Origin of the sequence: Acinetobacter sp. 226-1 (assembly GCF_030329325.1) — a bacterium.
Taxonomy (GTDB): Bacteria; Pseudomonadota; Gammaproteobacteria; order Pseudomonadales; family Moraxellaceae; genus Acinetobacter; species Acinetobacter sichuanensis.
In genome coordinates this window covers 1-57,671 of sequence record NZ_JACANU010000004.1, presented here as the reverse complement: position 1 = coordinate 57,671, position 57,671 = coordinate 1, and the positions used below count along the sequence as shown (strand labels likewise).

At 36.4% G+C, this 57,671-nt stretch carries 53 protein-coding genes and 1 pseudogene (1 of these 54 running past the window's edge); 23 read left to right on the top strand and 31 right to left on the bottom strand.

Annotation, left to right across the window (positions count from 1 at the left end; genetic code table 11):
- Positions 1-153, bottom strand: the 5' end (the start) of a protein-coding gene (locus HX124_RS08935; RefSeq protein WP_286382316.1) for a DEAD/DEAH box helicase. It extends 1,563 nt beyond the left edge of the window; only the first 153 of its 1,716 coding nucleotides appear in the window; it begins with the start codon at positions 151-153; its stop codon lies beyond the left edge, outside the window.
- A gap of 61 nt (positions 154-214) precedes the next feature.
- On the bottom strand, positions 215-2,245 hold the full coding sequence (locus HX124_RS08930; RefSeq protein ID WP_286382315.1) for a hypothetical protein: 2,031 nt from the start codon (positions 2,243-2,245) through the stop codon (positions 215-217).
- 285 nt (positions 2,246-2,530) lie between these two features.
- On the opposite strand from HX124_RS08930, the gene mdh reads away from it, so the two are divergent.
- On the top strand, positions 2,531-3,703 hold the full coding sequence (mdh, locus tag HX124_RS08925) for an iron-dependent methanol dehydrogenase (RefSeq protein ID WP_286382314.1): 1,173 nt from the start codon (positions 2,531-2,533) through the stop codon (positions 3,701-3,703).
- Positions 3,704-3,911: 208 nt separating this feature from the next.
- On the top strand, positions 3,912-4,874 hold the full coding sequence (locus HX124_RS08920; RefSeq protein ID WP_286382313.1) for an alpha/beta hydrolase: 963 nt from the start codon (positions 3,912-3,914) through the stop codon (positions 4,872-4,874).
- A gap of 21 nt (positions 4,875-4,895) precedes the next feature.
- On the opposite strand, the gene HX124_RS08915 is transcribed toward HX124_RS08920, so the two are convergent.
- Positions 4,896-6,080: a sigma-54-dependent transcriptional regulator family protein gene (locus tag HX124_RS08915; RefSeq protein ID WP_286382312.1), complete on the bottom strand. Its 1,185-nt coding sequence runs from the start codon at positions 6,078-6,080 to the stop codon at positions 4,896-4,898.
- Between the two features lie 311 nt (positions 6,081-6,391).
- On the opposite strand from HX124_RS08915, the gene exaC reads away from it, so the two are divergent.
- On the top strand, positions 6,392-7,903 hold the full coding sequence (gene exaC, locus HX124_RS08910; RefSeq protein ID WP_107008698.1) for an acetaldehyde dehydrogenase ExaC: 1,512 nt from the start codon (positions 6,392-6,394) through the stop codon (positions 7,901-7,903).
- An 87-nt stretch (positions 7,904-7,990) separates the two neighbouring features.
- Here the strand turns inward: exaC and HX124_RS08905 are convergent, their stop codons facing one another.
- Both HX124_RS08905 and HX124_RS08900 read right to left on the bottom strand, forming a co-directional pair.
- A complete protein-coding gene (locus tag HX124_RS08905) occupies positions 7,991-8,590 on the bottom strand; it encodes a 2-hydroxychromene-2-carboxylate isomerase (protein WP_286382311.1) in 600 nt (199 codons plus the stop codon).
- Between the two features lie 76 nt (positions 8,591-8,666).
- Complete coding sequence (locus HX124_RS08900; protein WP_286382310.1) at positions 8,667-9,410, bottom strand: SDR family oxidoreductase; 744 nt, start codon at positions 9,408-9,410, stop codon at positions 8,667-8,669.
- A gap of 103 nt (positions 9,411-9,513) precedes the next feature.
- On the opposite strand from HX124_RS08900, the gene HX124_RS08895 reads away from it, so the two are divergent.
- Positions 9,514-10,086 (top strand): TetR/AcrR family transcriptional regulator, encoded by a 573-nt coding sequence (locus HX124_RS08895; protein ID WP_286382309.1) that lies wholly within the window; start codon positions 9,514-9,516, stop codon positions 10,084-10,086.
- 207 nt (positions 10,087-10,293) lie between these two features.
- Positions 10,294-11,004 carry a glutamine amidotransferase gene (locus HX124_RS08890; protein ID WP_107008694.1) on the top strand — a complete coding sequence of 237 codons (711 nt, stop codon included), beginning with the start codon at positions 10,294-10,296 and terminating at the stop codon, positions 11,002-11,004.
- 74 nt (positions 11,005-11,078) lie between these two features.
- Here the strand turns inward: HX124_RS08890 and HX124_RS08885 are convergent, their stop codons facing one another.
- From HX124_RS08885 to HX124_RS08875, 3 genes are all read right to left on the bottom strand, one after another.
- Positions 11,079-12,137 (bottom strand): 3-deoxy-7-phosphoheptulonate synthase, encoded by a 1,059-nt coding sequence (locus HX124_RS08885; RefSeq protein WP_286382308.1) that lies wholly within the window; start codon positions 12,135-12,137, stop codon positions 11,079-11,081.
- A 379-nt stretch (positions 12,138-12,516) separates the two neighbouring features.
- Positions 12,517-14,649 (bottom strand): bifunctional diguanylate cyclase/phosphodiesterase, encoded by a 2,133-nt coding sequence (locus HX124_RS08880; protein WP_286382307.1) that lies wholly within the window; start codon positions 14,647-14,649, stop codon positions 12,517-12,519.
- Between the two features lie 515 nt (positions 14,650-15,164).
- Positions 15,165-15,929 (bottom strand): alpha/beta fold hydrolase, encoded by a 765-nt coding sequence (locus HX124_RS08875; protein ID WP_286382306.1) that lies wholly within the window; start codon positions 15,927-15,929, stop codon positions 15,165-15,167.
- 291 nt (positions 15,930-16,220) lie between these two features.
- Between HX124_RS08875 and HX124_RS08870 the strand changes: the two genes are divergently transcribed.
- Positions 16,221-17,426, top strand: a complete 1,206-nt coding sequence (locus tag HX124_RS08870) for an amino acid aminotransferase (protein WP_286382305.1) — start codon at positions 16,221-16,223, stop codon at positions 17,424-17,426.
- A gap of 64 nt (positions 17,427-17,490) precedes the next feature.
- On the opposite strand, the gene HX124_RS08865 is transcribed toward HX124_RS08870, so the two are convergent.
- Together HX124_RS08865 and HX124_RS08860 are read right to left on the bottom strand one after the other, a co-directional pair.
- On the bottom strand, positions 17,491-17,925 hold the full coding sequence (locus HX124_RS08865; RefSeq protein ID WP_286382304.1) for an I78 family peptidase inhibitor: 435 nt from the start codon (positions 17,923-17,925) through the stop codon (positions 17,491-17,493).
- Positions 17,926-18,064: 139 nt separating this feature from the next.
- Positions 18,065-19,174 carry an S-(hydroxymethyl)glutathione dehydrogenase/class III alcohol dehydrogenase gene (locus HX124_RS08860; protein ID WP_107008688.1) on the bottom strand — a complete coding sequence of 370 codons (1,110 nt, stop codon included), beginning with the start codon at positions 19,172-19,174 and terminating at the stop codon, positions 18,065-18,067.
- A 192-nt stretch (positions 19,175-19,366) separates the two neighbouring features.
- Between HX124_RS08860 and HX124_RS08855 the strand changes: the two genes are divergently transcribed.
- Positions 19,367-20,845, top strand: a complete 1,479-nt coding sequence (locus tag HX124_RS08855) for a phospholipase D family protein (protein ID WP_286382303.1) — start codon at positions 19,367-19,369, stop codon at positions 20,843-20,845.
- Positions 20,846-20,877: 32 nt separating this feature from the next.
- On the opposite strand, the gene HX124_RS08850 is transcribed toward HX124_RS08855, so the two are convergent.
- Positions 20,878-21,501, bottom strand: a complete 624-nt coding sequence (locus HX124_RS08850; RefSeq protein ID WP_286382302.1) for a class I SAM-dependent methyltransferase — start codon at positions 21,499-21,501, stop codon at positions 20,878-20,880.
- Positions 21,502-21,636: 135 nt separating this feature from the next.
- Between HX124_RS08850 and HX124_RS08845 the strand changes: the two genes are divergently transcribed.
- A complete protein-coding gene (locus tag HX124_RS08845; protein ID WP_286382301.1) occupies positions 21,637-22,074 on the top strand; it encodes a hypothetical protein in 438 nt (145 codons plus the stop codon).
- Positions 22,075-22,084: 10 nt separating this feature from the next.
- On the opposite strand, the gene HX124_RS08840 is transcribed toward HX124_RS08845, so the two are convergent.
- Positions 22,085-23,473 (bottom strand): aminotransferase-like domain-containing protein, encoded by a 1,389-nt coding sequence (locus HX124_RS08840; protein ID WP_286382300.1) that lies wholly within the window; start codon positions 23,471-23,473, stop codon positions 22,085-22,087.
- A gap of 137 nt (positions 23,474-23,610) precedes the next feature.
- On the opposite strand from HX124_RS08840, the gene HX124_RS08835 reads away from it, so the two are divergent.
- Positions 23,611-24,483, top strand: a complete 873-nt coding sequence (locus HX124_RS08835) for a DMT family transporter (RefSeq protein ID WP_286382299.1) — start codon at positions 23,611-23,613, stop codon at positions 24,481-24,483.
- A gap of 120 nt (positions 24,484-24,603) precedes the next feature.
- On the opposite strand, the gene HX124_RS08830 is transcribed toward HX124_RS08835, so the two are convergent.
- The 3 genes from HX124_RS08830 to HX124_RS08820 form a co-directional block, all read right to left on the bottom strand.
- Positions 24,604-25,896, bottom strand: a complete 1,293-nt coding sequence (locus tag HX124_RS08830) for a DcaP family trimeric outer membrane transporter (protein WP_286382298.1) — start codon at positions 25,894-25,896, stop codon at positions 24,604-24,606.
- A 102-nt stretch (positions 25,897-25,998) separates the two neighbouring features.
- A complete protein-coding gene (locus tag HX124_RS08825) occupies positions 25,999-27,372 on the bottom strand; it encodes an MFS transporter (RefSeq protein WP_107008681.1) in 1,374 nt (457 codons plus the stop codon).
- Positions 27,373-27,923: 551 nt separating this feature from the next.
- Positions 27,924-28,841, bottom strand: a complete 918-nt coding sequence (locus HX124_RS08820; RefSeq protein WP_107008680.1) for a LysR family transcriptional regulator — start codon at positions 28,839-28,841, stop codon at positions 27,924-27,926.
- Positions 28,842-29,090: 249 nt separating this feature from the next.
- On the opposite strand from HX124_RS08820, the gene catA reads away from it, so the two are divergent.
- The 6 genes from catA to benE all read left to right on the top strand — a co-directional run bounded on the left by catA (position 29,091) and on the right by benE (position 35,312).
- Complete coding sequence (gene catA, locus HX124_RS08815; protein WP_286376890.1) at positions 29,091-30,011, top strand: catechol 1,2-dioxygenase; 921 nt, start codon at positions 29,091-29,093, stop codon at positions 30,009-30,011.
- A 90-nt stretch (positions 30,012-30,101) separates the two neighbouring features.
- The gene (gene benA / locus HX124_RS08810; RefSeq protein WP_107008678.1) at positions 30,102-31,502 is read left to right on the top strand and encodes a benzoate 1,2-dioxygenase large subunit; all 1,401 of its coding nucleotides are present in this window, start codon (positions 30,102-30,104) and stop codon (positions 31,500-31,502) included.
- The gene (gene benB, locus HX124_RS08805) at positions 31,499-31,999 is read left to right on the top strand and encodes a benzoate 1,2-dioxygenase small subunit (RefSeq protein WP_107008677.1); all 501 of its coding nucleotides are present in this window, start codon (positions 31,499-31,501) and stop codon (positions 31,997-31,999) included. Before benA ends, benB begins: the two co-directional genes overlap by 4 nt.
- A gap of 78 nt (positions 32,000-32,077) precedes the next feature.
- The gene (benC, locus tag HX124_RS08800) at positions 32,078-33,094 is read left to right on the top strand and encodes a benzoate 1,2-dioxygenase electron transfer component BenC (protein WP_107008676.1); all 1,017 of its coding nucleotides are present in this window, start codon (positions 32,078-32,080) and stop codon (positions 33,092-33,094) included.
- A gap of 79 nt (positions 33,095-33,173) precedes the next feature.
- The gene (gene benD, locus HX124_RS08795) at positions 33,174-33,959 is read left to right on the top strand and encodes a benzoate diol dehydrogenase BenD (RefSeq protein ID WP_286382297.1); all 786 of its coding nucleotides are present in this window, start codon (positions 33,174-33,176) and stop codon (positions 33,957-33,959) included.
- Positions 33,960-34,094: 135 nt separating this feature from the next.
- A complete protein-coding gene (gene benE, locus HX124_RS08790) occupies positions 34,095-35,312 on the top strand; it encodes a benzoate/H(+) symporter BenE (RefSeq protein WP_286382296.1) in 1,218 nt (405 codons plus the stop codon).
- 41 nt (positions 35,313-35,353) lie between these two features.
- Here benE and HX124_RS08785 read toward each other — a convergent pair whose 3' ends face one another.
- The 8 genes from HX124_RS08785 to HX124_RS08750 all read right to left on the bottom strand — a co-directional run bounded on the left by HX124_RS08785 (position 35,354) and on the right by HX124_RS08750 (position 42,188).
- A complete protein-coding gene (locus HX124_RS08785; protein ID WP_286382295.1) occupies positions 35,354-35,632 on the bottom strand; it encodes a DUF7710 domain-containing protein in 279 nt (92 codons plus the stop codon).
- A 225-nt stretch (positions 35,633-35,857) separates the two neighbouring features.
- Complete coding sequence (locus HX124_RS08780) at positions 35,858-36,445, bottom strand: TerD family protein (protein ID WP_286382294.1); 588 nt, start codon at positions 36,443-36,445, stop codon at positions 35,858-35,860.
- A gap of 12 nt (positions 36,446-36,457) precedes the next feature.
- A complete protein-coding gene (locus tag HX124_RS08775; protein ID WP_286382293.1) occupies positions 36,458-37,174 on the bottom strand; it encodes a TIGR00266 family protein in 717 nt (238 codons plus the stop codon).
- Positions 37,175-37,185: 11 nt separating this feature from the next.
- Positions 37,186-38,496 (bottom strand): vWA domain-containing protein, encoded by a 1,311-nt coding sequence (locus tag HX124_RS08770; RefSeq protein WP_286382292.1) that lies wholly within the window; start codon positions 38,494-38,496, stop codon positions 37,186-37,188.
- Positions 38,497-38,629: 133 nt separating this feature from the next.
- The gene (locus HX124_RS08765) at positions 38,630-39,208 is read right to left on the bottom strand and encodes a TerD family protein (protein ID WP_107008669.1); all 579 of its coding nucleotides are present in this window, start codon (positions 39,206-39,208) and stop codon (positions 38,630-38,632) included.
- 3 nt (positions 39,209-39,211) lie between these two features.
- A complete protein-coding gene (locus HX124_RS08760) occupies positions 39,212-40,315 on the bottom strand; it encodes a DUF475 domain-containing protein (RefSeq protein ID WP_107008668.1) in 1,104 nt (367 codons plus the stop codon).
- Positions 40,316-40,331: 16 nt separating this feature from the next.
- Positions 40,332-40,907, bottom strand: a complete 576-nt coding sequence (locus HX124_RS08755) for a TerD family protein (protein WP_107008667.1) — start codon at positions 40,905-40,907, stop codon at positions 40,332-40,334.
- Positions 40,908-40,958: 51 nt separating this feature from the next.
- The gene (locus HX124_RS08750; RefSeq protein ID WP_286382291.1) at positions 40,959-42,188 is read right to left on the bottom strand and encodes a TerD family protein; all 1,230 of its coding nucleotides are present in this window, start codon (positions 42,186-42,188) and stop codon (positions 40,959-40,961) included.
- A gap of 368 nt (positions 42,189-42,556) precedes the next feature.
- Here HX124_RS08750 and HX124_RS08745 point away from each other — a divergent pair, with 368 nt between their 5' ends.
- Genes HX124_RS08745 through HX124_RS08725 form a run of 5 tightly spaced genes read left to right on the top strand, consistent with a single transcriptional unit; the run spans position 42,557 to position 47,551 of the window.
- Positions 42,557-43,564: an ATP-grasp domain-containing protein gene (locus HX124_RS08745; RefSeq protein WP_286382290.1), complete on the top strand. Its 1,008-nt coding sequence runs from the start codon at positions 42,557-42,559 to the stop codon at positions 43,562-43,564.
- Between the two features lie 9 nt (positions 43,565-43,573).
- Entirely contained in the window at positions 43,574-44,695 is a 1,122-nt protein-coding gene (locus tag HX124_RS08740; protein WP_286382289.1) for a phosphoribosyltransferase domain-containing protein, read from the top strand.
- Complete coding sequence (locus HX124_RS08735) at positions 44,685-45,467, top strand: HAD family hydrolase (RefSeq protein WP_286382288.1); 783 nt, start codon at positions 44,685-44,687, stop codon at positions 45,465-45,467. The genes HX124_RS08740 and HX124_RS08735 overlap by 11 nt, the downstream gene beginning before the upstream one ends.
- A complete protein-coding gene (locus tag HX124_RS08730) occupies positions 45,460-46,614 on the top strand; it encodes a cysteine protease StiP domain-containing protein (protein WP_286382287.1) in 1,155 nt (384 codons plus the stop codon). The genes HX124_RS08735 and HX124_RS08730 overlap by 8 nt, the downstream gene beginning before the upstream one ends.
- 4 nt (positions 46,615-46,618) lie before the next feature.
- Complete coding sequence (locus HX124_RS08725) at positions 46,619-47,551, top strand: HpcH/HpaI aldolase/citrate lyase family protein (protein WP_286382286.1); 933 nt, start codon at positions 46,619-46,621, stop codon at positions 47,549-47,551.
- 66 nt (positions 47,552-47,617) lie between these two features.
- Here HX124_RS08725 and HX124_RS08720 read toward each other — a convergent pair whose 3' ends face one another.
- From HX124_RS08720 to HX124_RS08690, 7 genes are all read right to left on the bottom strand, one after another.
- Complete coding sequence (locus tag HX124_RS08720) at positions 47,618-49,147, bottom strand: helix-hairpin-helix domain-containing protein (protein WP_286382285.1); 1,530 nt, start codon at positions 49,145-49,147, stop codon at positions 47,618-47,620.
- Between the two features lie 63 nt (positions 49,148-49,210).
- A complete protein-coding gene (locus tag HX124_RS08715; protein WP_286382284.1) occupies positions 49,211-50,962 on the bottom strand; it encodes a PP2C family serine/threonine-protein phosphatase in 1,752 nt (583 codons plus the stop codon).
- Positions 50,963-50,996: 34 nt separating this feature from the next.
- On the bottom strand, positions 50,997-52,049 hold the full coding sequence (locus tag HX124_RS08710) for a TerY-C metal binding domain-containing protein (RefSeq protein ID WP_286376903.1): 1,053 nt from the start codon (positions 52,047-52,049) through the stop codon (positions 50,997-50,999).
- A gap of 122 nt (positions 52,050-52,171) precedes the next feature.
- Complete coding sequence (locus tag HX124_RS08705; RefSeq protein ID WP_286376904.1) at positions 52,172-52,807, bottom strand: vWA domain-containing protein; 636 nt, start codon at positions 52,805-52,807, stop codon at positions 52,172-52,174.
- A gap of 36 nt (positions 52,808-52,843) precedes the next feature.
- Complete coding sequence (locus tag HX124_RS08700; protein ID WP_107008657.1) at positions 52,844-53,485, bottom strand: TerD family protein; 642 nt, start codon at positions 53,483-53,485, stop codon at positions 52,844-52,846.
- A gap of 85 nt (positions 53,486-53,570) precedes the next feature.
- Positions 53,571-54,209, bottom strand: a complete 639-nt coding sequence (locus HX124_RS08695) for a vWA domain-containing protein (RefSeq protein ID WP_107008656.1) — start codon at positions 54,207-54,209, stop codon at positions 53,571-53,573.
- Positions 54,210-54,483: 274 nt separating this feature from the next.
- A complete protein-coding gene (locus HX124_RS08690) occupies positions 54,484-55,110 on the bottom strand; it encodes a cation efflux transmembrane domain-containing protein (RefSeq protein WP_107008655.1) in 627 nt (208 codons plus the stop codon).
- A gap of 65 nt (positions 55,111-55,175) precedes the next feature.
- Between HX124_RS08690 and HX124_RS08685 the strand changes: the two genes are divergently transcribed.
- From HX124_RS08685 to HX124_RS08675, 3 genes are all read left to right on the top strand, one after another.
- Complete coding sequence (locus HX124_RS08685; protein WP_107008654.1) at positions 55,176-55,586, top strand: Cd(II)/Pb(II)-responsive transcriptional regulator; 411 nt, start codon at positions 55,176-55,178, stop codon at positions 55,584-55,586.
- Between the two features lie 81 nt (positions 55,587-55,667).
- Positions 55,668-57,068 (top strand): prephenate-dependent tRNA uridine(34) hydroxylase TrhP, encoded by a 1,401-nt coding sequence (trhP, locus tag HX124_RS08680; RefSeq protein ID WP_286382283.1) that lies wholly within the window; start codon positions 55,668-55,670, stop codon positions 57,066-57,068.
- A gap of 2 nt (positions 57,069-57,070) precedes the next feature.
- On the top strand, positions 57,071-57,325 hold the full coding sequence (locus HX124_RS08675) for a YfhL family 4Fe-4S dicluster ferredoxin (protein WP_286382282.1): 255 nt from the start codon (positions 57,071-57,073) through the stop codon (positions 57,323-57,325).
- 262 nt (positions 57,326-57,587) lie between these two features.
- Here HX124_RS08675 and HX124_RS08670 read toward each other — a convergent pair.
- Positions 57,588-57,671: pseudogene (locus HX124_RS08670) on the bottom strand (FAD-dependent oxidoreductase); the annotation flags it as partial.

Sequence of the window (57,671 nt, the reverse complement as noted above, 5' to 3'; positions counted from 1 at the left end):
GCCTGTAGATGCAGTGATCGCTACAGGAACTTTTCGCACTTTTAAATAGTTGATGTATTGATTTAAAGTATAGGTCTTTCCTGCACCTGCGGAACCTGTCAAAAAGACATTTTCACCTGTTTTCATTAATTTAAGTGCAGTTTCTTGTTTCATAACAACCTAGACCTTATCAGACTGCTATAGCCTAACGATTTTTGCCATAAATGTTAAGTTTTTAAGCAAAAATCCGTGCATCTGCTGCTTTTTTACGAAGTGTTAAATTAAATTCTGCAATAAATGCATAGACTTTATTTAAACATGCTTCATCTGCGGCACGATTACTCGGATATTTCAACTGATCAAATTGTAACTGCCCATTTTGATACAAACAGCCTAAAGTTAAACATTGTTCAGGATTTTGTTCTGCATAGACATGAAATGCGACATATTCATAAACGGACATACGCTCTGCATAAACATGCGCTAAGCAATGTTTATAATCTACAGATTCTTGAATGACACGTTGTAACTGATGTAATTCTTCAAAATACCATTCTTCAAAATAAATGACAGCTTCAGGTGACAACCGCTCCCATTCTTCAATATTTACTTTATATTTCAAATGGCTTAATGCCACATCAAACTCAAGCTGCTGATGCCATTCATAAGCATGTTGAAACAAACCTTGCCAAGTCATATTTTTATTCAAGACTTTCTGTTGTGAAAAGTGTTCAAGTAAATAATCCGCAACATAAGAATCAAAAATACTCATACTACGATTTTGATGTGGTATATAATGTTTAAAATGTTGTCTAAAATCCGACACACTGATCTGATTTTGTTTTAAAATTTTAAAAAAATCATCGTGTTGTTGCGCTGAAGGTTCAATAAATTCATATAGCTCAGATGGAATATTCTGCACAGTTTGATGCAAAAAAATCATATAAGCTTGCATTGCCCGACTGAGTTTTAAATAACTTTGTTTAATGATCTTTTGATTTTTCTGCGACAAAACATGCAGTAATGCGAGCCATTCTTCAATATATAACATCGAAGAACTGATCACCATTTTTTGTTCTAAATGTTCAGTATGACCATTTAAACGATACTGTGTATTTTCTGCTTGTAAAAACCAGTGTTGTTGTATGGCGAGCGCATGACAATCTGCCAATAACAAACGCGCTGCAATATTTTGAAAATATTTTAAAGTCATTAAAATGACATGAGGATGCACATAGCTACAATCGAGTAAACTTAATGCCGTGATTGCGACACGCAAATTTGGGCTTTGAATCGATTGGCTGATCCATAAATTGAGTTCAAAGCTTTGTTTAAATAACCAATTTACAGTTTTTGTTTGATAAAAAACAGGACGGCGAGCCAACAATGATTCATCCCAATACACACTTTTTGCATCTAAAAATTGTTTTTTATCTAATAAATTTTGATATTGCCAATAGCCACGATGCATGAGTTTTGCAAAAGGTAACATGTGTGGTTTTTCTTGAGCATGTTGCATCAACAAGGAAAAATCTGTTTTCTTATTGAGAAGATCAACCAAATGAAATTGTTCTGGATAAAAACATCGTACTAAATCATAAATGGCTTTTGGCATAAACCGCTGTGCTGAAAAGCAAAATTTTTCATAATGTGGAATTAAAGCTTGTACCGAAATAAGCTGTTCGCCTTGGACTGAATTTGCCAAACATAAATGCTTTAAATTCAATTCCACTTCCAATGGGATCGTCTGTCCAATCTCCACAAATTTTGTTAAATAAGCCTGATCATAATAGTTTTGTTGCATCAATAAATGATCTATAGCGTGTGCATCTTGCTGTGAAATTGTATATAAAAATTGTTCAATCCGATTTTCTGCATCTACCCATTCAAATATCTGTTCGATTAAAGTTTGACGTAAAAGTTGTACATTGGTTTTAACAGTTGTGGGATGTTGAGCAACCTGATGACCTGTAAAAAATGGAATGTGTTGTAAAATAAATTGGGAAATTTTTTCAAAGGAAAGTTCTTTATTGGGTTTACTCAACCTTATAAGAACTTCTTCATCAAATTCAATCACAAATAGACCGTTCGCGATTGAGATGTGTTGCGGTGAATGACAAATTTTCAGCATATTTTCCGCATTAATATCCTGTAAATATGCCCATTGATCTTGAAATACTTGCATCAATGCAGGGGCAATATTCAATAAACTTTGTGCTGTCCATTGATGAGGATGCATCTTTTCTTGATCTTCTGATGGCAACATCGCTAACGTCTCATTCAGGTGGGTAAATATACTTCGTCATATCGATATACGTATCAGCTTTTCATTATACCCTATCTAATGACATCTCCATTTTTTGCCATATATTTTTTAGTTACATCCATTCTGCTAAAACTCAATATATTTCAAAGCCTTTATTTTTCTTCATTTTTTATTTGGTAGGTTTTAGGTAGGTATTAAAAATAAGGAACAGCACGGATACTCAATCTCAAGGTGATCATCACCTTTCGGATGATTAATAACAAATATGGTAGAAGGAATCGCACCATGGCTTTTAAAAATATTGCAGATCAAACTAACGGTTTTTATATTCCTTGTGTTTCACTTTTCGGACCAGGCTGTGCCAAAGAAGTTGGCGTTAAAGCACAAAATTTAGGTGCAAAAAAAGCACTGATTGTAACCGATGCTGGTCTTTTCAAATTTGGTGTCGCAGATCTTATTGTTGAATACTTGAAAGAAGCTGGCGTAGATAGTCATGTATTCCCTGGCGCTGAACCAAACCCAACAGACATTAACGTACATAATGGCGTTAATGAATATAACGATAATGGTTGTGACTTTATTGTTTCTTTAGGTGGTGGTTCATCACACGACTGCGCAAAAGGTATCGGTTTAGTGACAGCAGGCGGTGGTCATATCCGTGACTATGAAGGGATTGATCAAAGTAAAGTTCCAATGACACCTTTGGTTGCGATTAACACAACCGCAGGTACAGCATCGGAAATGACACGTTTCTGCATCATTACCAATACTGAAACACATGTCAAAATGGCAATTGTTGATTGGCGTTGTACACCATTAGTTGCGATTGATGATCCTAAACTAATGATTGCTAAACCTGCGGCTTTAACTGCTGCAACAGGTATGGATGCACTTACACATGCAGTTGAAGCTTATGTTTCAACTGCAGCAAACCCAATCACAGATGCTTGTGCAGAAAAAGCAATTAGCATGATCAGTGAATGGCTCAGTCCTGCGGTTGCCAATGGTGAAAATATTGAAGCACGTGATGCAATGGCATATGCACAATACTTAGCAGGTATGGCATTTAATAATGCATCACTGGGTTATGTGCATGCGATGGCACACCAACTCGGTGGTTTCTATAACCTTCCGCACGGCGTATGTAATGCGATTTTATTACCACATGTTTGCGAGTTTAACTTAATTTCATGCCCAGATCGTTATGCAAAAATTGCACAGCTTATGGGTGTAAATACACATGGTTTAACCGTAACTGAAGCAGCTCAAGCAGCAATTGATGCTATTCGTAAATTATCAGCATCTATCGGGATTCCGTCTGGTTTAGCTGAACTTGGCGTAAAAGCTGAAGATCATGTCGTGATGACATCAAATGCGCAAAAAGATGCGTGTATGCTTACTAACCCACGTAAAGCAACTGATGCTCAAGTGGTTGCGATTTTTGAAGCAGCGATGTAAATCCTCTCCCATTTATACGGCTGTTTAACTACCTTTGGAATATCACTTCGGCGATATTCCTTTTTTTATATGGGTGATTGATCTTTATTTTTTAGATAGACCCAGATTTATCAATAAAATTTAAAAATAAAAAATAGATGCATACATGATTTGACAAAAATCACTTTATCATCAAGGATGAATTATTCACTTCATCAGAGTATAAAAAATGTCAAATCAACACTATATATATCAACCTGATGTACTGGGTACAGGCTATGAACAAGCGACTTTAAATTTTCCTGATGACTATGAAGGCAAAGTCGTTGCAACTTTAGTGCGTAAAAAAGCACACCAAACCACACCCAAAGCGGTGTTATATACTCATGGTTTTATTGATTATTATTTTCAAAAAGAAATGGCTGAACAGTTTAACCAACATGGCTATGATTTCTATGCGCTAGATTTAAGAAAATATGGTCGTTCTCATCTTCCGCATCAAAAATTTTATTATATGCTCGACCTCCAAGAGTACGATGCCGAAATCAGTGAAGCATTAAAAATCATTGGGCAGGAAGGTCATGATCATGTGGTGCTTGCAGGACATTCAACAGGTGGTTTAACCGCAACACTTTATGCAGCACATTATCCAACACATCCACTGATCAAAGCATTATGGTGCAATAGCCCATTTTATAACTTTAATATGCCGCGTTGGAAAAAGAAACTCGCTTTGCCAAAACTGAGTGCCTTAGGTGGACGCTTCCCAAACTTAAAATTTCCAAGTGAGCTAAATAAATGGTATGTCACAAGCCTACATAAAGACCTCAAAGGTGAATGGGACTTTAACTTAGACTGGAAGAAAAAAACCTATCCAAAAGTGTATTTAAGTTTTGTTCATGCAATTTTTGAAGCACAAAAAGAAATTCATACAGGCGTCCGAGTTGATGTGCCAACATTGGTGATGCATTCACATAAAACCACAAACCCAAAAAGATTTAATCGTGACGCGCAAACAACTGATGTAATTTTAGATGTTAAAGGCATCCAAAAGTATGCAAGTAAATTACAAGGTGATGTCACTGTAATGACAATTCAGAATGGTTTACATGATTTGGTCTTATCTGCTCCAGCAATACGTGCAGATGTATACCAAAAACTCTTTTCATGGTTAGCACGAAAAGAGCTTTAACTAAGTCGTATTTATAGCAGATCAATGCTCATCTTTATATTTCATGAGCATTTGATGTGCTGGATGTTCTATAGGTGTCAGTTCAATTAAACGTTCTACAGCATCAATCGCTTCTGGAAAATGCGCTAAATGTTTCAGCAAAGCATCAGGTTCATTGGCTTTAAAAATAGCTTCGCTTAATCTTGACTCTAAACAATCTCGCCATGCACAAAGAAATGGGCTTTCCGTTTTCGCAAGAAATACACCTTTACACAATTTTAGTGCTGAGTCGGTATAGCCCGAATCTAGAGCATTTTCTGCTTGTAAAAAGTCTGCTTCAACATGTGCCAATAAGCGATAAGGACGTGAACCTAACATTCCGCCTAAAATCTCTCTAAGCTGCGACATTTCAGCTTTTAAGGTTCCCATACTCACTTTACGTTCACCATATAAAGCTTGGTGTAAACCTTCTAGATTCAAACCTTGTGGACATAATGCCAAGATACTGATGATTTCAATCTGACGAGGTGTTAGAACGACAATCTTGCCATTGAACAGCACTTGAGGAACAGCAAAAGCACGAATAAAAAGTTGCTGCTGTTGATAGCTCAATAAAGCAGATTGAATGATCGAAGCACAGCGCTCCGCTGCCAATAAACCTAAACTATTGTGATGACTCCAAGTCGTCGATAAATCAATGACACCTAAAACGTTTTTAGAATATGGATCAATCACAGGCGCTGCATAGCACACCCAATCGTGAATTGAATGCATATAATGTTCATTGGAAAATACACAACTTGATTGTTGTGTTTTTAATGATAAAGCTAAAGCATTGGTTCCAACGAAGTCTTCACGCCACTGCCCACCTTCCACAAAATGCACTTTTTCCGCAGCATTTCGCATATTGCCACTGGCAGCAGACCAAACAATGGTACTGCCAACATCACCCACTGCGATGACCATTGAAGATTGTTGTGCAATATGCTTAAGCTCATCGCCGCATTGATCCAGCGCAACTTCTAAAGCCCCTTTTTTCTTATTATTTTTTTGAATTTGTAAAGGTGCTGCTTCACGATCCATTGGAATATCAGCTTGCTTTGAACGCTGCCAAGAACTTGCAATACTTTGCCCAAGTTGATCTGCTTGATGTAAGGATAAACTACTACTTTGTCTAAACTTTTCGATTTGTTGACGCTTTTGCATTAAACTTTGCATATTCAACATCCTTTTACATCCGTTTAATTTTACATTCCATTTTACTTGTTCTTACCTACAGTGACATTGTTTACAAAATATCTAGGCTAGGTCAAGACATTTAATACCAAAGCGTTATACTGAATTAAAGTGTATCTAATTTTCTCAATCCACTCAGCAAAAAGAAAAGACTGCTAAAATTTAAATCGTATCGCAAATTATGCCTTTTTAACTCCAACCTTTTACCAACCTTTCACCTCATAAGCTCAGATCATCAAGGCAAACGACGATCACCATCGTCTTTTATATGTAACGTTAAAAATAAGTAAAGGGAAATTCTTATGCGCTATGCAGATCCAAATACTGAAGGTTCAAAAGTACAATTTAAAGCACAATATGAAAACTTTATTGGCGGCAAATGGGTTGCTCCAGTAAAAGGCGAATATTTTGATAATATCTCACCTGTTGATGGTAAAGCTTTTACCAAAGTACCACGCTCTTCTGCTGAAGATATCGAATTGGCTTTAGATGCAGCGCATGCAGCAAAAGCACAATGGAACAGCAGTTCACCGACGACACGTTCAAATATTCTATTAAAAATTGCAGATCGTTTAGAAGAAAATCTTGAGTTATTGGCTGTTGCTGAAACTTGGGAAAATGGTAAACCGATTCGTGAAACACTGGCAGCAGATATTCCACTGTGTATTGACCATTTCCGTTACTTCGCAGGTTGCTTACGCGCTCAAGAAGGTGGCATCTCTGAAATTGACGAAGATACTATTGCTTACCATTTCCATGAGCCTTTAGGTGTTGTTGGGCAAATTATTCCATGGAACTTCCCGATATTAATGGCAGCATGGAAACTTGCACCTGCTTTAGCTGCGGGTAACTGTATTGTCCTTAAACCTGCGGAACAAACCCCTGCAAGTATCTTAGTTTTAGCCGAACTGATTCAAGACATCTTACCTGCGGGTGTCTTAAACATCGTCAATGGTTATGGTGTTGAAGTCGGTCGCCCACTTGCAACCAATCCTCGTATTGCAAAAATTGCATTTACAGGTTCAACGGCAGTTGGTCAAATGATCATGCAATATGCCACTGAAAATATCATTCCAGTGACTCTTGAACTGGGTGGTAAATCACCAAATATCTTCTTTGAAGATGTCATGGATAAAGAAGATGACTATTTGGATAAAGCTTTAGAAGGTTTTGCCATGTTTGCCTTGAACCAAGGTGAAGTGTGTACTTGCCCTTCACGCGCGTTGATCCAAGAAAGCATCGCAGATAAATTCTTAGAAATGGCTGTTGAGCGTGTTAAACGTATTAAAACTGGTCATCCTTTAGATACAGATACCATGATTGGTGCGCAAGCATCGCAAGAGCAACAAGACAAGATCTTGGGTTGTATTGCAACAGGTCGTGCTGAAGGCGCGCAAATCCTCACAGGTGGTGGCGATCGTCAAGAGGTAGGTCAAGGTTTCTATATTGAACCGACCATTTTCAAAGGCGACAACAGCATGAAAATTTTCCAAGAAGAAATTTTTGGACCAGTTTTGTCTGTAACCACATTTAAAGATTATGACGATGCAATTCGTATTGCCAATGACACGATGTATGGTTTAGGTGCTGGTGTTTGGTCTCGTTCAGCGCATACGTCTTATCGTGCAGGTCGTGCGATTCAAGCAGGTCGCGTTTGGACAAACTGTTATCATATCTATCCTGCACATGCAGCATTTGGCGGTTACAAAAAGTCAGGTATTGGACGTGAAAACCATAAAATGATGCTTGATCATTATCAACAAACTAAGAACTTATTGGTGAGTTATTCAACCAAAGCAATGGGCTTCTTCTAAGTTAAACATATAAATTTTAAGTAGTTAAAGCGAACTTCGGTTCGCTTTAATTGTTTTTAGCTGTTATGAAATCAAAACAAATAACGATTATGACTCAACAGGTACTAAACTACTTTCCACAAAGTGCAAATGATCAACTCCCCAGAACATTTCATCATTCACAAACCAAGTTGGTGCACCAAATACACCACGATTCACAGCTTCTTCTGTTAAAAACTTCAGTTCATTTTTAACTTTTTCATCACTTAACCAAGTTTCAAGTTGCTCAACATCTAAACCTACCTCTTGAGCAACTTGCAGTAATTCACTCAACTCATTTAAATTACGAGGTTCACCAAACATTGCTTTAAAAACACCGTCTAAAACAGTCAAAAACTGTTCTGGTGCAAAAAGTTGTGTTGCTGTAATTAAACGCATGGCATTTAAAGTATTAATTGGAAAATTTGGATTCATTTTGACAGGAATATCCCAAAGCTTTACCCAACGATTTAAATCTAACATTGAATAACGCGCTTTTGCAGGTACCATCATTGGGCTATTATTGCCTGTAGCTTTAAATACAGCTCCTAACAAAATAGGTTTCCAAATAATCTCCGCTTGATATTGCTCAGCAATTTTTTGAATTTGATGAAAACCCAAATAACTATATGGGCTACCCACATCAAAATAAAATTCAATGATATTCATTTTTTTAGATTCCTTTTTTTATACTTAATTGAGTGTTGATCGCTGACCATATATTTTAAATCGTCATGCAATGTCATTACCACTTTTCAATCCAAGGGCGTAAATCTAACTCATGCGTCCAAGCATCTCTAGGTTGCTGTGCCAAATGCCAATAATTTTCAGCAATATGCACAGGATTTAAAATACCATCTTGATCTTTTTTTGCATAAAGATCAGGGAATGTGGTTTGAATAAATTCTGTATCAATTGCGCCATCTACCACTACATGCGCCACATGAATATTTTGTGGTCCTAACTCACGTGCCATACTTTGTGCTAAAGCTCGTAAAGCATGCTTTGCCCCTGCAAAAGCTGCAAAATAGGCTGAACCACGCATCCCTGCTGTTGCACCTGTAAAAATAATCGTTCCTTGTTGTCGAGTCACCATTCGTTTTGCCACTTCACGCCCAACAAGAAATGCCGCAAAACACGCCATTTCCCAAATTTTAAAATATTTACGTGCCGTTTCTTCTAAAATACTACATGGTACATTTGCACCAATATTGAAAACGAGGACATCAATTGCGCCGATATTTTTTTCAATATGCTCAATTAACTCAATAACCTGCTCTTCTTTACGTGCATCAGAGGCAAAACCGTAAGCCTCCCCACCTTGCTGCTGAATTTCATCAATCAATGGTTGCAATTTATCGGCATTACGCCGAGTCATACATGCAATATATCCTCCCTGCGCAAAACGTTTGGCAATTTCTCCACCTGTAGCATCACCAGCACCAATCACTAAAGCAACTTTTTTTCCCTGTGTTTTAGAACTAGACATTTATTTTTCCTTATGCACATTTTTTATAAAATAACGATCGTTACTATAACGATCACTATGTTATAATTTTTCAATAGCGTCAAGAAAAATTGAAAGGAATCTTATGCGTTATAAAACAGGTTATAAAGCACAAAAACGGCAAGAGTTATTGTCAATCAGTGGGCAATTGGCAAAAAAAAATGGTTTTGGTGCAACAGGTGTCGATGGTTTTATGAAAGCTGCTGGAGTCACTAGTGGTGCTTTTTATTCTCACTTTTCATCTAAAAATGAATTATTTAAAGCCCTAATAGAAAATGAGCTACAACGTAGTGTACATTTATGGCAAAAAAATCCACATCATGATGTAAAAGCATGGGTCGATTTTGAAATAGAACGTTACCTTTCTATTGATCATGTCCAGCAAGCTGAACATGGTTGTATTTTACCTGCATTGGCTGCTGAAATTTCACGCGCAGAGCACGATATTAAATCTCTTTATCAAAAAGAACTGCTACATGGACAACAGCTTTTCACAAAACATTTAGGCAATGAAGCATTAGCATGGGGCTTGATGTCACAGTTAGTTGGTTCAATCCTATTAGCACGTAGTATGCCTGACCTTGAAACCCAAGAGTCCATTTTAAAATCAAGTAAATACTTTATTTATCAAGCACTAGAGCAATATAAAAATGAATAAAAAAGCAAAAAAACAAAGAGTAATCAATAGAAATTGCATTTTAAATATGATTTAATTTTAAGCAATTAAAATGATTTTCCATATATTTTTCTACTAGATTGGTTTGAGTTTGTGAAAAGAGTTCAATAAAATTTCATACAGAACTCGCCGATTAAACACTTGCTTTATCGCCGTAATCCCTCATTTCTCACACGATAAGAATCCCAAATGAACTCAAATTTCCCTAAAACTGTTTATGCCATTCAACACCTTTCCTTTGAAGATTTAGGCAGTTTTGAAGATACTTTATATGAACATGGTTATCGTGTTCGCTATTTTGAAGCTGGTGTTGACAACTTAAAAAAAGCCTTTGAACACGAAGGTTTAACGATTATTTTAGGTGGACCCATTGGCGTTTATGAAACTGAAGACTATCCTTTTTTAACTGAAGAAATTCAATATTTACAACAACGTTTAGCAAAAAACTTACCCACTATTGGCATCTGCTTAGGTGCGCAACTCATCGCTCATGCTTTAGGTGCGAAAGTTTATGCAGGAGCGCAAAAAGAAATTGGTTGGAGTTCTCTTCAACTGATCGACCTTGCTGACAACCCTTTAACAACATTACAAGAAACTGCTGTATTACACTGGCATGGTGACACCTTTGATTTACCAGAAAATGCTGAACTCCTTGCAAGTTCAGCGCTTTATCCTCATCAAGCTTTTCGTCTTGGACAAAATATTTTAGCCTTACAATTTCATCTTGAAGTTACAGCAGAGAGTTTAGAAAAATGGTTAATTGGGCATACTTGTGAATTACGTAAAGCAGATATCAATATTCAATATTTACGTTCAGAAAATAAAAAATATGCAGTCAAACTAGAAACTAAAGCACAAGAAATATTGCATCATTTTTTACAAAATTCATCTCTGTCTTAATTCAAGCCTTATTTGAGTATGAGTAAAGTATTGAAGTACGTTTATATCGGTACTTCAATGCCTGTTTCATCTACCTAAACACATACCAAAGCAGATGATTCTGATTGCATTTTTTGATGCATATCCAATAATAAGTTTTGTGTTTTTTCCCAACCTAAACAACCATCTGTCACAGATTGACCATACATCATGTTTTCAGAAATTTTTTGTTGCCCATCCAGCAAATGGCTTTCTAGCATCACACCACGCACATGGCTTTCTTTACGCTCAGCAATAATTTGAGATAAAACTTCAGGCTGATTCAATGGATTTTTTGCACTATTACCATGACTACAATCAATCACCAGTGCAGGCAATAGACCTTGATGGCGCTCACGAATCGCATTGATTGTCTCTAAATCATAATTCGAGCCAGAGTTTGAACCACGTAAAATCAAATGCGCTAAACGATTACCTTCACTTTCTAAAACACAAGGTAGCCCATGTTGCCCCATCCCCATGAATTGATGAACATGTGAAGCAGATTGAATCGCATCTAAAGCAATTTGAATTGAACCATCTGTACCATTTTTGAAACCAATCGCAAATGGCATATGACTTGAAATTTCACGATGAATTTGTGATTCACTGGTACGCGCGCCAATCGCGCCCCAAGCCAATAAATCATCAAAATAACCTGTTGCCATTGGGCTTAGAATTTCACTGGCAATAGGTAATCCCATTTCAATAATATTTAAAAATAATTCTCTTGATTTTTCCAAGCCTAATTGTAAATTTGAAGATCCATCTAGATTTGGATCATACATGTAGCCTTTCCATCCAATTGTTGTTCTTGGCTTTTCGATGTAAGTACGCATGACTAAAAAAATTTGATCTGACACTAAATGCTGTAAGTTTTTTAATTTTTGAGCATATTCAAGTGCAGCCACAGGATCATGAATTGAACATGGACCTGTAATGACCATCAGGCGTGAATCTTTACCTGTTAAAATATTTTGTATGGTTTGGCGCTGTTCTGCAATTTGAGCAGCAAGAGATGATTGCAATGGAAATTGTTGTTTTAATTGAATCGGTGTACTCAGTTGTATTTCTGCCTGAGCAGTTTGTTGTAAAGCTTGATTTAACATATTCATCATTTTTTTCCTTAGGGACTTAAAGCCCTCTCTTTTATTTGAGCTTATGGGGTCTATTCGACTGCAAAATAGAGGTTACTGGCGTAAAGTTAAACCAATAAAAGTTACTAAAGTATGCGTAGTTAAATGTATTCATGAAGTTCTCCAAAAAATTAAAAAATATGTGCATAAAAAAACCTGATCGGGGTTGCCGATCAGGTATTAACTTTGAAGGGCAACTTTTTTTGCCCAAACGTATCTAGGCAATTATCTAAAGAATTGCCAAAAATAATAAGATACGTTATTGATCAAAGGTTTAACTAACATTTTATTCACATAAAAAATCTGTATAAATTTAAAATACTCGTTGTTTACACTTTTTACAAGCACTTTTTTTAAATTAATCATTTTTTATCCGAAGAGTATTATGACTTAACATTTCAACAACACAATCTGACTGAATTGCTTTACTAAATAGAAAGCCCTGTCCCAAAGTACAACCTACTCTTTTTAGGCTATCAAGCTGTTCTTGTGTCTCAATTCCTTCTGCAATAATGTCTAATGACAAGATTGGTCCTAATTGAGAAATACCTTGTACAATGGCGTGAATAGGCAATTCACTGTTCATACGATGTACAAAATCACAATCTATTTTTAAGCTATCTACAGGATAGTCATGCAAGTGTGTTAAAGAAGAATGCCCCGTACCAAAATCATCTAAGGCGATACGCACACCCACTTGTTTTAACTTATTTAAAGCACGTGCAACATAAACATAACCACGCTCAGCCAAAATATGTTCTGTGATTTCCACCTCGATCAAGTGATGTGGAATCTGTTGTTTTTCAAGACGTTTCAATAACGTTTCAGCATAATTATCGCGCATAAACTCGACAGGTGACGCATTAATTGAAACAGGTACAACATCTAAACCTTGCTCTAACCAACATGCAATATCATTAAAAATTTTTAAATGCATTGTTTCTGCAATTTTTGTTGCTAACTCATAATCATTAAATGCTTCAACAACTGTGCTTGGGAGTTGAATACCATGCTCGGTATCTTTCCAACGTAGCAATGCCTCAAAACCAATAATTTTACCTGTTTCTAAATTTACCTTAGGTTGATAATGTGGCTCAATACTGTTGTCACGTACAATTCTACGTGCTGTTTCCAACTGTTTGGCTTTTTTCAAGGTGATTTCTAACATGTCTTGATTAAAGAAACGTACACCACCACGCCCACCATCTTTTAAATTATTGAGGGCAGTATCCGCAAATTTGAGTAAATTTGAACTATCTTTAGCATCTTGTGGGTACATCGCACAACCAATGCTCATACCACCATTAATCAATTTACCTGTATATGTGATTGGGCGATCTAACTGTCTTAATACTTTTTGTGTTGCTTGTTTGAATGTTTCCAGATCACCTAATGTTTCAACCACAACTGCAAACTCATCACCACCTAAACGCGCAACATAAGTCTGCTCATCACAACTATGACTCAAACGTTTTGATAATATTCTGAGTAAATGATCGCCAGCAGGATGCCCTAAAGTATCATTAATATGCTTGAAATGATCTAGATCTATCAACATCAAGCCAACCATTTTTTTATTGGCTTTAGATTTTAATAAGGATTTTTTTAATCTTTGTTTAAAAGAACGGCGATTCATTAAACCTGTTAATTCATCACGTTCACTACTAATACGTAATTTATTTTCAGCGATACGTTGTAAGGTAATATCACGTGAAACACATAAAATACTGGTCGTTTGACCTTCGTCATTGACGACAGGCGTTAAAATATTGTCCCAATACTGACGAGCAGCACCCTCACCACTCATACCAGCAAAACGTGCATTTTTACCTTTTGCAGCCGCAGAAATCGCTATTTGCCCTTTATCTCGCACTTCAGGAGGTAAAAGACCTAACCATTCCATATCAAATTTTTTAACTTTTTCTTTACCTAATAACGCAATGCAACCTGAACGATTCATATGTGAAACCGTTCCATTTGGGCGGACGATTTTAATACAGTCCACACTAACATCTAGCATATCTGTATGCGCGCGCAATGAATCCGTCGTGTCACGTAATAACACTGCACGTTCATGAATATACGTACACGTAATGGTCCAATCAAATTGTTTAGCCGCTCTTGCATGACTTTGTGCGATTAGTAAAAACCAATGATATTGATCATTTACATCACGAATACGACATTCTTTTTCAAATTTTTGCCCTGTTTTTTGAGCGTGATTCCACAAATTATATAAATGTTCGGCATCTTCTTGATAAACACATTTTAGCCACTCACAATCCTGTAGAGATTGCTCCGTGCCTAGGTATTCTTTAAGCGCAGTGTTACCATAAACAGCATCTGCACGTTTGATCCAAACAAGATGAGGCAGTAAATCTAATGTTAGTTTAGCTTCATCACTGATGACCGTTTTTGCAGGAACAATCGTTGTTTGAGACGTATCCGTCTGACCCATTTGTGTCTCATGAGGCAAATCTAACCGAGCCATATACGATCCTTTTTGCAAAAACCTAGATTGATATATTTATCAACATTTCATATCACAATAGCTATCTGATCAATAGATATTTAAGTATCATATTAAACCCATATTTTTAAACATTAAAATTAAAAGCTTAAACTTTGATTTATAAAAAATAATTAAAGTTTAAAATGCGATACATTTTAGTTTAAAAAAGAAGCTTAATGACCTTTAATATAAAATGATTTTAAAAAATTGTATAGATTATCAAGTCGTTTTAATAAATTATATTTCTCATAAAATATAAAAACACTTAACAATAATTGCGAAATATATCACATTTACTTAAAATAAATTGATAAATTTAACTTTTTATTACTAAATTATGTAATAACAATGCATTATTATGATTTATTTAAAGTTTTTATATTTTTTATAATAAAATAAAAAAACCTAATTTCATTTAGAAATATTATATTTCACATGAAATTAGGTTTTTATTTAAATTAGAATTGATTATTTATACTAAATAATTCTTCTACTTAATTTAAATAGGCTTGAATAAAATTTAAAACTTTTTCGGGCTGTTCTGCATGTAACCAATGCCCTGCATTTGCGACTGTTTCTAGCTGAGCATGAGAAAATTGTGCCTCAATTGCATTTACATACAGTGCTTTTCCAATATAAGGCGAATTTTCACCTCGCACAAATAGTGTTGGTTTTGACCATTGTGGAATGTCTACCCATGACAAAATATCTTGGTAATGTGCATATAAGGCATCAACATTAAACAACCATTGCCCTTTATTGAATGATTTTAAAAGGAATTGAATCACCATTTCTTCTTTTAAAAATTCACGCATAATTTCTGTCGCTTCTTTTCGACTCTGAATAGCAGCATTTTTAACTGCAAATAAAGCTTTAAAAATTTGATCATGATGATTTTCTTGATAGGCAAACGGTGCAATATCTAAAATCACCAACTGTTCTAAGCGTTCAGCGGCAAGCTCTGTGAGTTTCATTGCCACTTTTCCGCCCATACTATGACCAATAACAGAAAACTGCTGAATATTTAAATGATCTAAGGTTTCTAAAATATCTTGTGCCATCACTTGATAGTTCATTTCACTTGAATGGGGTGATTGACCATGATTACGAACATCAATTTGCAAGACAGCATATGTGGCATACAAAGCACGTGCAATTCCACCTAAGTTACTCAAACTGCCAAACAGACCATGAATGAGCACAAGCGGTGTACGTTGTTGATCATTTTCAGGTTGATGCCATTGATAATTTAACAACATGGGAATTCCAAATATTTTCAAAATTAGATCGCTATTATGATCGCAATATCGCTGAACTTGAACAATATTTTATTGTATCTATACCGTAATTTTCTAATCTACATAAATCGATTAAAAGCAAAAATATGACTAAAATTGATCTTTTCCCTTAAAAAGTGCAAAATTTATCCACTATATAAACTAAAGTTGAAAGATTTATAAGAATTTATCTTCAATCCTGAGTTGAGTCAGTCAAAATTTCGCTTATATTATCTAAACACAATAACTTTGTTTGATTTAGGACTTTTCACCATGTTTCAACATGTCGATCCTTATGCAGGTGATCCAATTCTTTCATTGATGGAAGAGTATAGTAAGGATGAACGTACTCAAAAAGTAAATTTGAGTATTGGTTTATATTATAATGAGGACAATATCGTTCCTCAGCTTGAAGCGGTTAAAACTGCGCTTAAAAATATTGAACCTTTAAATGATAAAGTAAAACTTTACTTACCAATGGATGGTTCTAAAACTTATAATCAAGCAACACAAGCACTTGTATTTGGTGAAAATTCACAAGCACGTAAAGACGGTCGTGTTGTGACGATTCAAACTTTAGGTGGCTCAGGTGCGCTTAAAGTCGGTGCAGATTTCTTAAAAAAATACTTTCCTGAATCTGATATCTGGGTGAGCCAACCGACTTGGGAAAACCATATCGCTATTTTTAATGGTGCGGGTGTAAATTCTCATTTCTATCGCTATTTTGACGCTGCAACTAATGGTGTCAATATTGAAGCAATGCTCGAAGATTTAAATAAAATTCCAGCAAAAGGCATCGTTTTACTGCACCCATGTTGTCATAATCCAACGGGTGCGGATTTAGCCCCTGCACAATGGGATCGTGTGATTGAAGTGTTAAAAGCACGTGATCTCATTCCATTCTTGGATATTGCATATCAAGGTTTTGGTCAAGGTTTAGAAGAAGATGCTTATGCTATTCGTGCCTTAGATCAATCTGGTATGAACTTTATTGTGAGTAACTCTTTCTCTAAAATTTTCTCATTATATGGCGAACGTGTTGGTGGCTTAAGCTTCGTTTGTGATGATGCAGAAACTGCACAGAAAGTTTTGGGTCAATTAAAAGCAACTGTACGCCGTATTTATTCAAGCCCTGCAACAACAGGTGCTTTGATTGTAGACAATGTATTGCACGATGAAGCTTTGGCTGCAAACTGGAAAGCTGAACTACAAGAAATGCGTGAGCGTATTATCAAAATGCGTGAGTTATTAAAAGCAAAACTTGAAGCAGCATTGCCTGAACGTGATTTTAGCTATCTGGTTAAACAACAAGGTATGTTCAGCTACACAGGTTTAACGGCTGAACAAGTGGATACATTAAAAGATCAATACGGTATTTATTTAGTACGTAGCGGTCGTATGTGTGCGGCAGGTCTAAACTTAAATAATATCGACACAGTTGCAAATGCATTTGCTGAAGTCATTAAAGCAACGGCTTAATTGTTAAATTGCATCAAAAACCCAAGTTCGCTTGGGTTTTTTACGTCAACAATAATTTTTCTACTTAACCACAGCTCGCTTGCAGAATTTTTTTCGTATTTGGATCAATCACCAAGGTTAAACGCTCTGAACGAAAATCCATTGTCATCGGTTGCTGAGGTGCAACACGACGAATACTTTGCGCTTTAGTTTGTTGCTTTAACTGAGCATCATCTGTAGCAACTTGCCCAAGCAGTTTTTTAGCTTCATCTGCAACACATTGTGCTTGATTTTGGTGAAATAACGCCCATTCTTCAATTTTCTCACCATTTTGCAAATGACAATAGGCAGATTCACCCTGCGCATCTTTCACAGCTTCTAACTTTCCGCCCTGTTCAATACAATACTGACTTGCAGGATTTGGCATCCCAATCAATGGTGCTGCTTCCTGTTGATTTTGAACAGTAGAACAGGCACTTAAGGAAAGTAGAATAACACTAGAAAATACAATATTTTTCATAAATAATTTAAAGTCAAAATAAAGACACTAGACTAGCAAACTTATAGAAATTTAATGTCAAATTCTTGCAAAATTAATAAAAAATCAGCAAAACTTTAGCTCTGCTGATTTTAACGTTTTAACAATTGTGATTTGAAGTTTAAAAATGAATCACTGTACGAATTGACTTACCTTCGTGCATTAAATCAAATGCTTCATTGATCTCTTGCAAGCCCATTGTATGTGTGACAAAAGGTTCCAATTGAATCTCACCTTTCATTGCATCTTCAACCATACCTGGCAATTGACTACGACCTTTAACCCCACCAAATGCTGTTCCCATCCATTTACGTCCTGTCACCAATTGGAACGGACGTGTTGAAATTTCTTGACCTGCACCCGCAACACCGATAATCACAGATTGCCCCCAACCACGATGGGCACATTCAAGTGCTGAACGCATCACATTGGTATTACCAATACATTCAAATGAATGGTCAACACCCCAACCCGTCATTTCTACAATCACTTGTTGAATGGGTTGATCATAATCTTTAGGGTTTAAGAAATCAGTTGCGCCAAATTCTTCAGCCAGTTTAAATTTGTCTGGGTTAGTGTCGACAACAATAATACGTCCTGCTTTTGCTTGACGAGCACCTTGTACTACAGCCAAACCAATCCCACCTAAACCAAAGACAGCAACAGAGTCGCCTTCTTGTACTTTCGCTGTATTATGTACTGCGCCAATGCCTGTGGTTACACCACAACCAAGTAAACATACATGCTCAGGATTTGCATCAGGATTGATTTTTGCTAATGATACCTCAGCAACAACGGTATATTCACTAAAAGTTGAACATCCCATATAGTGATAAATTGGCTCGCCATTATATGAAAAACGTGTTGTGCCGTCAGGCATTACACCTTTACCTTGCGTTGCTCGTACTGCTGTACATAAGTTGGTTTTACCTGACTTACAAAATAAACATTCACCACACTCTGCGGTATAAAGTGGAATAACATGATCACCCACAGCAACAGATGTTACGCCTTCGCCCACTTGCACCACAATGCCTGCACCTTCATGCCCCAGTACTGCTGGAAATACACCTTCGGGATCATCGCCTGATAAGGTAAATGCATCTGTATGGCATACACCTGTATGGGTAATTTTAACCAACACTTCACCTTTTTGTGGTGGAGCAACATCAATCTCCACAATTTCCAAAGGTTTTCCTGGCGCAAATGCCACCGCTGCACGTGATTTCATACACTATCATCCTTCATAGGGTCGTTCTTTAACAGATTAGCTACAGTAACCTTTTTTCATTTGATGATTCAACCAATAACTAGTGTTATGATTTATTAAAATTTAACAATTTATTCAATAAGAATGAAATTTTCCCACGCTTCAATTGCACTCACACTAAGTTTGTCTTTTTTGTCAGGATGCAGTTTGCCTATGAATCAATCGAAACCCAGCAATGAAATTCAAATTCATAGTGAACATTGGCTGAATGGGGAAAATACTCAAAATCAACTACAACAAGGTTTAACTGCTTATTTAGCCATGAGTGATGCATTTCAAAGTATTGCTGCTCGTATTCACTTAATTCGTCACGCAAAATCTAGCCTAGACTTACAGTACTATATTTGGGCTGATGATTTTATTGGCAATCTGATGCTACATGAATTACTTAAAGCGGCTGATCGTGGCGTAAAAGTTCGTGTACTCATTGATGACCAAAATGGTACAAAAATAGACCCTCAATTAAAGGCATTAAGCACACATCCCAATATCGAAATTAAACTCTATAATCCCTATAAATTTAGACACTTCAGAGTTTTAGATTATATTTTCCGTTTAAAACAAATTAACCATCGTATGCACAATAAGCTGATCATTGCCGATGGTATTATTGCTGTCACTGGCGGACGTAATATTAGCAGTGAATATTTTGATGCCAGTGAATCCTTCCAATTTACAGATATGGACATTTTATTTTTTGGTACAGCAGTACATGATGCAAATACTGTATTTTCAAACTTTTGGAATAATGATTTAAGCTATCCAAATCAACAATTTATTACTCAAGGCAATGCTAAAGATCTAGAAAAGTTAAGATTAGACTATCAAAAATTAGAAAAAAAAGAGCCTGAAACTGATACAAAAGTGGATACAGAACAACGAGAACTCGCAAATGAGCTAAAGCAAAATCGTATCAATTGGGCACGCGCACATTTCCTTGCAGATTCACCTAAAAAAACCTTAGGGCAAGCCCAAAATGGCGAATTAATTTCTCACCAAATTCGTCAACATTTAGGTGAGCCTAAACAAGAAATGGACTTAATTTCAGCTTATTTTGTTCCAACGAAAGTAGGTACACAATATTTAGCACAATTCCCCAAGCAAGGCGTTGATGTTCGCGTTCTGACCAACTCCTTTGTCGCAAATGATGTTGCATTAGTTCATGCTTTTTATCAAAAATATCGTACAGATTTATTGAAAAGTGGTGTAAAACTCTATGAGTTTAAACCTTATATTGAACGCAAAAATCGAACTTGGTATGAAGTAGTTACAGGGAATGTTATTCCTAAAAAAGGTAAAGATAAATCAAGTTTACATGCCAAATTTATTGATATAGACAATAAAGTTTTTATTGGTTCTTTTAATCTTGATCCTCGTTCTTTTAACTTAAATACTGAAGTTGGCTTAGTGGTTGAGTCAGATCAACTGCAAGAACAAGTGTCATTATTACTTGATACCTATCTATTAAAAGTTGCCTATGAACTTAAACTCGACTCACAAGGCAAAATCAATTGGTATGACCATCAACCCGATGGCAGCATCAAAAAATACACTCAAGAACCTGAAACAACACGTTTTCAGCGTGGTGTGATGCATAGTGTCTCGTATTTACCGATTGAGTGGATGATGTAAATTATTCATATATTTAAAGTTAGTCATCACAGTCAAGCTTTACACTCAAATAAACACAAGCTTTCTTTTTGCATTACCAAGTCGATATCTTTAAAACCTGCTGACTTTAAACTTTGAACGTGTTCTTGTGTAGACATATATAAATCATGATTTTGCATCGCATGTGGTGCAAAAATATGATCACATACCAAATAAATGGCTGTAGGTTTTAATAATTTTCTAACTTGGCAATGAAAGTTTAAGGCATAAGATTTATGTCGCAGCTCATGCAAAGCTTGATGAATAATAATCACATCATATTGTGGTAAATGATCTGCCCACGTTGTTGTTTTAAAATCTGCCACATAAAAAGTGGTCTTTTCTAACTGCTGTGCTGATAATTTACTTCTTGATAGCTCATGCATGGCTTCAGAAAAATCTAAAGCACTATAATCAATATTTTCACACTTTTCTAATAAATATTGAGCCAGAAAACCAGGACCAGAACCTAATTCTAAAACACAAATAGGTTGAATATTCAAATTATTAATTAAACGTGAATAATAATTAAAAAATTCATAACGCCACGGTCTTTTTTCATTTGCCTCGCTTGCCCATAAAGCTGCATCTTGGGGATTACGAAGATCTATAGGGCTTGCAACGTCTTGTATCGCCATCAAAATAAAGCCTAATCAATCAGTGATGTTTCTTTATACAGAATAATAGCCAAGTATTGCAAAGGTTTTACTCTAAACAATGCTTCGCATAAAATATGATTTTTCATTGTTTATTTTGTTATAAGTTTTCCTCCCATGCAATTTTTCGATTTAAGCCAAAAATTTAATCTTGATGATATTTTAATCCCCCACCACACTTTAGATGAGTTAAAAATGCAGGAGTGGTTTTTAAGTAAAGTAAGAGTAGATCATGACTGTCTATCTACAAATGATTTTCTTGAAGGTCAAGCTATTTTAAAGTCTAATAAAAACATAGAAATAGAACTAGAGTGGCAAATTATTGACACAGGTCACAGCTTACAGGTTTTATTTAAAGGAATTGAAACTGTTGTTTCTGAACAAACCTTGATTGTGGTCAAAGGTGTACATCTTATTGATGCGACACAACGAAAAATCTCAACGCAAGCATTTAGCTTATGGATAGATGGTACACTTTTACCCTTATTACCAAATATTCGTAGTGAAATTAAAGCCCGTTTAAATCTTTGGGATTATGTAGAATATACTGATTAAACAATGATATTCATTGAATATTCTTCATTTCCTCCATTGCACTTTCTAAGACATCAAATACTTTTTTATGCCCACATTGTGCAACATTAAAACGCATAAATTGCCCTGCATCAGGTGACTGACTAAATGAGTTTCCTGGTGCTAAAATAACACCCTGTTTCAAGCATAATTTTGATAAAACTGAAGCATTCATCTGTTTTGGTAACTGACACCACAAAAAAATGCCTGCTTTAGGAATAATCAGAGGTTCAATTCCAAGTTTAGCCAATGATTGAATCGTGAACTGCATTGTTTTTAATAATTTTTTATGTAAGTTATCCAGATGCTTTTTATAGCTACTATCAAGTAAAGCTTGATAAATAATTTCTGCATTTAAATGCCCACCACTAAAATTGGTGGCAATTTTTAAATCAATACATTCATCAATAAATTTTTCATGTGAAATAATATAACCACAACGAATAGCCGCCGTTACTGTTTTAGAAAAGCTGCCGATTTGTATAACGTGCTCAAATCCCATTAAAGATGAGTAACGCGGTGCTGGGATCTGTTCAAACTCAGCAAAAATATCATCCTCAATAATGATTAAATTTGCCTGTTCTGCTAATTTTGCAATTTGATACGCATGTGCAATAGATAATGTTGCACCTGTTGGGTTATGAATACCTGAATTCGTTAAATAAATTTTGGGTTGATATAATAATGCTTGCTGAAAATGCTGTACGCTTGGACCATGTTCAGTAAATGGAATTGAAATAACTTGTAAATCATGTACTTGACTTAAAGCTAAAAAATTAAAATAACATGGATCATCCACTAAAATGACATCTCCTGCTTTTAACAATTTTCGAAATAATAAATCAATTGCTTGTGTGGCAGAATCGGTCATTAAGATTTGAGAAACGCTCAATTCAAGATCATATTTTTTGTTTTTTCGCGCGATCCATTGTCTTAAACCTAAATGACCATGTGGAATAGGATAATCAACCAAAAGAGAGGCTTCTGCTTTGGCAACCTGTTTGAGTGCTCGGCGAAGACTTAACTCAGGCATCCACTCCACAGGTAGCCACCCACACCCTGCTTTAATGACATCAGATTTAGCCTCTAGGGATTGGCGTGAAATCCATAAAGGATCTACTTCACGTTCGTATTGTACAGGTTTTTCAATATTGTGAATGACCTGCATCTTTGTGGATACATAATAACCCGAGCCTGTTCGCGCCTCAATTAAACCCTCAGCCACTAAACGCGCATAAGCCTCAACCACTGTAGAGACTGAATAGTTTAAATGTTGCGCAAGTTGTCGCACAGACATTAAACGTGTACCTGCTATGAGTTTTTTATTGCTAATCTCTTGCTGAATAAAAGCAATGGCTCGTTCAATTTTACTGATCGTCATGGGCTGCACTTTGGTCTATTTTTTCAAATTGTACTGCATACAGAAGCATAACAGTTTCTTTTTATTGTATTGCACTGTGGCTTTTTTCAAAAAAGATAAAAGCTTTAAATAAGCCTTATTTGTCAAGATTTTAAAATATGAATCGTCAAAATATAGGTTGGCTCAATGGTTTGATTGGCGTTGTAATTTTTGCAGCTTCACTTCCTGCTACACGTATTGCAGTACAAGGATTTAGCCCTGAATTTCTCACGGTAGCCCGAGCTACAATTGCAGCAGTTTTGGGACTGTTTTGTTTGCTATTTTCTTATAAATTTCAACTAAAATATCCCAGTATTTCTCAAGTAAAATCTTTAAGTCTTGTTGCTTTGGGTGTTGTACTTGGTTTTCCTTTGTTTACTGCTTTAGCATTACAAAGTATTCCTTCATCTCGTGCCATTGTTTTTGTTGGTTTATTACCACTTTCAACCGCAATTTTTGGTGTGTTTCGAGCACATGAAAAACCTAGTATTCAATTTTGGTTATTTGCCCTACTCGGCAGCAGCTTTGTACTGATCTTTATGTTCAGCCAGAGTACAACCCAAGATGTCGCAATTGGTGATGCCTATATGTTGGTTGCGATTATTTTATGTGGGCTAGGTTATGCTGAAGGTGGATATTTATCTCGTGAATTAGGTAGCTGGCAAGTGATTTGTTGGGCACTTATTTTAACTTTTCCAATCATGGCACCCTTAACCATTTATTATTTTCCTCAAAGTTTTACAGGCATTAAAACTACTGAATTTTTAGCACTCTTTTATGTTGCTATCTTTAGTATGTTAATCGGTTTTTTCTTTTGGTATAAAGGCTTAGCACTTGGGGGTATTGCAAAAATAGGGCAAATTCAATTATTACAGCCTTTGATTGGCTTAATGCTTTCAGCTTTTTTATTGGGTGAACAAGTCACAATGAGCATGCTTATGGTCAGTTGTCTGGTCTTCATTTGTGTACTACTTGCAAAGAAATATGCTTAACTTTTCATCTAAAACATGTTCTTATTTTTAAAAATATCATATGTAAAATAAAAGTCCAATAAGTCAAAATAGGTTTATATATCGACTTATTGGAACTCTTTTAACTCATATAACTTTAACTTAGAAGTTATACATTGCCACCGCATTTACACGATTATCTTCACCTGTTTTGCTGCCATTGGGTGCTGCACCAAATGCTTCACGCTCACCGTAAACATATTCAACACCAAAGCTGAGTGGTTTAACTGGGCTATAAAATACGTTACCCCATGCTTGCCATAAGTCTTTGTTGGCTTTGGTTTTATCTGCAAGGGCATTGATATAACGGTCATTTTGATCCGCTTTCATATAACCATAAGCCAAAGTACCACGCAATTTTTCATTGAACTGTTGAGTAATACCGAAGGTAATAGAATCAAATTCATTGGTTTCAAGAATCTGATTATTCGCATCAGTCACAAAACCTTGGTTTGTCCATGACACGAAACTACTGTCACCATTGACATGGTAGTAGTCCGCCTTCAATGTTGTAGTTGGTGTTACATCATATTTTAAACCTACACCTACACCCCATGCTGTTTGCTCATCTACTTTGGTACGTTTTTCAGTCACCATTGCACGCGCACCAAGTGATAAATTATCCACTATTTTATGGTTAAGTCGTGCTGTTAAAGCAGGTAAACGCATATCTGAACTGCTATCTTTAGAGTCTTCTAAAGCATAGACAAAGTTAGTATCTGCATTTAATTTTTGCGTATAACGAACCTGTGGTGTACGTTTAACTGAACCACCGACAAAACCAAGTGCATCAACGACTTCAGGCATAAAATCTACAGGTGCAAAGTTTGACCATGTCTGACCAACTAACCAATTTCCATAGGTTAAATAAGCATGACGAATACGTAAAGTATCTAAAGACGAGCCGCCTAAGAAGTCAACTTCAAGCTTACCACCAACATCACCGACTTGAGTTGGCGTTTTAAAATCAAAACCAAAACGTGTAGCCGACAAGGTTGATTTTAGGTTGTCGCTATTTTCATTGACACCATCTAAAGCAACTGTGCTGATTTGGTTATATAGTCTATTCGCTGGACCACCTTCAATTTGATATTGAAGATCAGCTCGTACATTTCCATAAAAGCTTATTTCAGCGCCACCTTTAGTTAAAGCCAAACCACCGCGTGTTGTATTTGCTGCGAGTTGAACTTTTTCTTCCTGATAGTTTTGCAGTTGTACTGCTTGCTGTTGCTGCTGTTGTGTCTGCTGATTTAACAGTTGGCGTAATTCACTAATCTCATTACGCAATTGTTCAATTTCAGGATTCACATCTTTTGCATGCGTTAGCGCAGTACTACATACGCCCATAGCCAATAGAAGCGTTTTTACTTTAAAAAATTTCTTATGAGTATTCATCCAAACCTCATTTCTTGATGATAGTGGCATCATCCTTTGATGCCACGAATAAATGTATCTGATTCAATAAGATAAAGAAAACTTAAATTATTTTTCTTTAGTTTAATTGACAGATGACTCTATTGTTGATCCATTTTTAACCGAAGCAGAAGGACGAGTCTCTTTGCTTTGGTCTACTGATGCTTTCAAATTCACCAAGAAAATTGCGAGTGCTGCGATTACCCCTGGAATTGCAATTGCTAAGAAATTCATTTGATGTGGCAATTGTAAAGTTAATAACGCTCCTGTTAATACAGGTCCTACAATTGCACCAATACGTCCGATGCCTGAAGCCCATCCCATACCTGTAGAACGTACAGCGGCTGGATAAAACTGTGCAACAAAAGTATAAAGTAAAATTTGTGAACCAATGGTTGCCGCACCTGCGATTGCAATCAGTGTATATAAAACTGCTTGTGGGCTCTTAAATCCAAGTAAAATTAATGCGATTGCACCAACTGCAAACATAATGGTTAATACAGGTTTTAAATGGAAACGGTCTGATAACACCCCACCACCAATTGCACCGACCATCCCACCAATATTTAATGCAAATAAGAAAATCATACTTGCACCAAGCGAGTAACCTGCTTGAATCATTAATTTTGGTAGCCAACTGCCTAATGCATAAACCATCAGTAAACACATAAAGAAAGCGACCCAGAACATCAAGGTACTGAAAGTACGCCCTTGTTGGAATAAAGCACGTAATGGCGCTTCATCGCCTACAGTTGCTTCATTCAGTACAAATACGGTATCAGCAGAAATATTTTTTTCTGGTGCAATTTTTTGTACAGTTTGACGGACTTGTTCAGTTTTCCCCTTATTGGTCAAGAACATGAGGGATTCAGGTAAAAACTTCCAAATTAATGGCAAGGCAACAAATGGAATAATGGCAATATAGAACATGATTTTCCAACCATAGTCTGTCACTAACCACGCGCCTAATAATGCAGATGTCATACCACCAATGGCATAACCACTAAACATCACAGCAACTAATGTACTGCGAATTTTTTTGGGTGCGTATTCGGTCATGAGTGCCACAACGTTTGGCATGACCCCACCAATGCCTAAGCCTGCAAGGAAACGTAAAATACCAAATTCAATTGGGTTGGAAGCAAATGCACCTAAAAAAGTAAACCCACTAAAAATTGCAACGCAAATCATGATGGTTTTTTTACGACCTAGTTTGTCTGACAAGGTTCCGAAGCACATTGCACCGAACATCATGCCAAATAAGGCGGTACTTGCGAGCATACCTGCTTGTACAGCAGATAATCCCCACTCTTGCATTAATAATGGTAATGCAACGCCATAAATAACTAAATCATAACCATCAAAAATAATAATCAGTAAACACCAAATTAATACGTTCCAATGAAATGGGGTGAACTTCGCTTCATCCACAATTGTATTTATATTTAAATTCGCCATACACTTTGCGCCTCCTGCGCGTGAACGGTAGAAAATTTCTCAAACAATGGATTAAAGTGTTTTTAATGTCCAAAACCAATTGCGTATAAATCTATACCTAAAAAGTAGGTTTTATTTTTATTGTATAAATAACAATAGCTTATAATTAAATAACTGCTTTTTTAAGCAGTTCTACAAAATGACGAACGGTTTTAACCGCTATTTTGGATTTTATTTAAAAAAAATCATATTAAGAGAATTTTAATAGGGTTTTTTCACAAAAAATTTAAATCGTCTTATTTTAATTCTTGCCTGATGATGTTTAATCTTTAAATAACTCATTATATTATTTTCTGCTCTTTTGTAAGATTTTTTATAAATATAATAATATTGAATAGATTTTCTAATCAGTTAATGATTATATTGCGACAAAGGTCTATATTTAGTGATGAAATATTATTCTACTTCAAATTTAATATGTATTAAAAATAAACAATTCAAAAAAATAAGTGCTATTTATCTTGAAATAAAAAGCACGTATGTTTAAATTTTAAGCACAAAATTATTTTTCTTTAGAGAACGCGGCGCTCATATTCAATCTGCTCAAGGTCATAAACCTGATAAACACAATCAAATAAAGAGTGAATATCGTTATTTTCATCCATATTACGCATTGCCATAAAAATTGGACTCACCGCAGCATCATCTAATAAAGGTATAAAGTGCAGATGGGATAAATGTATATTTTGGGCACTGCTTGGGACAATTGAGATGCCTTCAGCAGCAGCAACAAAACCTAAAGCAAGTTGTAACTCGCGTACTTCTCGTGCATTTTTTAAGTCGAGTCCATACTCTGAAAATAAATGACGAATCTGTGTTGAAAAGTTTGGTTTATGGTGGTTTGGGTATAGCAAAATATGCTGGTCTAATAAGTCTGCCAAGTAAATTCCATCTTTATATTGGCGTACTAAAGGACTACTTCCATGCACCGCCACCATTAACGGCTCTTCTCGTAGTAAAACGCGTTTTACTGCTGAGTCTGAAATTCTTAAACGTCCAAATCCGACATCTATACGTCCTTCTTTTAATGCCTCAATTTGATCTGTTGTGGTCATTTCAACCATTTCTATTTTGACATCACGGTTTTGTTGCTTAAATAAATAGACAATATTTGACAACAAACCGAACAATAATGAACCAACAAAACCAATATTTAATGTGCGATCGGCTAGACCAACACGCTTGGTCATGCTCTTTACTTCTTCAGCATTAGACAAAAGTTTAACGGCATGTTGATAGAAAAATTGACCTGCTTCTGTTGTTTTTAAAGGGCGACTTCCTCGTATAAATAGTTGAACATCCAACTCATTTTCTAAATTTTGAATCTGACGGCTCAAAGGTGGTTGAGCAATAAACAATTTTTCTGCTGCTTTTGTAAAGCTTTGCTCCTCAACAACAGCAACAAAATAGCGAAGGTGTCTAAGTTCCATGACAGCGAATACCTTTGAAGTATAAAAAAATACATAATTGATCTTCGACAAGACCTAATTCATTCATTTAAGGTATATAGCATGAAGTAAATTAGCAACAAAGTGAAGTTTTTTTAAACGGAATTTTATTCTAGAGATTTAAAAGCCTAATCATGTTGTTGTGATCAAATTTGGGCCAGCCTGTCAGCCAGCTACAAAAAGGAATGCTTGTCGCTCAGGATGACCTCATACTCTAGGAGCATAGATAGTATGAATCGTCAAGAAATTAATGAACTTGTTAAAAAAATGAATGTTGACACTGCAACAGGTGTTGTCGATGCTCGTGTGCAACAAGTCGTCGTCCGTCTTGTCAGTGACTTATTCCAAGCCATCGAAGACCTTGATTTATCTGCAACTGAAATTTGGAAAGGACTTGAGTACTTTACCGATGCAGGTAAAGCAAATGAACTTGGGCTACTTGCTGCGGGTCTTGGTTTAGAACATTATCTCGATTTACGTGCCGATGAAGCCGACGCTAAAGCAGGCATCTCAGGTGGAACACCGCGTACGATTGAAGGTCCACTGTATGTAGCAGGTGCTCCTGAGTCGATTGGTTTCACACGTATGGACGATGGTTCTGAGTCTGATCACGTTGATACTTTATTTATTGAAGGTCAAGTGACAGATACCAATGGTCAGCTGATTGAAGGTGCTAAAGTTGAAATCTGGCACGCAAACAGCTTAGGTAATTATTCATTCTTTGATAAATCTCAGTCTGATTTTAATTTACGTCGTACAGTTTTATCTGATAACAACGGTCAATATGTCGCTCAGACGACTATGCCTGTAGGTTACGGCTGTCCACCAGAAGGTACAACTCAATTTGTACTTGATAAACTGGGTCGTCATGGTAACCGTCCTTCTCATGTTCATTATTTTGTTTCTGCACCAGGTTATCGCAAACTCACCACTCAATTTAATATCGAAGGTGATCAGTACCTGTGGGATGACTTTGCATTTGCAACACGTGATGGTTTAGTCGCAGTCGCAGAAGATGTCACAGACGAAGCTGAAATCGCGCGTCGTGGTTTAAACAAAGCTTTCAAACACATTACATTCAATATTCAGTTAGTCAAAGAACAAGTTCAAGCGCCATCAACCGAAGTTGAACGTCGTCGAGCTTCTGCATAATTTCCCTTTTATTTAAAGCGCTTTTGGAACCGAAATATATTTAAACATATTTCGGTGACTTGCCCACATTTGGACAGTCGGAGAACGGACATGCCACGTATTCCAGTGATTAATACCAGCCATCTTGATCGTATTGATGAGCTTCTTGTAGATGATTATGAAACAGGTGAATTTAAACTTCATCGTTCAGTATTTACAGACCAAGCCCTTTTTGACCTAGAAATGAAATATATTTTCGAAGGAAATTGGGTGTATTTGGCACATGAAAGCCAAATTCCAAAAAACAATGACTACTATACAACTTATATTGGTCGTCAACCGATTCTGATCGCACGTAACCGTAATGGTGAATTAAACGCAATGATTAATGCGTGTTCACACCGTGGCGCTCAGCTTTGCCGTAATAAACGTGGTAATAAAGCAACTTATACTTGCCCTTTCCATGGTTGGACATTTAATAACTCAGGTAAATTACTTAAAGTTAAAGATCCAAGCGAGGCAGGTTATTCAGATTGCTTTAACCAAGAAGGCTCTCATGATCTGAAAAAAGTTGCGCGTTTTGAAAACTATAAAGGTTTCTTATTCGGTAGCTTAAACCCAGATGTTCCATCATTAGAAGAATTTTTGGGTGAAACCACAAAAATCATTGACATGATTGTTGACCAATCTGAACAAGGTTTAGAAGTTTTACGTGGTGCATCAACCTATACCTATGAAGGTAACTGGAAACTCACTGCTGAAAATGGTGCAGATGGTTATCACGTTTCTGCGGTACATTGGAACTATGCAGCAACAACGCAACAGCGTAAAGAAAAGCAACAAGAGCTTGATAATGTTCGTGCAATGAGCGCAGGTTCTTGGGGTAAACAAGGCGGTGGTTCTTACGGTTTTGATCACGGTCATATGTTACTTTGGACACAATGGGCAAACCCAGAAGACCGTCCAAACTTCCCTAAAGCTGAAGAATATACAGAAAGATACGGCGCGGCAATGTCTAAATGGATGATCGAGCGTTCACGTAACTTATGTTTATATCCTAACGTATATTTGATGGATCAATTCGGTTCACAAATCCGTGTATTACGTCCAATCTCTGTGAATAAAACAGAAGTTACGATTTATTGTATCGCGCCTGTTGGTGAAGCACCTGAAGCACGTGCTCGTCGTATTCGCCAATATGAAGACTTCTTTAATGCTTCAGGCATGGCAACACCAGATGACCTTGAAGAATTCCGTGCATGTCAAGCAGGTTATGCAGGTATTGAACTTGAATGGAACGACATGTGCCGTGGTTCTAAACATTGGATTCAAGGTCCAGATGATGCTGCAAATGAAATTGGTTTAAAACCAGCATTAAGCTGTATCAAAACTGAAGATGAAGGCTTATACCTTGCTCAACATCAATATTGGTTAAAAACCATGAAACATGCCATCGCAGCTGAAAAAGAATTGGCTGAGTTAGAAACGTCTGCACAAGGAGAAAATGCATGAGCGCGCAAGACAAAGCATCATTAGAAAATATTGCACAATTTCTCTATCGTGAAGCTCGTTTTTTAGACGATGAACAATGGGATGAATGGTTACAGTGTTATGCACCATCTGCATCATTTTGGATGCCAGCTTGGGATGACGATGACAAACTTACTGAAGATCCTCAAGCTGAGATCTCATTGATTTATTACCCTGACCGTCAAGGTTTAGAAGACCGTGTGTTCCGTATTAAAACTGAACGCTCTTCTGCAACCATGCCAAATACACGTACTGCACACAACATTGCTAACGTAGAAGTTGTTGAACGTGATGGCGATAAAGTCACTGTTCGCTTTAACTGGAATACATTGAGCTTCCGTTATAAAAACAGTTATAGCTATTTTGGTATGTCTCGCTATGAAATTGATTTTTCAGGTGAACAACCACAGATTTTAAGTAAATACGTTGTACTTAAAAATGACTATATCAATCAAGTCATTGATATCTACCACCTCTAAAAACAAACAAGGATGGCATTCGTCAAACTCCCATTTGGCGAATGTCAGAAGTATCAAAATTTAAGTAGGATTCTAGCCATGTCAAACCATAATGTTGCACTTCAATTTGAAGATGGCGTAACGCGTTTTATCAGTGTCGCTCAAGGTGAAACCTTATCAGATGCTGCATATCGTCAAAAAATTAACATTCCTTTAGATTGCCGTGATGGTGCTTGCGGAACGTGTCGTGCGTTTTGTGAGTCTGGCTCTTATGACATGCCTGAAGAAAACTATATTGAAGATGCTTTAACACCTGAAGAAGCAGAAGAAGGCTATATTTTAGCTTGCCAATGTAAACCAACTTCAGACGCTGTATTCCAGATTCAAGCAACTTCTGATGTCTGTAAAACTCAGATTCATGAGTTCCAAGGCACTTTAGCACGTGTAGAAAACTTATCTGAATCGACCATTACCTTTGATATTCAACTTGATGAAGGTCAGCCAGATATTCATTTCCTTGCAGGACAATATGTCAATGTTGCGCTACCAGGCACAGCAGAAACACGCTCTTATTCATTTAGCTCAAAACCAGGCAACCGCTTAACAGGCTTTGTTGTACGTAATGTACCTAATGGTAAGATGAGCGAGTTTTTAAGTGCCAATGCTCAAGCTGGCGACAAAATGACATTCACAGGTCCTTTTGGTAGCTTCTATTTACGTAATGTTGTTCGCCCTGTTCTTATGCTTGCAGGTGGTACAGGTATTGCACCATTTATGTCAATGCTACAAGTTCTAGAAGAAAAAGGTTCTGAACAACCTGTACGTCTTGTTTTCGGTGTAACCAATGATTTTGACTTAGTTGCCATTGAAAAACTTAACGAGTTACAAGCAAAATTACCATGGTTTGAATATCGTACTGTTGTAGCACATGCTGACTCTACGCATGAACGTAAAGGTTATGTGACAGGTCATATTGAAAATGAATGGCTCAATGGTGGTGATGTTGACGTTTACCTTTGTGGTCCAGTTCCAATGGTCGAAGCCGTTCGTGGCTGGTTAGACCAAGAAGGTGTAAAACCTGCAAACTTCTTATTTGAAAAATTCTCTGCGAACTAAGCTTTCCACAAACCTCGTTTTGCACTCAAAACGAGGTTTTTAAATATTCGGTTTTAAAAAATTGAGCATGGAGAAAAAAATGTCAGATCGTCAAAGATTTTTAAATAAAGTTGTTATTGTTACAGGTGCTGCTCAAGGGATTGGTCGTGGTGTTGCGCTGCAAGTTGCTGCTGAAGGCGCACAAGTGATCCTCGCAGATCGCTCTGAAATTGTAGATGAAGTTTTAGCTGAAATTTTGCAACATCAAGGTGATGCGATCACGATTAAAGCAGATTTAGAAACTTTTGCAGGCGCTCAATCTGTTGTGGCTAAAGCAATTGAAAAATACGGTCGTGTTGATGTCTTAATCAACAATGTCGGTGGTGCAATTTGGATGAAACCCTTCCAAGAATTTTCTGAAGAAGAAATTATTAAGGAAGTGAATCGTTCTTTATTCCCAACATTATGGTGCTGCCGTGCAGTTTTACCAGAAATGTTGAAAAATCAGAAAGGTACGATTGTTAATGTATCTTCAATTGCGACACGTGGTATTAACCGTGTACCTTATTCTGCATCTAAAGGTGGTGTAAATGCCTTAACTACTGCAATGGCTTTTGAACATGCGAAAGATGGTATCCGTATCAATGCTGTAGCAACAGGCGGCACCGAAGCACCACCTCGAAAAGTACCTCGCAATAGTAATCCTTTATCTGAAAATGAAAAACAATGGATGCAACAAGTGGTTGATCAAACCATTGATCGAACTTTCTTAGGACGCTACGGCACGATCCAAGAACAAGTGAATGCAATTTTATTTTTAGCTTCAGATGACTCATCTTATATTACAGGTACTGTCGTTCCTGTCGGTGGTGGAGATCAGGGTTAAACCGATCACCCATTTTATTTTTTAAATACTTAAATCTACATTACGATGTGGATTTAACTTTTTCTAAATGCTACATAATTTTAAACACAATTCAGCAGGATCATTGAATTAAACACGCATGGAGGCAAATGCCCAATGGCAACCCTGTTTAAGACCCTAAAACAGGACTGGTCAATTTCAGCTACAGTTGCTGGTTTCTTAGCAGTCTTGATTTCGTACTCAGGTCCACTCATTATCTTTTTCCAAGCAGCACAACAAGCCAATGTCAGTAATGCCATGATGATTTCATGGATCTGGGGCATTTCTATTGGTGCTGCGGTTGCTGGAATATTTTTATCCATTAAGTTTAAAGTTCCTGTGATCACAGCTTGGTCTGCTCCCGGAACAGCTTTATTGGTCACACTATTTCCACATATCTCACTCAATGAAGCTGTTGCTGCATATATCACGTCCGCAGTGATTATTTTCTTGATTGGAATTTCAGGTTCTTTTGATAAATTACTCAAATGGATTCCACAAGATGTTGCCGCAGGCATGATGGCAGGTATTTTATTTCAGTTTGGGCTAGGCTTATTTAAAGCCACAGACACCATGCCAATGATTGTTTTTGGCATGCTTTTGGTTTATTTGGTGGCAAAAAGACTCAGCCCTCGTTATGCCATGGTTTTTGTGCTTGTTTCAGGTGTGATTTTAAGTTTAGCTTTAGGCAAAATGAATCCCGTTGATGTCGATTTTTCTCTCGCTATTCCACAATTCATCATGCCTGAATGGACTTGGAACTCAACGCTTAACCTTGCTATTCCGCTGACATTGGTGAGCTTATCTGGGCAATTTCTACCCGGTATGGCGATTATGAAGTTAAGTGGCTACGATACCCCTGCTAAACCGATCATCACAGCAACCAGTCTGGCATCTATGGCTGTTGCATGCGTAGGTGGAATTACCATTGTTCTTGCCTCGATTACTGCGGCACTTTGTATGGGTAAAGATGCACATGAACTGAAAGAAAAGCGTTATATTGCAGGGATTGCCAATGGTATTTTTTATATATTAGGTGGTTTATTTGCAGGAAGTATTGTGATGCTTTTTACATTATTACCCAAAGAGTTAGTCGCTGCATTAGCAGGTTTAGCCTTACTGGGTGCGATTGCGATTAACATCTCTGCTGCAATGAAAAATGAAAGTCAACGTGATGCTGCTTTACTGACTTTTTTAGCAACGGCTTCAGGGATGAGCTTCTTAGGTCTCAGTTCAGTATTTTGGGGCATTTGTATTGGTATCGTGGCACATGTGATTTTGACACAACGTCAAAAATTAACACAAAGCCAGACTGAAGCTGCCAGTTCAAAATAAAAAATAGTATGAAGCTCACTCAAATCAGTTTTGGGTGGGCTTTATTCTTGCTCAGTTTTACCATGAATATAATGCCAATGTTTTTGATAAGTTGAACTAAATCTACCGATAAACTGAGAAGAACAGTCGATCTCAGACTTGGGTTTAAAATAACCCTGATCAACCGCCCAATCATATACTGGATAATCCAGAATATATTCCGTTAAAATCCCACTTAAATTATTTTTCTCAATCCACTCTGTAGCTTGTACTATATTTGAAAATACAGCCGAGCTAAATGTTGCCCGTTCTCCCTGAAAAATATAAACATTTTTATTCACAATCAGCCTCCATTATTTCTAGTTCAGTATCAACTGTATAATGTTGTCTGACTTCAATCATAATACTTGGCATGATGATTCGCCTATTTAAAATATATTTTCATTATTGAACGCAGTTATAACAAATGCATTATTTTTATTACAACTAAACCAAAAAGCATGCAATCTATGTAGAAAAAGCCCAATTTCTAAAAATTAGGCTTTTATGTCATCAAAAACAATCAATTACAACAATGGCAATACCGAAGGTACGATGTCATGAATCGTTTTACCTTGACAAGACTCACCCAAGGCTGACATTTTCCAAGCACCATTATGACGATATACTTTCGCAATAATCAAAGCAGTATAATTACCTTGTGCTGACAAATTATATTTTGCAACTTCAGTATTATTTGTTTCATCGACTAAACGGCAAAAGGCATTCTCTACTTTTTCAAAAGTTTGACCACGGAAGCTACTAATCGTAAATACGATTTGCTGAACTTGATCAGGAACACGCGTCAAATCTACAAAGATTTTCTCGTCATCACCATCGCCTTCACCTGTTAAGTTGTCACCAGAATGCTGAATACTGCCATCACGACTACGAAGCTGAGCAAACCAAACATTATCAAGCACTTGTTTATTGGCATCAAATAAAATTGCCGAAGCATCTAAATCAATAGAGCCACCGCCGCCACCAAATAGACCACCTAAAAAGCCACCGCCTTTAGCCACGTCCCAACCTGCACCCAAATAAATTTTTGTTAATGAAGAACCATCTGGTTTTTCTAACGAAATTTTTTGACCTTTTACTAGACTAATACCCATTTATTGTTTCCTTCAGTTTGAGTTTCCACGACCTAAAGCCGATGCCAACCATTGTAAATAACTTGCACGATTTCTAGAGCATACAATCACTTTGCCATGCCCACGAAACTTAATCACTAAACCTTCACCGCTGGTTAAGCTATTAAAAATATTGCCAACAATACCACCGCCACCTGAAGTCGGCATACCAATGTTATAGTTTAAAGACGCATCCCAAGCTGCAACATGACCATTATCAATGGTGACCTCGCCTTGTTCAGGGGTAATATCTAACTCAAGCAAGGTACCACTGCCTGAAATACAGACTTGCCCCTGCCCACCTGTTTCCATCACCACAAAGCCACCTGTACCGCCAAATAATGCACCACCAATATTACTCTGTACTTTTGCTTTAATATTGGTACGTTCAGTTGCAGCGACAAATGCACCATCTGACAAAATATATTGACGTTGCCCAACATCTAAAATTTGCATATCGCCATCTAAATTTGGTGATAACAGACATTCACCATCTCCATTTGAAGCTTTGATTTGCTGCTGAAACAAAGATTCGCCTGAGGTAAATTTACGCATAAACGCCTGAAATACACCGCCACGTAACTTACCTGTCACTTCGAGATTTTGCTCCACCATGACCATGGCATCCGATTCACAATAAATCGATTCACCACGTTTCATACTGACATGTAAAAAAGGTTCTGGACTACCAACTAAGGTAAATGTTGCCATTGCTCTTTGTCCTACTTGATTATATTTTTTTGTTGCGCAGCTTTGAGCCACATTGGAAATTCATTTAATAACAAATCATAAAGTTGCGACTCAGGCATACTGTCGATATTGTCCATTGCAAAAAAATTACAATTATCAATCACACGTCCCGACATCTCATCTAACTGTTCTAAGACACCATAGTTTCGACCACCAATGCCCACAAACTGCCAAAAAATTGCTTGATTGGATATATCTTTTAAAATTTGTTTAATTTTTTTAGTTTCAGATACGCCGCCATCTGAAATAAACACCACATAAACAGGCAAATCGGATGGGCTTTCTTGAATAAAATAATCAATCACCGCATTCAGTGCCGCAGGTTCATTATTAAAACGTGCGCCAGCATCCCATTTTTTATGCCCGCCCTGTTCTGTGTTGATATAGTTTTTTAAATTACCTAAATGTACATCGCTTAAACGTAAAGCATGCTGTGCAAATGCCCAACATTCAAAACTGCCATCATCATCAAAATTCACCGCTAAAGGCATAATCCGATCAAGGACTTTTTGTACATCACCTTTTTTATATTGCTGATTCATTGAACCTGAATAGTCTAGAACAAGTGCTACCCGTGCTTTCACATTGAGTAAATTATTCTTTTCTAAACTGATTAAAGATTTTTTAGTGAGTTCTAAAAGCTGTGGGGCAGATTTCTCAATTTTATCTAACACTACTTTTTTCTTTAAATCTAAAGTCGATGTCGTTGCAGGTACATGGTTTTGAGTTACGGTATTTTCGATAGGAGAAGCAGCAGTTTCATCTGCAACTTCACCACCAAAATGCTCAACCAATGCTTTTAAACCACCATTAAAACCTTGCCCAACCGCCGCCATGCGCCAAGCGTCATTTTTAAAGTAGATTTCACACAACATAGCCGCTTTTTCTTGCTGAAAATGAGCACTATTTAATTGATAATGTGCTACAACTTGCTGCTCAGCATTGACTAACTCAACTTGAATAGATTGGATATGATTTAAAGTCGTTTGATCTGTTGTCGCACAAATCACAAAACGGGGCGTTTTTTCAGTATCAATTTGACTGAGATCAAATTTAAAAATATGTTGCTGTGCTTGCTGAACATATTGCACTTCATTTTCAGGCGTTTTTGGCTGATTATAAAAAGTCATATAATCATCATGATAAAGCTGACCATGTCGCCCTAAGCCAAAGCTAGAAATATCAATTTCAAAACTTGCTTGCACTTGAACACGTACACTCAATTCTGATGTAGATTGTAACAGTTGGGTCAGTGCGAACTTTTGTCCTGAAACCAGTTGCATATATCATTCTCTATTTTAGTACTTGAAAATAATCGATTTAAAACGATTTTTATAAAATACAAAGACTGTCAAATTATTTTCAAGTACTAAAAGATTGCTCTTTTAGTACTCTGTTTTATACTGTTTTTACAGATTAAACGGCAACACCGTAGCTTGCAGCCAATGCGCCTAAGCCACCGTTAAAGCCTTGACCTACAGCTTTGAATTTCCACTCACCGCTGTGACGGTATAATTCACCAAAAATCATCGCAACTTCAGTGCTACCATCTTCAGATAAGTCAAAACGCGCAAGCTCTTCACCGTTCGCATCTTGGTTGATGACACGGATATAAGCACGGTCAACTTGACCAAAGTTCTGACCGTTTTGTTGACCTTCGTGAATGGTAACTGCAAAGACAACTTTCGCAATATTTGCAGGAACTTTAGACAAGTCTACAGAAATCGTTTCATCATCACCGTCGCCATCACCTGTACGGTTATCACCTTGATGCGTTACAGAACCACATGGAGATACTTTTTGGTTAAAGAAAATAAAATCGCCATCACCTGTGACTTTGCCATTTTCATCTGTTAAAAATGCGACTGCATCTAAGTCAAATGCTTTACCATCAGTTACACGTGGGTTCCAACCTAAACCTAAATCTACTTTATTCATCGTAGGTGCAGTTTTAGATAAGTTAATGTTACCGCCTTTAGATAAGCTAATCGCCATGTCTTAATTTCCTTCTTGTGTTGATTCTAACTTTTGCTGTTTCTTGCTATACGAAATTGATGATAATACCGCCCATACAATAAACGCTACACCAATCAATCCTGTTACAACTTCAGGTACATGCACACCTGTACCACTTGCGAGCATAATCAATGCTAAAGCACCAATCGCATAATGCGCACCATGCTCTAGATATACATAGGCATCCAATGTGCCTTTTTCAACTAGGTAAATGGTCATAGAACGAACAAACATCGCACCTATTGCCAAACCTAACATAATCACAACAACATCATTGGTAATTGCAAATGCACCAATGACCCCGTCAAAACTAAAAGATGCATCTAACACTTCTAAATACAAGAAGCCACCAATACCACCTTTTACGACCGTACCTGTAACTGTTGCGTTGCCATTTGAAGATTTTTCATCTTCATCTTCGTCATCAGAACCGCTGCCTTCAAGTAAGTGCCCAATGACCTGCACACCCACATAGACCACGATTCCCCAGATTCCTGCCATAACCACAACTAAACGCTGTGCTTCTGGTACAAAACCTGCGATCACCAACAATACAACCAGTGAAATAAAAACTGAAATTGCTTGAATGCTACCTAAATCTGCTAATTTAGACTCGATCCAATGAAACCAATGTTCATCTTTTTCATCATCAAAGAGGAAGTTTAAAAAGACCAATAATAGGAAAATACCACCAAAGGCAGCAATTTCAGCATGATGATCCATCAATTTTTCAGAATAAGTTTTAGGGTCATTCAGTGCTAACTTAGCCACTTCAACCATACTCATATCTGCGGTTACACCAACAATGAGCAATGGAAAAACCAGTCGCATACCAAATACAGCAACGATGATTCCGACAGTTAAGAATAACTTACGCCAAAACATATCCCAATGTTTAAGTACGGAAGCATTCACAACGGCATTATCAAATGACAATGACACTTCCATAATGGCTAAAATACCCGTAATTGCCAATACTTTAAACATCATCATCAGACCTGCATCAGGTCCGTGAGTAAATCCCCAATATGCTGAAATTGCTAAACAGATAATGGTGAATAAGATCGAAAATCTAAAATGCTTCATTCATTCCACTCAACGTTTAGATGCTAATGCCATATTGATGGCACATTGCACGCAAACCACCAGCATAACCCTGACCTACGGCACGGAATTTCCATTCACCGTTATGACGATACAATTCACCAAATACCATTGCTGTTTCAGTTGAATAATCTTCATTCAAGTCAAAACGAACGATTTCGACTTGACTTTGATCATTAACAATACGAATAAATGCATTTTGTACTTGACCGAAGTTTTGACCACGTTGCTCTGCATCATGAATCGTCACCGTAATCGCAATTTTTTGAATATCCGCAGGTACTAAACCCAAGTTAATTTTGACGGATTCATCATCACCATCGCCATCACCTGTACGGTTATCGCCTGTATGTTCCACAGAACCTTCAGGAGAGCGTGTTTGGTTATAGAAAATAAAGTCATGTTCACCACGAACCTTATCGTTTGCGCCCAATAAAAATGCTGAAGCGTCTAAGTCAAAATCCGCACCATCTGTTGCACGAGCATCCCAACCTAAACCCACAAGTACTTGTGATAATGATGGGTCTGTTTTACTTAGTGATAAATTACCACCTTTATTTAAAGTAATAGCCATGTATTTCTACCCTTTCTCTTATGAACTTAAATATAAAAAATAAATCAAATTTTAATCTTTAGATCCTTGTGTCCAACGGAAGCCAAACCTGTAATGCTGATCTAAATATTGTTGATCTTTAAAATAACGCACCTCACGATTTGCCTGAATACTACCCGCGATATTTTTTAACTCAACAATAGCGCAAGTCGTCAAATGATTACCATCGGTTAAACGCACTTCAATTTCAGGCTGATTTGGGATACGAATCGTCACGACACCATCTGTTGCAGCCCATTGTGCTGCACCCGAATAAATATAGGTATAGATCACTACACGCTCAATTTCATCCCAACGATCACCATTAATATGCAAGTTCTCGCCTGTCGTCACGGCGCCAGTACGATCATCACCATCTAAATAAATGAATGGCGGACGATCATAATGTCCAAACTGATTACCCAATGGCTGTACCAATGCAATCTGACCGCCTTTGAACTGAATCATTGCACCCAAATCGAGATCGACTGTTTTATTTCCACCCACTAACTTCTTAAAAAATGAACCAGATTGGGCTTGTTGCCCTTGATTCCAGTTTAGATTTACTGAAATTTTACCGAAACCTGAGCCTTTTTTAGTCAGGTTAATACTTGAATTGGTTTTGTCTAATTTAATTTTAGATAAATTTAAACTTGAGCTTGGCGTTGGCGTTGGCGTTGGCGTTGGCGTTGGCGTTGGCGTTGGCGTTGGCGTTGGCGTTGGCGCAGCTTGTGTTGTTTCTGCTGCTATTTCAACACCAAAATTTTCAGCGAGTGGTTTTAACCCACCATTAAAACCCTGATTCACAAAACGAAATTTCCACTTTTCATTATGCTTATAAACCTCAGCCAAAATCAAAGCTTTCTCAGACTTTTGCTGAGTTTCCACAATTGCTGTTGCAACTGTTTGCCCATTTTCCTGTAACTCGATATGAATTGGAGCAAGTACATGAACTGCATGCGGTTCATTTAAAGTGGCACAAATTGCAATTTTACTGATTTGAGGATCAATTAAAGCCGTATTAAAGCTTAATTTACTCTGATAAGGTGCTTTACTGTTGGATTCAGTTAAGATCACACTTTGATTCGTGGTCTGTTTTTGTCCGTAGAAAATCATATCCTGATCACCACGAACTTTTTGTGTGGTTTTGTTTAACAAATAAGCGGTGATGTCTAAATCGACATGCGCTGGGACATTTGTTTTTATTAAAATTTCAACATTTTGTTGATTTAGTCCAATATTACTACCTGCAATCAATTGCATATTATCCTCAAAGCCATTGTTATAAATCTATAAAAAGTGAATTTCCCAATGAAATCAAAATTTAAATTACTCTGATTTAATATATTTGAATAACTCATTTTTATCATAAAAATGTGACATACCAAAGCATATAATTCTTTTTTTTAACAAAAATATAAACAAAGCAGCTTTAAAAAAAGATTGCAAGTGATTCTATTTTAATTATATATTGCAAAAGATTTTAATAATTGATCACCTAGCTTCTGAGATAATTTTTTGTAATTGTTTTATTTTCTCTTATATCGAGAAATATACAAAATAATATCCAAGAAATTTATTATTAAACTTTAATTTTTTTAAATTTAACTTACTTGAGAATAAAACTGACTGTGAAAAATTATTTTACTGTTTGGATTGCTGAAAGTTTTTCCTGTCAAAAAGATATTATTGCTGCTTTAAAAAATTCCACTTTAAACACTCAACTGCATATCATCTGTTCACACAATTTGCAGCGCCCTGAGCTGTTAAATATCGCAGATTTATTTATACATCAACCACCTATTGAAGAGTCAGCAGCATGGTTGTTAGAACAATGTATTTTTCACAAAGTTCATCTGTTATTTTGTGGTAAAAGAGCCCAATACATTGAACCTTATCGTGAACAATTTAGACAACATAATATTCAATTGGTTACAGGTGCATCGTCCTTAGCTGAACTTGAACTTATGGATGATAAATACGCTTTTACAGAAAAATGTAAAGCATTAAATTTACCCTATATTCCTGCATTTAAAGTAGATTCAACGACAAGTTTAAAAAATGCCATTGAAGCTGCTCAAGCACAGTTTGGTGAAATTTGTGCCAAACCTGTACATGGCGTATATGGAGCAGGCTTTGTACATTTAAAAAATGATATTGATTATTTTCAACACTTTAAATCACCTTTTGTTGCCAATACACAACAATTTATCGAAGCGTATGCACAGCTTCAACAAGGTATTGAATACTTGATTATGCCCTACTTGAATGGTGAAGAGTGTTCTGTTGATATTGCTTGTGATCATGGTAAAGTTTTGGCACAAGTCACACGTATTAAACATCAATTTCATCAAGTGTGTTTTTTAGATCATCCTTGTCATGAAATTTGCACACAACTCGTTCAACATTTTAATTGCGACGGTTTAATTAATATTCAGTTTAAACAAGACCAACATCAAAAATGGCATATTTTAGAAATTAATGCACGTCCTGCGGGCGGATTTGCATATACCCAGCATACTGGGGTGAATTTAGTGGCAGAACTTTTTGCACAAAAATTAGGCTTGGATTTAACTCGTGAGGCACCGCTTTCACCTGTCAAAGTATTGCCTTTAGTACAAAGCTTTAAAATGGATTAAGATTAATTAATGAAAGAAATTGAATTAAGTCGTGGTTGTATTCGTGTTTCAGTTCGTCAACATCATCCTGATTGGGATTTAGATCATTTATTAGATTTTGCAGAAAGAATTAATCCTAAACGCGCATTTTTGTTTGTTTCCAAAGTCTTAGGCAAACATATTCCTGTTGCACCATCAACAATGCAGCGGAGTTATGCTGATTTATCTGCTTTAATTCCTAAAGACCTTCCTTATCCGATTTCAGTGATTGGGATGGCTGAAACGGCGGTAGGTCTAGGTGCAGGCATTTATCGTGAGTTAAAACAAGATTTTGCTGAGAATGCTTTATTTTTAACTACAACACGTCATCCTGTTGATGCTCTACCCACTTTAGGATTATTTTTAGAAGAACACAGTCATGCACAAGATCAATTTATCTTAAGCAGTCATGATCCTAAAAAACATCAGCATATTATTGATTCTAAAACGCTCATTTTAGTTGATGATGAGATTTCAACTGGCAAAACTTTTAAAAATCTCATTTTAAGTTTACAAAAAGCAGGTTTAGCACAAGTTGAACGTATTATTTTAGTGACTTTAGTGAATTGGGCAGAACAACATTTAGATGACTTAGATGTTGGTGTTCCAATTGAAGTAGTGTCTTTGTTACATGGGCATTGGCAATGGCAAGATAATGATAAAGCCATTGAGATTCATATGCCTGATGTGAATAAAACCAATCAGGAAGCACAGAAAATTATTGCTCCACATAACTGGGGGCGTGAACCTAGCTTTTTAGACTGTACAGCATGGTCTAACGTCAAACTTAAACATCCTCATGAAAAAATTCTAGTTTTAGGCTCAGGTGAGTTTAGTTGGATTCCCTTTTTACTTGCAGAACAATTAGAGCAACAAGGTGCTGAAGTTTATTATAGCTCTACAACACGCTCTCCTATTATGCAAGGACATGCCATCCAAAGCATTTGCTCATTTACTGACAACTATGGGCTTAATATTAATAATTACGCTTATAACGTGAAACATCAAAAATTTGACCGCGTTTTATTGGTCGTTGAAACAGAAAAAAATAGTGTAGATCCTGCACTTTTTGCACAAATTGAAAATTTAGAAGTGATTAGCTATGAACCATAAGCCATTAATTTTTGTTGATTTAGACGATACTTTATTTCAAACCAATCGTAAATCGACACCCACAGATTTGCATAAAATTGCAACGACTGATATTAGTGGACAGCCTTTATCGTATATGAAACCTAAGCAACAGATTTTTGTGAATTGGCTATTTGCATCTGCTGAGGTTGTTCCTGTCACCGCCCGTTCTGTAGAAGCCTTAAAACGTGTACATTTACCATTTCAATATGGTGCGGTATGCTCACATGGTGGCACAATCATTGACCATCAACAAAATATTGATCAAGATTGGTTTAATATTCAACAACAAGCTGTTGCACAATTCAATGAATTATTACATGAATTACCTGATATTTTACTAAAAACTGCACAAGATTTAGGCTCAATCCGCACTTGGACAGTCGAAGAAAATGGGCTAAAAATATATTCAGTCGCTAAACAAAATCAGCCAGAGACTGGTTTGTTCTTAGATCAATTGGTTGAACATTTACCAGCCGAAGTGATTGAGCATTGTTATATTCATATCAATGGCAATAATTTAGCGGTTATTCCAAAATTTGTTTCGAAACAAAAAGCAGTTGAATTTTTTATTGAAAAACATGATCCAAAAGGCGAACGTGCTATTTTAGGTTGGGGCGATAGTCTCTCAGATGCAGGTTTTTTAAGCTGCTGTGATTGGTTTGGCATGCCAAAAAATAGTCAACTCGACCAATTTTTAGCACAAAACCTCATCAATGATCACCGACAGAAAGGATTCTTAGGACATGTCTAATTTAAATGATATCAACCCAATCTTAGCTGATTTAGGTTTTCATGGTTCTTATCGCCCAGAAGATATTACATTTTTACTCAATATTACTCAGATCAAAGCGACCCCTGTCGCAGAAAAAGAACGACTGATTCAATCGGGTAAAAAACACTACTCAGAAATGATTAGTGAAGAAAAAGCGCCAACGGCTGAACATTTAAAACATTTTCAGCATGCATTTGTACATGGCGCGGAACGTTTGGCACAAGAAGTACAGCAACTTGGTCAAGCTTTGATGACTCGTTTTCCAAAGCAACCGATTATTTTAGTCAGCTTAGTCCGTGCGGGTATTCCTTTAGGTGTCTTGTTAAAACATTGCATTGCGAAACAACAACAATGTTTTCATTATGGTATTAGTATTATTCGAGATCGTGGTATAGATTTTGCTGCTTTAAATGCCATTATCCAACAACATGGTGCTGAAAATATTGTTTTTGTTGATGGTTGGACAGGTAAAGGTGCTATTTGCCGTGAATTAACAAAAAGTTTACAAGATTATCCTGCATTGTTTGATGAAGGTTGGACTATTCCTCGCCTTGTTACCTTATCCGATTTAGGAGGATATTCATGGTTAAGTGCTAGTTGTGATGACTGGCTTATTCCTTTTGGTATTTTAGGTTCAGTGATTTCAGGTTTAACATCTCGTAGCATTTTAAGGGAGGAGATTTTACAAACCGAAGCTGAACAAGATTGTTTTAATCCTGCAAAATGGCATGATTGTATCATTTACAACCACCTACAAGATCATGATTTATCTGTAAAATTTATTCAAGATATTTTAAAAATTATTGATACACAACATCTTCAATCTAGCATTGAATGGAACAATGACATTCGTCTACAGCAACAACAACTTTGTTTAAGTACAGTTGATTGGATTGCTAAACAATATGAAATTGAAAATATTAACCATATTAAACCAAGTATTGCTGAAGCCACACGTGCTGTTTTACGCCGCGTTCCTGAAAAAATTTTAATTCGCGATGAAAACAATCCACATGTTCAATTATTGCTGCATTTTGCACAACAACAAAATGTTCCTATCGATATTTTAGGTTCTCGTTTAGGTCCATATCATGCGGTGACCTTAATAAAAAAAGTTGGAAAATAAAATCATGAAACAATTACAACATGCTATAGAACTTGGCGCGACCATGTATATTCCCGCAACTCATGAAAATTTATGGGAAGTCACCCAAGGTATAAAATTTCCAAATTTAAAATCTATTGCAGTCTGTTTAGAAGATGCTGTGTTAGAAAAAGATGTACAAACGGCTATGGTCAATTTAAAAGCGTTATTACAACGCCGTTCTGAACATCCAGACTTCAAAGCACCTGCTGTTTTTATCCGACCACGTCATATTGAAATGGCAAAATATATTGTTGACTGGGATTTTAATCACACAATCAGTGGAATGATTTTACCTAAGTTTACCTTACATAATTTAATGCAATGGATGGAGGTTTTACCCTCACACATTCATCTTATGCCAACATTTGAAACCAAAGAAATTTTTGATATGGGGCATAATGTTGAGTTACAACAAGCTTTAAAATATGACTTTCATAAAACCTTATGTTTAAGAATTGGTGGCAATGACCTATTGTCTTGCTTACATTTACGTCGACCTAAAAATACAACGATTTATCAAACACCTGTAGGTATGCTAATTTCACAATTAGCAGGTTTATTTATTCCTGCAGGTTTTCAGTTAAGTTCACCTGTATGTGAACATATTGAAAATACTCAGATTCTTTTAAGTGAACTCGAACAAGATATGAACAACGGTATTTATACCAAAACAGCAATTCATCCCTCTCAAATTGATTTCATTCACAAAGCTTTTCAGGTTTCTGTAGACGAATTTCAAGAAGCGCAACAAGTCCTAGCAATTGATGCTAAAAGTGTATTTAAAAGTCAGGGATCAATGCTTGAGCCTGCAACACATCGTAATTGGGCAGAAATGGTCTTATTACGCTATAAAACTTTTGGTTTAGATAAATCCAACCTAGCACATCAAAATGATGTGTTCAAATTAAATGCTTAAAACTTAAATAGCTAAAAATGGCGAAAATTTTCGCCATTTTTTTAAATCTATATTAAACAATAAGCGCTAAGCCTCAACCATTTGCACCACCACCAAACGCCCACCATCCTGTTTAGATAATAAAATTTGTGCGCCATCTGTAAGTTCTACTTTTCCACCAATTGGAATAGAAGTCTTGGTACGGACATCAGTCAAGTCAGGTAAGTCTTCATTGACCAACCACCAACGATCTTGATGTAATACAAAATACCCTTTACGTTTTGTTTGTTCAGCCGTTAAACGCTCATTTGGTGCAATCATACTATTGGCATGCCAAGCAAACAAAGACTGCCCTGTCCATACCATTAAACGATGGTTATCAGGACGATAACTTGAACCTTGTCGCGCTGAATATAAATTTAGAATAGGGAGTTTTCCTGTAAATGCTGTTTTACAAAATGGGCAACTCGGTTTTGTTGTATTATCAAATACATACCACTTATGACTACATGCTGAATTTAAACAGGGTTGTACCAAATCCACTGTTTTCACCAAAGCAATTTCCCATTCATTTGCTGAAGGACGCTTGCTAGGATCATGTAGACCATCAATAAAACTTCGATTAAATAACTCAGTTAAATAAGGTCCTGTCACAGTATAGGGAATTTGTGCGGGATCAGCCCAAGGTAACTGTGAAGGTTTGAGTTGATTCGCTTTTACTCGATTACTTTGATCTGTTGGATGCTCAACAAATAAAGCACGCTCTCCCATCGCTAGGTTTTCATCTTTTTGTGGATCATCTACATCATGAATTTTACCACCACGCAAAGGATGTCTATACAGTAAATACATATAAATCAATACTGCAAGTGCATGCTTATCTGTAGCAATACTGGGTAAAATACGCTGAGGATCGTGTTTAGATAAATGGCTTGTCATCACCACTTCAGGCGCAATAAAGTCTGGCGTTCCTACAACATCAGGTGGAAATTTCCCTGGTACAACCAAACCATCAACATCTATTACGCAGGCACTCCCTGTCACAGGATCTATCAACACATTTTTATAGGATAAGTCTGAATGTGCCAAACCTGCAGCGTGCATGCGACGTACTGCACGTGATATCAATATACTGATTTTTAAATAATTTAACCAAGTTCCTTTTTCTCGATCATCCAAGAAACGGTTTTGATTATTCGCACTTGCAAACCACTTTCCTTCTTTTTCTTTCCCTTTAATATTTAAAAAATCATTATTTTTTGAGCCATAATCAAAGAAAAACTGTTTTTTATACGTTGGAGCCGTAATTCCAAGTAGATTATTATGCTCAATCAAACCATCTGGCCAACAAAAAATATTTTTCCAATAATCGCCGCCTACACCATTAAAAATACCTTGCCATTTATTACCCACAATTTCTTTTAAGCGGTCTTTTTGCTGTTCAAATGCAGCTTTAGACTCATAAAATTTATTTTTTTCTTTACTAAAAAAACATACAACATAACTACGATCAGGTGAAAAATAGACATCTTTCATGGCACCTGATCCAATCACCTCATCTACAAATTCGATTGGACGTCCATCAACTGTAGTACATTTTACGATTTTTGCCGACATTGCTTGACTACCTGATTTTTAAATATTTTTAGTTCAAAACTAGATTATTTTCCACAACCCGTACTATTTTTCAGAAGATTTCTTCCATAATGCCGCTAAAGTACGATCATCATGATGCCCTGTTTTAAAGAAATGCATCCATTCTAAAAGCGCTTGCTCAGGTTGAGTTTGAGCAAAAATAGGTTGTAATTCTGCATATAAATCTAGCCATTTTTGCTGATTTGCCAAACCCGCATCTGTTTCAAAAACTGGATCTGAAATACCATCGGTCATTAGCAATACGGCATTTAAATCTTTAAAACAGCCAATTTTAATACGACTACCTAACTCATGATGAATACTACGATCTAAAAACTTAGTCTGCCCTGCATATTCACCACCATCAGCAACATTCATCATACGTACCATATCATCACTGAGAACAGCAATAGCGCCGTCTCCAACCGAAAAAGTACTGATTAGATTTTTTTCAGGATGTTGATAAATCACCGCAACCAAAAGTGTGGTCGAAAATGCTTTCGCTGCAACATTCATTTCTTGTGCAAGTTGATCGAGTTGCGTCAAAATAGAACGATAAATTTCATAATATACATTATAAAATTGTTGGTTTAATTTATTCGCAATACGTTGTGTTTCAGCTTCTTGCGGCTGATCTACTTGCCATAACTTAATATCAGCATCCAAAGCATCAATCGTATATTCATTAAAATATCGTTGAAATTCTTTTTGTACAATCTCTACAGCAACACGAGAACCTTCACGAGAATATTCAGCACTTCCTGCTCCATCTGCAACGGCTAAAATAGACCAAGAGCTTTTTGCAATATGTGCAATACAAAAATCATCATCTCTAAAACTGCCCGCATGTTCATGTGAACGTCCACGACGACTTGCTGCAATTAATTGATAATTTTCTGTATCAATGCACAATTGATCCGTATGAAGTTTAATAAAAGCTTGACCTTCTTTAGGCTCTATCACTTTCCATAAACTACGAGGGTCTGGGATTACATTGATACGGCATTGTCCTGTATATATTTCATGATTCACACGATATTGAAATGAAAAATTAAACTCGTCAGCTTCAGTGGGTTGACCTTGAATACTTTGTGATGGTTCATCAAACTGAAATTGCTCATTGGGAAATTTAAAACTTTCAGTAATAAATTCAATATTTTCTGGTACTAATGTAGATATCACTTGAATTTTTGAACAATATTCTTGCCCTGCACGTGCATTATCTACTTGGAATTTTAACTCATTGATCATTTTTGATTTAAACACATCTGTGATCTCTGCTCTATTTTTTTCAATTTGTGCTTGTTGTTCAGGTACAGTACTGGCTTGCTCTGGATCAATTAAAATCTCACTTAATTTCAATTGATCTTGCTCATTTTGCTCTGTCTCTATAATAAGATGTTCTTGGGGCAATTCTAAATCAATTTTCTGGTCAAGCTGAGCGTCAAATAAAAGTGCTGTATTTTGTTCTAAATGATCTTGCTCTTTATCTTCTACATCTAAGTTATTTTTAGTTGGTTCAGGTTCAACCACAACGACCGCATTTTCAATATTTAAATCTAAGGCTTTGTCTATCATGGCATCTTGTGATGCGATTTCAGTTTTATTTTCAACTTGATGAGGTTCTGAAATCGTATTGAGTACAGGTTGTATTGAGCTTTGTTTTTTTAATTCAGAGATCAATCTAGATAATTGTTGTAACTGCTGCTCTGTTTTAAAGAAATCAATAAATTGTTCATCTAAACCAAGATCATTGACTGCTAAAATTTTTTTTATTTTACACGCTAACTCTTGCATAATATCCCTCTAAAATGACCCATTTTAAGATGCTCTAACCTTGCCCACGTGTTAGATCAAAATCGCCGCCCTCTGTGGAAAAGCTAATTTGACGATGACACCACGGACAAGTTACATACTCGCTATAGCCGTCATAACACATCAAATTACCACAACCACACATCGCAAAAGCGGTATCGGCATAACAGTGTGGGCATTGCGACCAACCTTCTAATTTTGAAGTATTAATTTGTGGTTTTTCTGCACTATGATCTGTCCAACTAAAATACTCTTCACTAATGGCTTCACAGGCTTCTAACTTAAAATTATAAAGATTAATATTTAAATCAGATAAACCGCCATATTGTAAATTTCGGCTATATTTTAAAAGATAAGGATGATGTAATTTTTGACAACGTCCAACAAATGTGACAACTCGATCATCAGCATGACTTTTTCTAAATGTTAATTTTGATTTGGCTAAATTCATATAACGCTGATCAAGTGGAAGCAACTCTTCGGCATTTTGAAATTTTGCTACACTCACACTTTGTGATACGACTGATGCACTAATCCACTTACATAAACCTTTGACATATTCATGATCAATTTGATCGACTGAAATACAATGTTCTGTTAATTCTTTTAAAATTGAAAAATCAACATCTTGCCCCAATCCAATGACAATCATCGTCACTCGATGACCATATTGAGCTTTCCATTCTTGAATCGCACTTTGATACTCATCCGTAGGGCGACCATCGGTAAATAAGTAAACGACGGGTTTCCAATCGCCTTTGACATCTGCTGTGGTTTTAATCACTGAGCGATCAATTTCTCTGCCTAAATGCTGTAAGGCTTTACCTAAATGTGTTCCGCCACCTAAGGGTAATTCACATTTTTGATAAGCAAATAACTCTGTTAATGGGACTAAAGTTCGTACAATACCAGCATAAGCAATGACAGAAATATATACAGTTTCTAAAGCATAAGGGTCGGTGCGTAGACTACTCATAATAAAATCTACCCCCTCTTGCACTGCTTTTAAGGGTTGCCCAGCCATAGACTCTGAACAATCAATCATAAAAAATACTGGTAGTCGACGCATAAAATCACCCTTTTATTGTTATTCGTTGCCTATTATAAAATCTGTATTTGAGTGTAAATTTAAAATCAGAAAATCATGACACTACAGATATACAATCAGTAAAAACTGTTCAGTCACGTCTATTACAACACCAATTGGATCTCAGAAGGTGGTGGTGGCAATTCAATATTATCAACAACACCAGCACTACTACTTCCCGCAACAACGCTCGCTGATACCCATTTAAAAAAACTCGCAAAAGAACTTGAGTCCATCGAATCCAACACAACCACTTGTGAAGTCAGTTGCTGTAAAGCTTCAGTTTTTGCTTTAGGTCCTGCGGCACATGCAACAATTGTAGCAAAATTAAGTTGTTGGATCGTTGGGATGATTTGCTGATACGCATAAACATCTGAAGGTGAGCCATCAGTCATTAAAAAAAGTAAAGGTCGCCAGTCTCCTTTTTGATCTTCTGTACTTTTTTTAATATTTTTTTGCACATCTTCAGCCAATAATTCAAGTGCAGCACCCATAAACGTTGCACCAACACTTGGAACTTCAATATCAGGCAATTGCACTTGATCTAAAGGTGTCAAAGGTAAATAAATCTTTGCTTGCATATCAAAAGTAATCACACTGAGATATACACTTTCAAGTGCATAAGGGTCTTGCCTTAATGCACTCAGCATCGACTGTAAACCAACATTTACAGAGTGAATGGGCTCTCCTCGCATAGAGCCAGAAGTATCCAATAAAATATAAACAGGGAGTCGACGCATATTATTCTCTATCTATTTAACGATTTAGGTCTAGTTTTAAACGTAATCTTTTAGCCATTCAACAAAATTATCTGAAGGTGAAGATGAACCTATCGCATTAAATTTCCAACCTGAATTTTCACGTACTAATTCAGCAAAAAGTAATGATCGTTGTTGTTCATACTGCCCTTGCCCTGATAAGTTAAAACGTACCATTTCTTTACCCGACGCATCAACAGCACGAATGAAAGCATTTTGTACCTGACCAAAATGTTGTTTATTTTTATTTCCTTCATAAATTTGCACAATAAAAACAATTTTATGATAAGCAGTTGATAATGAATTTAATTTCACAATAATTTGTTCATCATCACCATCACCCGCACCTGTTCGGTTATCTCCTGTTAACCAAATATGACCTGATGGATGTTTTAAATTATTGAAAAAAATTACATCACTATTATTTAATGTCGGATGCCCTGAAGCATCTCGCCCCAAATTTTGAACCTTGCCATTGTTATCACATAAAAAAGCGATGACATCTAAGTCGTATTCAGCAGTTTGCCCACCAAATAGTCCACCTAAAAAGCCTTTTTTCTGCTCAGCAATATCCCAACCTAATCCAATGGTTACCAATGACAAGTTATTGTCTGCTTTTTCTAATGAAAGACCTTGTCCTTTTGCGAGTGTAATTCCCACGTTATTTTCCTTTTTGTTTTTCGTTAAAAATTTGAGGGCAATTGAAACCTAGAATTTCATTGTCCAAGCCTATAAAGACTCAAAACTACAATACAACATTCACTTCTGGTGGCGGTGGTGGTAAATCACTTAAACCCGTCACTTCTTTTTGACCTGCATCTACTTTCTGACTGCCTGTTGAAATACTTGCAGATACCCATTTAAAAAATGCTTTGATGGTATTTGAGTCTGCTGTCGCTAACTCCACAACAACTTCTGTAATTTGCTTTAAAATTGCAGTTTCAGCATTGTGTCCTGCTGCACATGCAATCACCATACCTGTTTTAACTTTTTTTAATTTTTCAAAACCTTTTTTCCAGTCATCTGTGGGCGCACCATCTGTCATAATAAAAACCAATGGTTTCCAGTCTCCTCGTGTATCTGGCGTGGTTTTTTGGACTTCTCGTTCTATTTGATCTGCCAATAAAGACAGGGCTTCACCCAGTTGAGTTGTACCTGTTGCTTGTAAGTTAGGTGTATTAAACATGGCTAATTCAGTCAATGGCATTAACTGCTTTGCTTTGGTATCAAAACTAATAATCGAAAGATATGCGGTTTCTAAAGCATAAGGGTCTTGTCTTAAAGATGAAACCAACATTTCGACCCCATTTTTTACGGCTTCTATCGGCTCACCTAACATAGATCCTGAGGTATCTAGCAATAAATAAACAGGTAATCTTCTCATCATTCTGTCCTTTTTTATCAATTTTAAAATTTGTAATTAAAAGCATCTTAGCCTAAATATCAAAAATTAAAATAGAGAAATGTCCTGATTTTTTCATTTTTTATTAAATATCATTTTTCTTAATATACATTCAATAATGCAATGAACTCTATTCTTTTTTAAATAATTTTTATTGTTCAAATCACAAATTTGTCTTTTTAGGCTATAAATCAATCTTACTGAATCAAGCAATAAAAAAAGACCACAAATCGGTGGTCTTTTGCAAAATTGTCTTTTAATGGCTCAAATGAACTTCTGTTTTTCGTTCTTCTTGTGCTTTTTTAATCACTTGATAACCTCCTGTCAAACCTAAAACAGCCATAATTACTGCAACAATAATGTCAGGAAACATACTTCCTGTGCCAAAAACACCTATTGCCGCCATAATTACCGCAACATTTCCAATGGCATCATTACGACTACACAACCAGACTGAGCGCATATTTGAGTCACCATCACGAAATGCATATAACACAACCGCAGAAACCACATTTGCAATCAGTGCTAATATTCCTATTGCACCCATTGTTAATGCTTCAGGTGGAATGCCTTGTATATAAGCGTAAATGACTTTAACAATTACCACTAAACCAAAAGTTGCCATCACAATACCTTTAGCCAATGCAACAGTAGCACGCCAATATAAACTTGCACCTAAAACAGCCAAAGAAATGGCATAATTTACGGCATCACCAAAAAAATCGAGTGAGTCTGCCCATAACGCAGAAGAATGTGCATATGCACCACCAATTAACTCGACAAAAAACATAGCAAGATTAATCACCAACGCAATCCAAAGTGCTGTACGAAACTTGCTATTGGGTTGTTTAGGTGCAGGTTCATGACTACAAGTACATGCCATTTTCAAAGTCCTCATGATGTATTATTCTTATTCAAAACTATGAAGTAACTCCAAGGTCAAGCACAATGAAGACACATTATTTAATTAAAGATTTAGCCCTAAAAACTGGCTTAAGTTCCGATACCATCCGCTTTTATGAAAAGAGAAAATTGCTTCAACCCAGCTTTCGTGCAGCGAATAATTATCGCTATTATGATGAAAATAGCATCAAACGATTAGTCTTTATTAAACGTTGTCGAGCACTTGATATTTCATTATCAGAAATCCAAACCTTAATCGAACTTGAACAAAATCCAAATCAAAGCTGTGAAAAAGTCAATGTTATGATTGAAGATCATATTCAACAAGTTACTGATAAAATTGATGAATTAATAAAATTTCAATCACAACTGATTCAACTAAGAGCATCTTGCCCTAATTCACAAAGTATTCATCATTGTGAAATTTTAAAACAGCTTGAGGCTGAAAATTATTGAAATTCCTACTAATTTACTAGGTTGAATCATTTTTTTATCTGTCTACAATAAAAACCATAATTTTTTTATGCCTTTTATTTCATGACCATTTCTTACGTAACAGAACTTCTCTCTCCAGCAGGCTCGCTAAAAAATATGCGTTATGCCTTCGCTTATGGTGCAGATGCAGTTTATGCAGGTCAACCGCGTTATAGCTTGCGTGTTCGTAACAATGAATTTACTCATGAGCATTTAAAAACAGGCATTGAAGAAGCCCATGCTTTAACTAAAAAATTTTATGTTGTTGTGAATATTCAGCCACATAACGCTAAACTTAAAAATTTTATTCGAGATTTAACACCCATTATTGCGATGCAACCTGATGCTTTGATTATGTCAGATGCAGGATTAATTATGCTAGTCCGTGAGCATTTTCCTGATATGCCTATTCATTTGTCAGTTCAAGCCAATGCTGTAAATTGGGCAACAGTTCAGTTTTGGAAAAAAATGGGCTTAACTCGTGTGATTTTATCACGTGAATTATCACTCGAAGAAATTAAAGAAATTAAGCAAAATGTCCCTGATATGGAACTTGAGGTTTTCGTACATGGTGCACTTTGCATGGCTTATTCTGGTCGTTGCTTACTTTCAGGCTATATGAATAAACGTGATGCCAATCAAGGCGCTTGCACCAATGCTTGTCGCTGGGATTATAAAGTTCACGAAGCAGCAGAAGATGTACTTGGGGATGTTATTCCAGTTCAACAATTGGAGGCAACATCAAGCTGCTGCACCTATAAAGATGCCGACGAGCAACACGCCCAAAATCAAAATAAATTTGGCGAACCAGTTTTATTACAACGAAATCATGAAGATATGTTTGCCGCAGAAGAAGATGAACATGGCACATACTTTATGAATTCCAAAGACCTACGTGCTGTACAGCATGTAGAGCATTTAACTCAAATGGGAATCCATTCTTTAAAAATTGAAGGTCGTACCAAATCTTATTTTTATTGCGCACGTACTGCACAAATTTATCGTCAAGCGATTAATGATGCAATGGTAGGTAAAACCTTTGATTCTGCATTGATGACACAACTTGAAGGCTTAGCAAATCGTGGTTATACCGAAGGCTTTTTACGTCGTCACATACATTCTGAATATCAAAATTATGAAACAGGTTCATCACGTTTTGAGCATCAACAATTTGTTGGTGAAATACTGGAACGACATGAAAATTACTTGAAAATTGATGTGAAAAATCGTTTTGTTGTGGGTGACTCATTAGAGTTGATGACAACCTCAGGCAATATCACTTTTGAACTCACTGAAATGTATGACCAGCAAGGCAATACTATTACGGCTGCTAAAGGTTCAGGGCATATTGTGAATATTCCAACACCTGCGGAGGTAGATATGAGTTTTGCTCTACTTATTCGTAACTTACCTCATTCAAATACTGATATTTCTGCTGCTTCTTTAGCTTATAAGGCGAGTTAGTTATGGCTTTATGTATTACTAATGAATGTACCAATTGTGACATGTGTGTACCAGAATGTCCTAATCAAGCGATTTTTGAAGGTGAAAAAATTTATGAAATTGATGTTGAGCGTTGTACAGAATGCGTCGGTTTCTATGAACATCAAACATGTATTGCAGTTTGCCCCATTGAATGCATAAAACCACATCCAGAATATCGTGAAACACAGGCACAACTCTTAGAAAAGTTTCATGGTCTTAATTTATGGAATAAATAAAAGCATAAAAAACAACCACAAATAATAAAGAAATTGTGAATAGCAATTTCATTCAGTCAAAAACAAAAAAATTGTAGGGGAAACGAAAGCCACATGTTATTGGGGAAATTTGGGGAACATGTGGCTTTCAATTTATTTAAAATCTAAATTTTATTCGACATAAAAAAAGGAATTGAGCTGTTAGGTACTCAATTCCTATCAAGAGGAAATCTAAGTCTGATCAGCCAAAGTCTATAAATACTAACTTTGGCTGCTTTTCCAATTACTGACCAGAACGAATAATATAATCAAAGGCAGATAAAGAGGCTTTAGCACCTTCACCCGCAGCAATGATGATTTGCTTATA

Excerpts from the sequence above, each read along its gene's own strand:
- HX124_RS08750 (WP_286382291.1), bottom strand. The coding sequence starts at position 42,188 with ATGCAATTGATTGCAGGTAGTAATATTGGACTAAATCAACAAAATGTT.
- HX124_RS08825 (WP_107008681.1), bottom strand. The coding sequence starts at position 27,372 with ATGGCGAATTTAAATATAAATACAATTGTGGATGAAGCGAAGTTCACC.
- HX124_RS08820 (WP_107008680.1), bottom strand. The coding sequence starts at position 28,841 with ATGGAACTTAGACACCTTCGCTATTTTGTTGCTGTTGTTGAGGAGCAA.
- HX124_RS08900 (WP_286382310.1), bottom strand. The coding sequence starts at position 9,410 with ATGTCTAGTTCTAAAACACAGGGAAAAAAAGTTGCTTTAGTGATTGGT.
- HX124_RS08675 (WP_286382282.1), top strand. The coding sequence starts at position 57,071 with ATGGCTTTATGTATTACTAATGAATGTACCAATTGTGACATGTGTGTA.
- HX124_RS08840 (WP_286382300.1), bottom strand. The coding sequence starts at position 23,473 with ATGACGATCAGTAAAATTGAACGAGCCATTGCTTTTATTCAGCAAGAG.
- HX124_RS08830 (WP_286382298.1), bottom strand. The coding sequence starts at position 25,896 with ATGAATACTCATAAGAAATTTTTTAAAGTAAAAACGCTTCTATTGGCT.
- HX124_RS08775 (WP_286382293.1), bottom strand. The coding sequence starts at position 37,174 with ATGGCAACATTTACCTTAGTTGGTAGTCCAGAACCTTTTTTACATGTC.
- HX124_RS08920 (WP_286382313.1), top strand. The coding sequence starts at position 3,912 with ATGTCAAATCAACACTATATATATCAACCTGATGTACTGGGTACAGGC.
- HX124_RS08845 (WP_286382301.1), top strand. The coding sequence starts at position 21,637 with ATGCAATTTTTCGATTTAAGCCAAAAATTTAATCTTGATGATATTTTA.
- HX124_RS08725 (WP_286382286.1), top strand. The coding sequence starts at position 46,619 with ATGAAACAATTACAACATGCTATAGAACTTGGCGCGACCATGTATATT.
- HX124_RS08895 (WP_286382309.1), top strand. The coding sequence starts at position 9,514 with ATGCGTTATAAAACAGGTTATAAAGCACAAAAACGGCAAGAGTTATTG.
- benE (WP_286382296.1), top strand. The coding sequence starts at position 34,095 with ATGGCAACCCTGTTTAAGACCCTAAAACAGGACTGGTCAATTTCAGCT.
- HX124_RS08780 (WP_286382294.1), bottom strand. The coding sequence starts at position 36,445 with ATGGGTATTAGTCTAGTAAAAGGTCAAAAAATTTCGTTAGAAAAACCA.
- HX124_RS08730 (WP_286382287.1), top strand. The coding sequence starts at position 45,460 with ATGTCTAATTTAAATGATATCAACCCAATCTTAGCTGATTTAGGTTTT.
- HX124_RS08720 (WP_286382285.1), bottom strand. The coding sequence starts at position 49,147 with ATGTCGGCAAAAATCGTAAAATGTACTACAGTTGATGGACGTCCAATC.
- HX124_RS08865 (WP_286382304.1), bottom strand. The coding sequence starts at position 17,925 with ATGAAAAATATTGTATTTTCTAGTGTTATTCTACTTTCCTTAAGTGCC.
- HX124_RS08690 (WP_107008655.1), bottom strand. The coding sequence starts at position 55,110 with ATGGCATGTACTTGTAGTCATGAACCTGCACCTAAACAACCCAATAGC.
- HX124_RS08860 (WP_107008688.1), bottom strand. The coding sequence starts at position 19,174 with ATGAAATCACGTGCAGCGGTGGCATTTGCGCCAGGAAAACCTTTGGAA.
- HX124_RS08835 (WP_286382299.1), top strand. The coding sequence starts at position 23,611 with ATGAATCGTCAAAATATAGGTTGGCTCAATGGTTTGATTGGCGTTGTA.
- HX124_RS08705 (WP_286376904.1), bottom strand. The coding sequence starts at position 52,807 with ATGCGTCGACTCCCTGTTTATATTTTATTGGATACTTCTGGCTCTATG.
- HX124_RS08850 (WP_286382302.1), bottom strand. The coding sequence starts at position 21,501 with ATGGCGATACAAGACGTTGCAAGCCCTATAGATCTTCGTAATCCCCAA.
- HX124_RS08735 (WP_286382288.1), top strand. The coding sequence starts at position 44,685 with ATGAACCATAAGCCATTAATTTTTGTTGATTTAGACGATACTTTATTT.
- HX124_RS08715 (WP_286382284.1), bottom strand. The coding sequence starts at position 50,962 with ATGCAAGAGTTAGCGTGTAAAATAAAAAAAATTTTAGCAGTCAATGAT.
- HX124_RS08890 (WP_107008694.1), top strand. The coding sequence starts at position 10,294 with ATGAACTCAAATTTCCCTAAAACTGTTTATGCCATTCAACACCTTTCC.
- HX124_RS08760 (WP_107008668.1), bottom strand. The coding sequence starts at position 40,315 with ATGAAGCATTTTAGATTTTCGATCTTATTCACCATTATCTGTTTAGCA.
- trhP (WP_286382283.1), top strand. The coding sequence starts at position 55,668 with ATGACCATTTCTTACGTAACAGAACTTCTCTCTCCAGCAGGCTCGCTA.
- HX124_RS08755 (WP_107008667.1), bottom strand. The coding sequence starts at position 40,907 with ATGGCTATTACTTTAAATAAAGGTGGTAATTTATCACTAAGTAAAACA.
- HX124_RS08685 (WP_107008654.1), top strand. The coding sequence starts at position 55,176 with ATGAAGACACATTATTTAATTAAAGATTTAGCCCTAAAAACTGGCTTA.
- benB (WP_107008677.1), top strand. The coding sequence starts at position 31,499 with ATGAGCGCGCAAGACAAAGCATCATTAGAAAATATTGCACAATTTCTC.
- HX124_RS08870 (WP_286382305.1), top strand. The coding sequence starts at position 16,221 with ATGTTTCAACATGTCGATCCTTATGCAGGTGATCCAATTCTTTCATTG.
- catA (WP_286376890.1), top strand. The coding sequence starts at position 29,091 with ATGAATCGTCAAGAAATTAATGAACTTGTTAAAAAAATGAATGTTGAC.
- HX124_RS08770 (WP_286382292.1), bottom strand. The coding sequence starts at position 38,496 with ATGCAACTGGTTTCAGGACAAAAGTTCGCACTGACCCAACTGTTACAA.
- benC (WP_107008676.1), top strand. The coding sequence starts at position 32,078 with ATGTCAAACCATAATGTTGCACTTCAATTTGAAGATGGCGTAACGCGT.
- HX124_RS08695 (WP_107008656.1), bottom strand. The coding sequence starts at position 54,209 with ATGAGAAGATTACCTGTTTATTTATTGCTAGATACCTCAGGATCTATG.
- HX124_RS08880 (WP_286382307.1), bottom strand. The coding sequence starts at position 14,649 with ATGGCTCGGTTAGATTTGCCTCATGAGACACAAATGGGTCAGACGGAT.
- mdh (WP_286382314.1), top strand. The coding sequence starts at position 2,531 with ATGGCTTTTAAAAATATTGCAGATCAAACTAACGGTTTTTATATTCCT.
- HX124_RS08765 (WP_107008669.1), bottom strand. The coding sequence starts at position 39,208 with ATGGCGATTAGCTTATCTAAAGGCGGTAACATTAACTTATCTAAAACT.
- HX124_RS08930 (WP_286382315.1), bottom strand. The coding sequence starts at position 2,245 with ATGTTGCCATCAGAAGATCAAGAAAAGATGCATCCTCATCAATGGACA.
- benA (WP_107008678.1), top strand. The coding sequence starts at position 30,102 with ATGCCACGTATTCCAGTGATTAATACCAGCCATCTTGATCGTATTGAT.
- HX124_RS08740 (WP_286382289.1), top strand. The coding sequence starts at position 43,574 with ATGAAAGAAATTGAATTAAGTCGTGGTTGTATTCGTGTTTCAGTTCGT.
- HX124_RS08710 (WP_286376903.1), bottom strand. The coding sequence starts at position 52,049 with ATGCGTCGACTACCAGTATTTTTTATGATTGATTGTTCAGAGTCTATG.
- benD (WP_286382297.1), top strand. The coding sequence starts at position 33,174 with ATGTCAGATCGTCAAAGATTTTTAAATAAAGTTGTTATTGTTACAGGT.
- HX124_RS08885 (WP_286382308.1), bottom strand. The coding sequence starts at position 12,137 with ATGAATATGTTAAATCAAGCTTTACAACAAACTGCTCAGGCAGAAATA.
- HX124_RS08855 (WP_286382303.1), top strand. The coding sequence starts at position 19,367 with ATGAATCAATCGAAACCCAGCAATGAAATTCAAATTCATAGTGAACAT.
- HX124_RS08875 (WP_286382306.1), bottom strand. The coding sequence starts at position 15,929 with ATGTTGTTAAATTATCAATGGCATCAACCTGAAAATGATCAACAACGT.
- exaC (WP_107008698.1), top strand. The coding sequence starts at position 6,392 with ATGCGCTATGCAGATCCAAATACTGAAGGTTCAAAAGTACAATTTAAA.
- HX124_RS08915 (WP_286382312.1), bottom strand. The coding sequence starts at position 6,080 with ATGTTGAATATGCAAAGTTTAATGCAAAAGCGTCAACAAATCGAAAAG.
- HX124_RS08905 (WP_286382311.1), bottom strand. The coding sequence starts at position 8,590 with ATGAATATCATTGAATTTTATTTTGATGTGGGTAGCCCATATAGTTAT.